The following is a 57,671-nucleotide window of genomic DNA, read 5'->3' as shown; positions in this document are numbered from 1 at the left end:
ATTTACCAAACGTGCCAAGTACAGAACATGAATATTTCGTAAAACATGAGATTGCTAGTTGGTTCGAAAGTTTATCCTCTCTTCCGCTCGAAAGACGAAATGTCCTGCTACTACGAGATTACTACGGATTCTCGTATAAGGAAATAGCAGAAATGACCGGTCTCTCATTAGCGAAAGTGAAAATTGAATTACACCGCGGACGAAAAGAAACGAGAAACATAAAGGAGTGATACAGATGGGGTGTACAGAATTTAAAAAACTATGGGAGAAGTACGAAAAAGGAACGCTCACGCATGATGAACAGGAAGAGTTAGAAAGTCATATAGAAACTTGTGAGGAATGTGAAGTGTATTTGGATGAATTGCTTACGAAGAGTGAGCCGATCAAGAAAAGACTACCACCACAAAATCTTAAAGTCCCGTTTTGGAAAATAAAATGGAAACAGCGTTGGCAAACCGTTAGTTTTGTCCTTGCTGTTTGTATAGCAATCTATTTTATCGGTCATTTCTCATCTTCCCTTTACTTCTATTCGAACAATATGAAAAACTTAACTGAAGTAAATGAGATTCCAGCACTCGCACTAGAAGCGACAATGCCAAATAGTCGTTCCACTATGGGAAGTACGAAGGTTAAACCCTTTTTCCGTACAGAAAATGAAATGAATTTATTTAAAACGGTCGGCAAAAAAGAATTTCCAATTGGGACAGTAACAACGCGTAGTTTCTTATCATCTGTAACTGTCACAAATCAATCTTGGGCAAACAGATCCTATTCAAAAAAACTTTCCTTTGTTCATCCAAAAATCAGGGAAGAAGCTTCTTTGAAAGAATCATCTAAAAAAGTTTGGGATACACTTGGAAAGATACATGAGGGGACCGTTGCAGAAGTAGCGCTATCTTTCGATAAAGCTTACACTTTACAAGAAGTCGAATCAATTCTATATAGCGTATTTGAAGCACAAGAAATGCCACCAACTCCTATATGGTACGCTTTAGACACAGGGCAAGAAAGAATAAACGAAAATGATTTTATCTTGCATAGCGGAGAGGTTATTGGATTTCCAGAACATATAAATCTTCCTGAAAATGAAACAAAAAAGCTACACACAAAAGAAGATGAAGTAAGCGAAATGATGCGTATTCTTTCTATAAATAAAGAAATTGTAAGTAAAACTACTTGGACTCGTGAAAAAGATCTGAACTTAGATAAGCGCTATCAGTATGTAAAAGATAACGGTGTAAAAGTATACGGCATTGTCATTACTGGGCCGTCAAAAGAATTATTAAAACTACAAAACTCCCCGCACGTACGTTATGCGACTCTTGGAGATATTGAGGTTTGGAATTGGTTTGATTATTAATCAAAAAAGGTTGTGTAGCAAATAGCTACACAACCTTTTTAATAATCTAAACCCTATATCTCACTAACAGAATCCGTGAATAAAGCATGAAATACGTTAACTTCCCCCATACGTAAACATTCCGTTTCTATATCAGGAATTGCCGTTCTAGCAACCTCTCGTTCTATTCTTATAAACCCTTTTGTATTCATTAGTTTTTCAAATTTACAAATGTTATCCATTTCTACATCAATCGTCTCAAAAATCCATTCCCTTAGCTCTTCATCATATGTTGTTTTTAATACGTAGTAATAATAATATTTATCAAGCAAGCTCACAAAAATCCCTAAATCAAGACGCTCACCTCTTGATTTCCGTATCCAATCAATATCATCATTTAACATCAGTTCTTTTCCATTTAACAACACGTTATATTCTAAACAATTATATAAGTTTAAATCTGTACAATCTGAAACATGATAATCGCAAAATGTTGAATCGATTACAGACAAAATTTCCTTTTGTGAGCTTTCGTTTTTTATAAAGCGCTCTTTTAAGTCTACAAACTTTTTATACTCTTTAGATTCCTCGTACAACTCTTCTTCTTTCATAACATTTTTCGGAAAGAATCTGTAAACTGTTTCTCTTAATTCATGTAGCATTTCATGTTTCGCTGTTTTAACCATTCTGTAAATCCCCCTATGTAAAAAGAATTCTCGCCGCAATAAAGAATCATACCCTAAATATGTTATTAATTAACAAATAAATTATATTAAAATAAGCAATATGATTCAATTCTGGTTTTTTAAAAATTTTCTGTTATAATAGCTAATTCCGAACATTATATTTATCTTAATATAAAAATTACAACAAAAAACGACAAAAATCTTTAAATTATCTTATAAAATAGTAAAATCTATATATAAAGAACGAAAGATTACAAATGAATTATTGAAAAAATTATTATTTTTGTCACATTAAAAATTAGTACTTTTTTCACAAATTATTTTTAATGGAAAACTTTACAATTTTATTTTTTTACCATAAAAGGGGGTTTTCTGGTAAAATAAAGGTGTATCGTAAAAATGTAACACATTTCCATACGAACAACCCTTTAAAGCGAAAAGGTGTCATCATAATTGATGACACCTTTTCCTATTCTAAATAAACTAATTAGAAATCACTTTCACATACATCCCTCTCACTGCTTTTTCATAAGCGATCTCGCTCACCTGTTTTATTTTTTCCGATACAATAGACGATCGAACAACTTCACCCGCGCGAAGTAATGGAGGATCAATAAGGCGGACTTTATTTTTCTGATATAAATCATAGTCGTTTTTATCTTCTTTTACTTTTACATTCGGATGAACTTTGCTTAATAAAGCATGCACTTCCGGATCATTACATTGCTGTAATTTCACTATAAGCTCGTAATCTTCAAGAAGAAAATCATCTGCATGAATAACCTTTTTATGAAGAGCTAACTTTAACGTTTTCGCTAACATATCATTCCCGTAAATATTCATTGGCTTCATAAAGAAATCGATTACTTCTTTGTAATACGTTTCTGTAAACCACTCGGCCATTTCGATACTTTGAAGAACCATTTTCCCATCTACAGCGATGACATCCTCTAAAAAACTGTGAACTTCTTCTAACGAAATATACTCATATGTATACATATCCCGTAACGTATAATCCACTCGGTCTGCGCATAACTCTGGCGCTGACCTTTCGAGTAACGTCCAATTCGAATCATCTAACAAAATGTCCTCATAGTTATAACCATATTTCGCAAGAATTGCTGGAATTTCTGAGTTTTTCACGACAGAACTAAATATCTCTTCATGATAACTTTCATTTTCGTTATCAAAAACGTAATCAATCACGTGAGAAAAAGCAGTATGTGATACGTCATGCAGTAAACCTGCAATTTGTTCCTCTACTGAACCACCAAGTTTCTTAATTAACAACATAGCCCCGACTGAATGATCGAAGCGCGTTACATTCCACTTCTCGTTCATTAAGTAGCTTGCGCCATTTTGATGAACACCTTTAAGTCTTTGCACAGACTTACTTAAGATTAATTCTTCTACTACTGGATCCACTTCAAATTCTCCGTATAGTACATCTGATATGATCACTTATAATCCCCCTTTATTTCAGCCGTGTCTTTTAATCGTACCTTTTTTATAAAATCGATACCAATATAAATTATAAATCTAAATATATTGATGTTAAATAATTAATATTGTATATTATACTTGTCTGTTATTTGTTTTAATTCATTTGTTTTTATTGAGCGCTCCTTATGTGGAGCCTTTTTTTATTGAAAAATATGAGGACTTTCATTCCAAATCGTAAACAGAACGCTAGAAATAGAAACGGACATATTCTGGCAAGAAAAAGGATAACATTGCCAGTTTTATTCCTTTTTGATTTAATACAGGTATAGCCATTAAAGGAAAGAGGGGGAACATGAAAAAGATTTTCTTCACCATTCTATTCATCATTATTGTATTGATTAGTTTAGGATATTGGAAATTCTTTACTTTATCTGGACTTTCAGGCGGTGAAAAGATTCAATCCATACACTCACCAGATAAAACGTATACTTTACATATATACAGGCATAATGGCGGCGCAACGACTAGCTTTGCTATAAGAGGAGAGCTTGTAACAAATACTAAAAAGTTTATGAACATGAAAAATATATACTGGAATTATCGTGAAGAAGATGCAACTGTACAATGGTTAGACAATCATACAGTGATGATTAATAAACATAAATTACATGTAGAGACGGACACATATGATTTTAGAAAAAAATAAAGAGAAACGGACTGACTTTTATCAATCAGCCCTTTTCTCTTTATCCCATTATTCAAACGTAACCTCCACCTGCACAATCTCAGATCTACTTCCAAGTCTAAGTGGTGGTCCCCAAAATCCGAAACCAGAAGAAACAATCGCGTGGAATGCACCTTTTTGTGCATATCCCCAGTCTAGTTCGTACATTCTTCTCGTTACAATATGATTCGGTGCCATTTGTCCGCGGTGCGTGTGACCAGATAATAATAAGTCTACACCTGCCGCTGCTGCTTGTTTTAATTCAAATGGTTGATGATCCATTGCGATAACTGGCATGGATTTATCTACCGTACTCATTAGATTTTCAAAACTTTGGCGATCTCGTTCTGTTTTATCTCTTCTTCCAACGAGATAGAAGTCATCTTCAATTGTGATCACTTCATCTAACAGCATACGAATATCAATCTTATCCATCTCTTGTAAAAATTCTGGAACCGCTCGTCCGTAATATTCATGGTTTCCTAACACGCCATATACGCCTAGTGGAGCTTTCATTTGTTTCATAATTGGTCCCATATTTTTTTGAATGAACACACCTGGATGATCATCAATAATATCACCTGGCAGTAAAATAATATCAGGTTCCATCTCATTTACATGACGGACAAGTCTTTTTAAATGCGAAACGCCAGATAATTTACCGAAATGCATATCCGAAGCCATTGCAATGCGTAAACTTTTACGTCCCTCTACTTTTTTCGGTATGTGCACCTCGTACTTTCTTACTACTGGACTATATGCGTTGAATACTCCGTACGCAAAGATAAAAATAAATGCAGCTAACACAGCCGCCCCTGTCCAAATAATTGCCGCTTCTTTCTCCACTGAAAACTGTAAAAGAAAGACTGTGATATCAGCAATTGGCAACAACATAAGCGCATATTGTATGACCGCAAACCAGATCGAACCAATCGTCCGCAGGAATGGAAGGAACTTAAACACTTGCACGAGAATGTACGCATACGAAATAAATCCGACTAAGAAAGCGTAATATCCCCAAGACTCCCAACCAAATACCGTACTAAGCCAAACCCATCCGTTCCAGCCGATGTAAAACATAAGTAGTGTGTATATAATTAATATGGTAAATATATTGAGATAACGAAGATTCTTCACAACTAGCCTCCTTATTGATTTCTTCTATTATAACTTGTTATGCACTTTTAACGTAAATATTAAGCACTTCGCTCTTCACAATAAAAACCATTTCTATATTTTAAGTTCATCTACTACTCCCCGGCCATTACATTTACTTATAGTCTATACGCACCGCTTCTTCTAATAACAAGTTCAACCATTCTTCCATCGTTCCTAGGTCTCTTAAAAATTTCTTATTTCTTAAATGTAATTCTAATACTCTATTCTCTTCATTAATAGCATATATTGTGCCTAAATCCATTGAATCTGCAAAGACAAAATATGATTCAGGAATTTTTTTAGAATCATATAATTGTTGAAAACTCTTTAATTCAAACGGCTGAAAATATTCTTCCTCATCAGAAAGACCACCCACTTTCGGCTGCCCTGCTATACGAACTAAATTCGCTAAAAAGCTTCCGTTCATAAGAGATAGTAGATATTTATATGGTTCTGGAAATACAGTTTCTATCTCATCTTCAAATACTTGAATTTCTTCTTTACTAAGAGGCGGATTTATCACATTCATCCAATTAACTTTATCTATATTTCCAAACACCCTAGTTCCAGTTCTTACAGTTTTTGTATCTTTTCCATATACAGGTTCCAGTTTTTTCACAATAATATTGTGCATAATTTCAACTCTTTTCATACAAACTTAACACTCTAATACATTCAGCTTTCTTTCTATTATTTCCTCACATATTAAGTACATCAACATAATACAGCGTATCGTCCGTCTGAAAATACATAACAGATCCGCGGCTATAATAATTAACAAATTGAATTGGTTCTCCTAGTTCATTACGAAGATTCATATCATGCATATGATTATTATTTAAATCATAAACAACCAACTTTTTATCTTGCGTAATAAATACTAATTTATCTTGAGCAACCGCAAAACTTTTCGACCATATTTCCCTAATTACATTTATTTCATTCCACGACATATGAAATTTTTTATCTTTCATTTGAACTAAAGGAAATTCTGAATAATAATAGAGCCAGACGTCTCCATCTAACACATTCATTGCATAACAATCATCTATATAAGGTATATTATATTTTTCTACATATTGATCATAGCTATCAAAAATCAATTGACCGGTAGAATCAAAAGCAACTATACCATTTGCTCCAATTGGGCACTCTCCAAAAATCCCTTCATCACAATAACTAACCCAAATATCTTCATTCACATCAACCTGACAATCTTGAATCCCTTCTCCTGTATAAAACTTAACATATTCACTTCCGTCCGGATTATAAATAACTGCATTCTCATCTTCATAATTAAATATAAATAGCCATCTCTCTCCGATTCGCTGCATACACATCACAGATTCCACATCAATATCTACGTTTAAATTAATATGACTTAGATTCCCATTATTTTTATCTAAATAAATAATACAAGGGCGATTCTTATCGTCTTGTACTAATAAAATTACATTTTGTTTATAGTCCACATTCATTTTTCTAAATTGATAGGCTTCAACAATAGACTTAAAACTGATTAACTCTTTACATACGATATCTTTCATATAGATAAAAACCCTCTCATTAATTCTAAACATAAAAAATAAGCGTTAAACTTCCTTAATTTTAATAAGTTTGACGCTTACCTTCAATTGATAAAAGTTCTATTATTCTTCATTCTTTTTCTGCATTTATAAATGATGTGCTTTCTCTTCTCATTCAAATAAAACTTTCAATACTACTGAACAAAATTAAGTGCTCTGCATGGAAGTTTGTATGATTAGACATTCTTTACATAGATAAAAATATAAAAAACTCTCTCCTATTTGAAAAGTTATTCCTCCTGTAAGTCCCCCTTCATTCCCATAATCTTCTCCGGTCAACATAGCCACATAGTTCATACTTTTCGAGCAACAAGGACACGTTGCCTCTATAGAATCTTCTATGTATAGGGGTGCTCCAAGTATTCTACAAATATAATCTCTTCCCATAGCATCAAAAGCTTGGTCATTTTCATCTTCATCACAAGGGACATCATAATTCTCCATCGTTACTAATTTCATATCATACTTCGGCAAAGGAACTGGTATCTTATCAATTAATTCATACTTCCAATTAAACATCTCACTTTGAGTAATGGTATGTATAGAACGTTCCATTATATTTATTTTAAAATTTTGCATATCTTCATATAAGGAACAATTTAAACAAGTAATTAATGGCAACTCCTTTAATTCTTCTGTCTTAAGTTCCTCTAATCTCGAATCATTCAAATCAAAGGTAAATATTTGATGTGCTTGTTCATTACATTGCGGACATATAGGAACTTTCCAAGTGTCTCCACCAAAATAATGACCATATCCCTCTTCTCCGCAAATAACTCTAAACCCTAATTTATTCATACATTTGCCTCCACTTTATAATACGGATAACAGTTGTTATCCTTCAGTTATACTCGATTACAAAATTTCTATTAGCGGATATCTCTTCTACAAACTTTTGTTTCTTTTCTAACTTGTATTCCATGCAGAAATCTATTAAATGAGAAGTAGACCAAGTCACATTTCGAACTGGATTTCTCCTAGTGTTTTCATTTATTTCTCCCATTATTTCCATATCAAAAATAACCTTAAGAGTATAATCGTCAAATACCATTCCATTAAGCATCAATGCTGTCAAAATGTTAGCATTATCGATTTCCTCTTTAGTAGGTACTGTTTTCAAATGTAAATCGAATATAACACATAGAGGAAACACGTCTTCCATCAATTCAACAATTTGTCCGAAAAAATATGTTTCATTTGGTAAAGAGATAGAAAATACATCCCCAACTTTCCATTTTTGTTTTTTAGGTCGTTTCCAAGATTCAATGAATTGTTCATACTCTCTTTTATTCTCAAATGTAAATTCTTCGTCTATAAGCTTATTCACCAAAATCGCAACTTGTAACATTGTCTTTCCATTTGTTGAATATATCTCTACACAATCGCTCTCTGAATCAAAACGGACTTTACCTTTTATTCCCGCTTCTTTAACTTGATTTCGTATAAAAACCATTGCATCATAATTTGTCTCTAAATCTAAAAGCCCGGCTAAATCCTCAAAAATGATATATTCTTTTGAACTAAAATCTGGTATAAACATACGTATTTTCCCGATTTGTAACGTATAATTTAATTCATTGAATAGTACTGATTCCATTTATTCTCTCCTATAACACGCTCTTCAGCATAGTAAACAAATCATCATTTTTTCCGAACATAAAGATACTATATAATACTCATCTTTAAAATGCCCTACTATATACTCGCGTCGATATCAAAAACTTGTAAAATATCTTGCTCTAACTTTATTGCATTAAAATCAGACTTAGCCCTTTCCCCTAATATTCTAATAGATTGAATAATATTTCTAATTATCAATATTTTTCTCGTAGCATAATCTGCAGATAAAAATGTTTCATAGTCAATCCTTAATCTAAAATCTGCTTCTTTACTCTTCCTTTTAAAAAGCTTTCTTTCTTTAAAAAAGCCCGCATCTTCATATTCCGGAGTTATTTTAGCTACTATAGGGATTATAGCTATTTCTTCTACTTCGCTACCATAATCATTACTATTTAATCCCTCAAGTTCACTACCGATTTCTGAAATTATATTTATAAATTCCTCAGCAATATCCCCTTCTAATTCACCACTTAAAAAAAATCTCATAATCATTCATCCTTTTCAATAATCGCTTTTATTTAGCGGGGGACGCTTTTCATTATGTTTCTTTTTATATGCTAAAGTCTTTTTATGTTGCCATTCATGCATTTCTTTTTTTGTCCCCTTGGCTTCGAATAGCATATAAGCGTTATGCTGCTTATAAAATTTTTGTGTATACCTTGCAGTTCCTTGTGTTGTCTCACCATATTTTAATACCGCATGAGTTTTTTTATCTCTTAAAGAATACCCTATAGCGGGTGCTTTTGTACTATGCGAATTTTTGTGGACTTCATCTTTTGGTTTTGGTGTTGGTTTAGTTTTTTGTATTCAAATTTCCCTTTAGAATATCCAATAGAGAAACCGACTGATAAAGATAAGGCCTTTCCAATACTGCTATAACTGTCATAAACAGCCCTTGCTCCTGCTTTTGCTCCTGCTTTCGTTGCGTACCAAATCTTTTTTCCTTTACTCTTCCACGCTTTGTGTCCATCCGGATCAATATTCATCACCGGATTATTATCACCATACGTATACCCATTCATCGTAATCGGATCATCTGCATCACCCGGATCAGGATCCACCGATAAGAACACACCATTCTCTGGATTATAATAACGCGCAATCAGATAATACATGCCAATCTCTTTATCATACATGTATCCCGCATATCCAAATGGATTGTCTGCTGCGATATCTTTCGTATCACTCTTTACTACGTTACCCCATGAATCATATTCATACGTTGCTACAACTTCTTTATTTTGATCTGTCATCGCAACTACATCACCACGAGGGTTGTAGTGATAGTATAACGTTTGTCCTTTTGATTTCATCGCTAGGCGCGTGCCACTTGTTGAGTATACATATTGACGAAGAACATTTCCACTACCATCTGTCTCGTACAACGGATTAATACTATCTCCATCATAGAAATAACGTGTTACTTGATCATTTACACTCTTTTCAATACGACGATTATCCTCGTCATACTTATAAGTTGCGAATGCATTGCTCTCACCTTGTTTTGTAATCGCAATAATTTGGTCATTTTCATTCCATGTATACTTGTACTTTCCATCTGATGTACGATTTCCATTTGCATCATACGTTAACGATTCATTTCCGAATAATACTCTTTTTATGAATGATTACTTGATAGAGAGTTGAACACGTCAACTCTTCTTTTTAAACAAAGTTTGATGAAAAATTTTAATAAAAAGTGAAGAGCCCATTTAGACTCTTCACTTTTCTTTACACTTAGACCTCGATAAATTAAATTAATCTATTTAAATTTATTCATAGTAGGCTGCCGCTAATAACACCTGCGCAATGAAACCCCATGATATATTTTCAGGCATTTTTTCACCTCTGTTTTGATAGACTCCCTCACAATCATTTAGCCATGCTTCCATGCCCTCTAAATAATCCTCTATTTTTATATTTTCCCATTCATCTTTATTCTCTTTAAAATCTTTTTGCAAATAAAATAGAAACTCTATCAGTTTTTCTTTTGAATCCACATTATCAATTAAATTATAGATATCCACATTATTCCTCCTTTTATATTTTTTCTACTACCTCTAACTGCTATAGATTCCCCTTAATTTTTAATAATTAAATTACCATTCCTTAGTTCCTTTTGTCTTACTCTTTAATACGTTGCCCACGCGTCACCTTCACATGCAATAATAGATACCGAGATTACTCACGCTATATAAACAAAGGCGAAGTCTTCAAAGAGACTCCGCCTTTTCAACGTCCAATAAACTTCAATACTTACTAGCGACTGTATAAACATCGTTTCTCATTTACCAAGCTGTTTATGTTTTTTTCAAAATTCACAACAGAACTAGTAATATTTCTACATCCTCTTTTATTTAATTCTCATTATAATTTCCCGAAATATTTTTAATAAACTCTTGATCTTGTACTTCATCTTCAAAATTCAAGGATATAAATTTATCTAACGAACTCCAATTATAAAACGGTGTTAATTTATGTTTTAAACCACTCTCATTTTTAATTGCAAGTATATTAATCCCATAACTTCTATCTCCAATAATAATCCATTCTTTTGATGGAGGGAACCAGACTACTACAAATGAATTATGCATAATAGAATCCGCCATACTGTCTTGAGGATATTCTTCTAATACATCCATGTATTGGTCTCCTGTTAAATCACAAGGAAGTTTCAACCAATTATAATATCCAAATTCCTTATAATAATATTCTTCAGGGTGAGGATCTAATACGCCCATAATAACAAAAGAATCATGTGTAGTTTGAGCTAATTTTCTTATTTCATTCCAGCCATCATCATACATTAAAGAATCAAATTCACCAAACATATAATTTCCATAATCGTTTTGAAACACTTGATTTGGTAAGCTTAAATCAAAATGAATCATCCCGTCTAATTCATGCTTCCACTTATCAAAGACTTCCTTATTTTTAATACTTAATGATTTTAAATTCAACCTCTCTCCTCCTAATCTATCCTTTCAATCTAATTTTCAATGTAGCCCTTTGTTTACCTTTTGGAGTATAATCTGCTGTTGGTTTTTTTGTTGACTTTGCGTTATTTCTTACAATATATTTTGCGCCATTTTTTATCATTATGGACACATTCCCATCTTTAGATTTACTAGCTTTCCACCCATTTTGTGCTAAATTATTTTCAAACTCTCTTCTCGTTAAATTGGTCTGCCTATTCCTAACGATAGTACCCGGTTTTGTAACATCTTTATAACTAGAGGTTTTATTCCCTATGTTCCCCTTGTATTTTTTAGCATTTTTTGTAATTTTAGATATTTTTTGTACCTTTTTATAAGCTTTATACCCTTTATAGATACGATATCCATATATTCCAGCAATAATAACTGGATGATGTCCATCAGCATCTATTTTCATCACTGGATTATTATGAGCATATGTGTAAGCATTTTGAGTGATTGGATCATCTTCATCACCCGGATCAGGATCCACCGATAAGAACACACCATGGTCTGGATTATAGTATCTCGCAATCAGATAATACATACCAATCTCTTTATCATACATGTATCCAGCATACCCAAATGGATTGTCTGCGGCGATTCCTTTTGCGTCGCTCTTTACTACGTTACCCCACGAATCATATTCATACGTTGCTACAACTTCTTTATTTTGATCTGTCATCGCAACGACATGACCACGAGGGTTGTAGTGATAGTATAGCGTTTGTCCTTTTGACTTCATTGCCAAACGTGAACCATCTAGTGAATATACATATTGACGAAGAACATTGCCATTTCCGTCTGTCTCATATAACGGACTAATACTATCTCCATTATAAAAGTAGCGTGTTACTTGACCATTTATACTCTTTTCAATTCGACGATTATCGTCATCATATTTATAAGTTGCAAATGCATTGCTCTCACCTTGTTTTGTGATAGCAACAATTTGGTCATGTTCATTCCATGTATACTTGTACTTTCCATCAGACGTACGATTGCCATTCGCATCATACGTTAACGATTCATTTCCGAATTTTACAAGTTGATTTCCTTCATTGAATGTTGCCGCTATAGATTTTGTTTCTTTTCCATTCTCTACAACTTTCACACTTGTACGGTTTCCAAATCCATCATATGTGTATGATTTACTTGTTCCGTTTGGTAGTGCTTCATTTAATAATTGGTTAATCGGGTCATATACAAAGTTTGTTTCTGTTACTTTTCCGCCCGCACCTTCATGCTTGATCTTCGTACGGTTACCCGCTTGGTCATATTCATATCGTTCAGAAAGTAGAATACTGTTTGATGTACCTACTACTAAATCTTTTATTTTGTTCGCATGATCATAGTTGAAGGTAGAACCTGAACCATTTCCAGCTGTATACGTACGAACATTTCCTTGATCGTCATAATCAATTCGATATGTTTGCGAGCCATCCGTCACACGAATGTTTTGATCTAACATGTTGTAGTCATACGATACTTTATTTGTGTATCCGCCTTGCGTTACAGTTTGTTCTGTTTGTTCTTTTAGTTTTTCTGTCTTACTGTTTGCTTTGTCGTGATATGCCCAGTCAACTTTTCCCCCTCGGCTATCTGTTGCACTTGTGACGCGGTCAGCCTTGTCGTATGTATTTGTACGTTCTACGCCATTTGTGGTTATTATTAATTCAGTACATATTTTCACAATAAAAAAAGACTATCTAAAATTTAATTTAGAATAGCCCTTCTTTATTGTTACTCTACAACCTGCGTTTCCCATCCGTCATAACTATCACAAGTTCCACTATATAAAACCGCTAACTCAGCCATTTGCTTTGTTTCTTCCCAAACATTTTCTTTTGTTGGTATACAATTTTTCCCCACTATAAATACATAGAAACTTAATCCTTCTTCTGATACTTGTTCAGATGGTTCATAAATATCATAGCCTTTTTCATGTAGTACATCTGCAATTTTCTCAGCCATCTCTATTGTATCTACTAAAAAGTAATGTTCTAGATAGTGCACTTTCGTTAAATTAGATCCTGCATCCTTCAAAGCTGCTAATGTTTCTATATCCTGATTTTCTCGTTCTTCTCTTTTGTGATTTTTTTCTAACATCTGTAACATCCCCTTGGATCACTTTGTAGTATGGACGAAAGTTGCTGTCCTCAACATTAGTTTTTTGGTATTCAAACTCTATAATTGTTTATAAAGTTGTATACTGTTCTTTTAACCAATCTTCTATAACATATTGTCCTATTATCCCGGATGGATTTTTGATTTTCTTTGCTTCTTTTTCTGTAATTCTTTCACAATCACTTAAAGGAATATCTGCATTTCCTCGACTCAAAAAATAGCTCCCATCATATTCGGAAACAAAATCTGGCAATTTATACACATCTGGATTAAATACTGTCTCAGGAACGCTTCCAACTATACTCCATTCACCTTCCATCCAACCAGACCACGCAGTATATGCTGTAAATAATACTTCTTTTTGATTAGTATAATATCTTTTCAATTCACTTATACGTAGTTTTTTATCTGTAAACAGAGAAAAATATTCTACATATGTTTCCTCATCATAAGGGCGTGTAACATTTTGTCCTTTTACTAACATTCCATACGCATATTTATCTATTTCTTGAAGTTTTATAGCAAAAACCATACCCGGTTTATATGCTTTTTTTCGACGTTTTTTTAGTTTAAACTTACAGTCTACTACTTCCTGTTCTTCTAAAAGAAAACTTTCACTCTGCATTGCTAATGCACTTTGTAACATAACTTCTAACTCACTTATACTTGGTAATCTAGAAGGTCCTTCATTATATAGCTTTTCAATCTCTTGAAAAGCATCCATTAAAATATCAATTCCATCATCACTTATAAGCAGTCTTTTCTCTTGTTTTTCTTTCTCATAAAACGACAACTAAACTCTCTCCTTATACTAAATTATTTCTTTTTAAGTTTATTATATGCATTTCTTGACTCTTTCATATAATCTTTTATTTTTTTATTTTTCATACCTATGGGTCTTATTTCATTTCTTAACTTCTTTTTTCCACCATTTTTTAAATATAATCTATGTTCCAAACCTCTTGCTTGACCATAAGATAAATCTTTCGCAACAACAGTCATCTGTAAATCTCCATGTTTTCCTCTTTTATGGGCTGACTTACGAGCTGTTACATCCGATGTTCTTCCTATATATCTAATAGCTCCTTTTGAATTCTTCAGAGCATAAACTGCATGTTTAGCGGCTTTAATTCTTGATCCGCCAACAAACCCAATAGCACCTGCTGCTACTACACCTTTCCAATTCTTACCTGATTTATACGCCCCATATCCATCATAAAGCGCAAAACCAGCATTAATTAATAATGTTGGTGAATGACCATCTGGATCTACATTCATCACCGGATTATTATCACCATACGTATATCCATTCATCGTAACCGGATCATCTGCATCACCCGGATCTGGATCCACCGATAAGAACACACCATGGTCTGGATTATAGTATCTTGCAATTAAGTAATACATACCAATCTCTTTATCATACATGTATCCCGCATACCCAAATGGATTGTCTGCTGCGATACCTTTTGCGTCACTCTTTAATACGTTACCCCATGCATCGTATTCATACGTTGCTACAACTTCTCTATTTTGATCTGTCATCGCAACTACGTCACCACGAGGGTTATAGTGATAGTATAACGTTTGTCCTTTTGATTTCATCGCTAGGCGCGTGCCACTTGTTGAGTATACATATTGACGCAGTACAGTTCCACTACCATCTGTTTCATATAACGGGTTAATACTATCTCCATCATAGAAATAACGTGTTACTTGACCACTTACATTCTTTTCAATACGACGATTGTTTTCATCGTATTTATAAGTTGCAAATGCATTGCTTTCACCTTGTTTTGTGATAGCTACAATTTGGTCGTTTTCATTCCATGTATACTTATACTTTCCATCAGATGTACGATTCCCATTCGCATCATATGTTAACGATTCGTTTCCGAATTTGACAAGTTGATTTCCTTCATTGAATGTTGCCGCTATAGACTTTGTTTCTTTTCCATTTTCTACAACTTTCACACTTGTACGGTTTCCAAATCCATCGTATGTGTAAGATTTACTTGTTCCGTTTAGTAATGCTTCATTTAATAGTTGGTTAATCGGGGCATATACAAAGTTTATCTGCTATAATTCCTTTTGCATCACTTTTTAATAAGTTTATCTCACCTGCCATATACGTTTCTACCACTAAGCTACCTTAATATATACAAAGAAAGAAGAGCTTATATAAGCCCTTCTTTCTAAAAATAGTCCTCAAAATAACCTAAATCTTTTTCTATCCCTTCAGCACATCTGGATAATCACTTGATTTACCATTAAAAAAGTTCAATCCGATTTTCTCTTTCATTTGTTTTTCTAATAATAAAATTTCTTCTTCTGTCTTATTATCTAAAACTGTTAATAGTCCCTCGTTTAGAGGAAAAGAATTAGACCACGAAAGGGATTGAAGCTTATCTTCCCCTATACAATCAACAAATAATTTCCCGAAATGATTATATTCAAAGATTCCAGGGATTCTATTGTCTATCGCGCCTGTTATATGTTGTCTATTTATGATCCCCTCATCACTAATATATCCGTATATAGCATTGAATTCTGATACCAGCTTTTGAAATACCACTACTATTTTATCCTTATATTTCAAAAAGACCTTGTTTGAAAAACCAATTACTAAATAGTTGACGGTTTTTTCCTTAGGATTTTCCCACCAATTTACCATCAGGGAAATACCTTTTCCTTTTCCCAGCATTCCACCAGCAGTACCTACCATCTCATCTAACTCAAAATCATAGCACCCTGGTTCAGCAAGTGTCCACATTTCAATGGCTTTCTCCATAGAAAATTCTTTATTAATTGGTTCATATAGCGCAATCTTTTGAAACTCTATCCCAATCTCTTGAATCAGCTGAAAAAATATCTTTGCATATATTTCTGAACTAATATTTTCAGTTGTATAAATATTTATTTCTACCATAATAACCCTCTTTTGTATATTTATTATTTATTATACGTATAGTACTTATTTTTCCCATGTCTAACTTTTATTGTTCCCTTAGAATTTTCTATCAATTTTTTTAGTGGTTTAGATACTTTAGAGTGTCTAGAAACTATCAAATCAATAGGTTTTCCTGTATTCCCATAGTCTCTAAACTGCTGAGTCTTCGATACTTTTCGGACATCTTTAATTTCCGTAATTCTCCCTTTAGACAAACTATCAGGAATCCGGCCATTTACCGTTTTAGTATTTTTCTGTAATCCAAGTTCTTTTAATACTTTCTTTTCAAAGCTTCGACCTCTAGCGTATCTATATACATAGTGTCCACCTTTTTTACCTAATTTTTTAGCTGCATAACGAGCTACATGAGGAGCAGCTATTCTTGCTCCAACTACTACAACTGGAACAATAGGTATATTACCATCTGGATCGATTAACATTACTGGATTATTATCTACATACGTATATCCATTTTGTGTCACAGGATCATCTGCGTCACCCGGCTCTGGATCTATTGATAAGAACACACCATGCTCCGGATTATAGTATCTCGCAATTAAATAATACATGCCAATCTCTTTATCATACATGTATCCCGCATATCCAAATGGATTGTCTGCTGCGATACCTTTTGCGTCACTCTTTAATACGTTACCCCACGAATCGTACTCATACGTTGCTACAACTTCCTTATCTTGATTCGTCATCGCAACGACATCACCACGAGGGTTGTAGTGGTAGTATAACGTTTGTCCTTTTGATTTCATCGCTAGACGCGCGCCACTTGTTGAGTATACATATTGACGTAGAACATTTCCACTACCATCCGTCTCATACAACGGATTAATGCTATCTCCATCATAGAAGTAGCGTGTTACTTGACCATTTATACTCTTTTCAATACGACGATTATCGTCATCGTATTTATAAGTTGCAAATGCATTGCTTTCACCTTGTTTTGTGATAGCTACAATCTGGTCATTTTCATTCCATGTATACTTGTACTTTCCATCTGATGTACGATTTCCATTCGCATCATATGTTAACGATTCGTTTCCGAATTTGACAAGTTGATTTCCATCATTAAACGTTGCCGCTATAGATTTTGTTTCTTTTCCATTCTCTACAACTTTCACACTTGTACGGTTTCCAAATCCATCATATGTGTATGATTTACTTGTTCCGTTTGGTAGTGCTTCATTTAATAATTGGTTAATCGGGTCATATACAAAGTTTGTTTCTGTTACTTTTCCGCCCGCACCTTCATGCTTGATCTTCGTACGGTTACCCGCTTGGTCATATTCATATCGTTCAGAAAGTAGAATACTGTTTGATGTACCTACTACTAAATCTTTAATTTTGTTCGCATGGTCATAGTTGAAGGTAGAACCTGAACCATTTCCAGCTGTATACGTACGAACATTTCCTTGATCATCATAATCAAATCGATACGTTTGAGAACCGTCTGTCACACGAATATTTTGATCTAGCGTGTTGTAGTCATATGATACTTTATTTGTGTATCCGCCTTGCGTTACTGTTTGTTCTTTTAATTTTTCTGTCTTACTGTTTGCTTTGTCGTGATATGCCCAGTCTACTTTTCCGCCTCGGCTATCCGTTGCGCTTGTGACGCGGTCTGCCTTGTCGTATGTTTTCGTGCGTTCTACGCCGTTGACATGGTCTTTTACTTTCGTAACTTGTCCATTTTGATCACGTTCGAATGTAAATGAATCTTTTCCATTACGTTTTTCACCAACGACGCGATCAGCTGTATCATATACAGATTCTAAAATAGAGCCGTTTGGCATTGCGGTTTTAATCTTGTTTGCATTTTCATCATACGTATGTTCAATACGGCGGTTTAATGCATCGATATACACTGTATTTTTATTATCTACATCATATTCATATTTGTGTGTTTGTGTTTTTCCACCAAACATGACAGATTTCTCTGTTGTATTTCCATTATGATCGTAACGATAATTTACAGAAGTACCATTTTTTAATGTAACTTTTGTTAATAGATTATCTTTGTTGTAATCATATAGTTTTGTATTTCCTTTTTCATCTGTTTCGCTCTTTTTATTTCCTGATGCGTCATATGCGAAGCTGTTTTTCTGACCTTCTTCATCATACGTCGCAACAACATTTCCGTCGTTGTCGTACTCATTTTTAATAAGAGCGTTACCTTCTAGTAAACGAATGTCATCAAACCATACTTTTCCTTTATTCTCTCTTCTAAATAGAAGGTAGACTTCCATACGTTTAATTGGTTTAGTAGCAGGAATGACAACTGCACTACGATTCCAATCATTTGTACCACTTGGGAATTTTGCTTGATAGTTCGTACCACTACCATCTTGGTAATACACATCTGCCCAGATAGAGTAATCTCGTGAGAGCTTATCTGGTGCGGTATTTTCTACATTCTGAGATTTAGACATCCCTGTTAATGTAATTGTTTCTGCCTTTTGTTGGTTTAACTGTATGTGCGCACCGTAGCCTACATCTGAACCGCCATATTGACTGCGTTCTATTACAATAGATGAATCTCCTGCAAAACTTTCCTTACTAGATAGATCTTTCGCATCACAACTCGATCCATTGCCTCGAATCCATCCAGGAATACAACCCTTTTCCGTCATATTTTCAAAACTACTATTTTCAATCGGGTTAAAGCTAGAAGAAACTTCTCCTTTTTCCAATTGTACCTTATCAAACCAGGCCGAACCACCTGCATCCGCTCGGTTATAGTCAACTTGCAAATAAACTCTGACTTTTCTCGTTTGATCTGTCGTCTTAAAAGTTCCTTGGCGATTCGTCCAATCTTTTTCGCCCTCTACCCTATTATGACGCGTATCAAACCAGTTATTTCCATCACTAATTGGTTTGCCATCTTCTTTTAATAACTGGACATTAAAAAATGCACCTGCATGATTTAATGATGTTTTCATCATCCCGCTTAATGTATACGTTGTATTTGGCTCTACCACAACATCCTGAATCGCACTATGGTATCCCCAGCCAGTATTTTGTGCCTGTACGATCATTCTTAAAGATGAAGATCCGCCCAATCCACCCGGCGCAAAGATTGTATCTTTTCTCAACGCTCCTTGGCTATTGCTCTTTTCTTCAGTCCATCTCTGCGTATCACTCATCTCAAAACTTGGATTTTGAATTAGGTTTTCACCTGTCCCTAACTCCCTAGTTGTTTCAATTGGATTTCCAAATTGATCATATTGTATGAAAGATGATGTATTCGCTGCCTGGTTCGTTTCAGACACTTCTGTATTTGCAGCCTTATAAGCAACTGTTGTTTCACGATTCTCATTATCTGTTGCTTTAACAATCCCATTATCTTTATTGTACTCAAACTTCTCCGTTCCCATTTCATCAGTAACAGAAGTTACATTACCATTACCATCATAGGTCGCTGTTTCTGTTTGATTTTTAGGAGTTGTTGTTTTTACTAGATTATTCGCATTATATTCATACGTCGTTGTTAAATTCAGACGTCCCACATCTTCAACCGTTTTCACTGGATTTCCAGCATCGTTATACGTATAAACAGTTTTACGTCCTTTAGGATTCGTTAACGTAACTTCTTTCGCACCTGTATTATATGCTAATGTTGTAGCTTTCCCTAATGGGTCTGTCACTTTTACTAATCTATCATTCTCATATGCATACGATGTTTTATATGGTTTTGCATCTGTATGTTGCGGGTCATAGATAGACGTTAGTACCCCATTATCATATCCATATTTATATACTTTTCCTTCTGGAGTTGTAGAAGAAACGAGTAAATCACCATCGTACTTAAATGTAATCGTCTTGTTATCTGGACCGATTACTCTTGATACTTTCTTATAATGTTCATCATATTTCAGTACTAATTCTTTTCCTGAAGCATTTTTTATTTTTGATAAACGGAACTCATCATCATATTCATACGTTGTTGTATTTCCGTATTTATCTTTTACATATCCGATTCCTCGTAGATCTGTAAAATGATAGAAAGTAACTGTTTGATCACTATCCTTTACTTCATAACCACCTGGTACTTGCTTAATTTCTAAATATACACCAGTTGGTGCTTGGTACGTCTTTTCACCAGTTCTCGTAAAGGTAATCGCTGCACCATTTGCAGTATACAAAAGTAAATTATCTTCTGCATCTCGCCAAATAGATTCTTCTACACTACTAGACCAGCCATTACCAAAAATACCATTTCGGCCACCTTGGCTACTATAAGATCTCGTTAAGGAAGCATCTGGACCACGACCAGATAAAGTCATATCCTTTTCTTCCATTAAGAAGTTCCCGTTAAAAGCATTCACTTGCCCATTTAAAACTGGGATAGATGCCCAATAATCAAACATTCCACCGAATCCGAAATCTTCAGAGAACATAGGTACAAACGGCTGTGAAACGCTACTTTCAGCGTGTCCAACCTTACTATAGGCTGTTACACGGAACCAATATTTTTTAAAGCCACCATATTGACCACCCGAATTTCGATAGACTGGTGATGGATCCAACGATAGTTCTACACCTTTTTTATCATGATGCAGTAAAAATTGACCTTTCGCAATTTCATCTTTTGTTGGCCAAATATTTTGGTTTTGCGTTGTCCAATTTGTTGTATTCCCTACATCAAACGCTTCATAATCTTTCCCATTAAATATCCAAACTTTATAGCCTGTTGCTGCTGGAACAGGCTCCCATTTCAATGTTGCATAACCAGTTTGTCGATCAGTGGCATTAACATACATCGAACCTGTAGGTGGATTCATTGTTTCTAACGGAAGAAATGGAACGACTCCATCCGAAAGAGGACCATCCTCAAATGGATACACTGCCATAACACGAATCCAGTAACTACTTCTTTTACTATAATCCCCGTATGGACTTCCTGCTTGAAAAGCATTTTGATATATTGGTCCTGGATTAGTAGGTGCTTCTGCCCCTTTTCCATCATCATGTAACCAGTAACGACCTTGTGCGATCTCTTCTGGTGTCGGGAATAGTTTTTTATCTTTCGTTGTCCAGCTTGTCACATTACCAACTGGAATATATTCATAGTCATATCCGTTAAAAATAGCTAATTTATACTCTTTTGCCCCAGGAATTGGATCCCATTGCACATTAAAGTGACCTGTACCGCTCCCAGTTCCATTTGAATAAGCTTGTGCTTTTGGTGGATTCGGTTTCGCATACGAGTACTTCACTTCCAAGTACGGTGCATCTGCTCCACTTTCAGCTGCAATGAACTTCTTCCAATGACTTTGACCGTTTCCGTTTGCATGTAGCTTAAAACCGTTGTTTGGTCTCGCGCCCTCTACCCATGCTTTCACTGTATTTGTTACATTGAACTGAGCCCATTTTCCGCGTCCCACATCAGTCTGTGCAATGTTGTTAGAACCCGGCTTGTTATTCCAGTTCACGCTTCCAACATTCCATCCACCTGTTACTTCATCTAACCAAACACCATTCGGTTGATTTCCATAATAATGCCAAACGGCATAGGCGTGGAAAGTTGCACTTTCAATCTTTGCACCTTTTAAATTTGAAACATTCGGTTTAACGAATGCAAAGTTTGTTCCAGTTGATCCATCATAATACCCAACTTTTAATGTATAAGCATTTTGACCTGAATCCCAAAGTTTTCCTCCTGAATAATTAGCACTAGCAGATGAACTTGCAGCGTATGCATTTTCAAAGTTACCTAGTTCAACAGAAGGATCTACATATACCGGATATTTTCGTTCTGGTGCTTGTAACCACTGCGGATCAGCTGTAACAGTTAATGTATATGTTTTTTCATCTGTCTTCTCAATATTGTAACGAACCGCATCTGACGTTACAGCCTCACCTGATTGTTGATCCACATTTGAATCATTCATATACGGTTTCGGTAATGTGAAGACTTTTTCTTTTTTCTCATTTTGGAAGTCGATTGAACCATCTTCCTGTATATTCGGTGTTAAATCTGTTTCTAATGCAAACGTAAAAATATGATGTCCTGTATACTCGCGTAATACAAAATCTTCTTTTACATTTTCGTTAAACATCGTACTCTTTAAATCAATATTTGGAAAAATCCCTTTATACCATACTGTATTATTTTCATGTGTCGCAGTGACCGGTGACGGCTTCACTTCACCTTTTTCACCATTTGCACTTATTAATTTGTATTGAATATTATGATCTTTTATTTTAAATTGAACGTATTTTCCATCTTGTGTTGTTTTCTCAAATTCTGGTTCTAATTTTGTATTTTCCGTTACAATTTTTTCATTTGGTGCTTCTACTAATTTTGGTGAAACCTCTTCTAACTTTCCATCTTTCTCAATATGAATCGGTTCCGTATATACCTTTTTCGTATACGTACCATCATTATTATCGAAAACTTTCTCTGTTTCCGTTCTTTCTTCTACAATCTCAATCGGACTGGTCTGCACCCTAGCTTTGTCCTTCTTCAATTGATCTGGATGTGGATCTGGTAATTCCTGCTCTTCTTTCTTTTCCACTTCCGGACTTTGTTCTGAATTTGGAGATGGTGTAAACGGTGGTGCCGTTTCTGCCAACCCATTCAGTGGTATAGAAGTAACAATTAATGCAACTACGATAAGTTGAATTACATACCTATACCATTTCTTCTTAACTTGCTTCTTTTCCATACATTCACCCCTGATTCGCATCGGTTAATTTTATACAATAACGAATCTAATGAATTTTAGAATAAAACTCAATTGAAAAAATGTAAGATTTTCAAAAAAGATAACAATTCCGAAACTTTATCGACAATTTCCCTCTTTGTATTACATAATTCGACAAAATAAATTATAATATCAAAGTATATAAAATTATCGTTAACCTAGTGTAATATCTACTTCATTTATTATGATTAAATAATAGATTAACAAGAAAATTATTCCAAAAATCAGTATTCAAAACTTAATTTAACACAAAAAGAATTATCCCATGAAAGAGATTGAACCTATGTCAGGCCTTCAACCATATTTCATATAAGACTACACTATCACAGCAAACAAAAAAGGTGCTCAAAAGATATATTTTGAGACACCCTTCTGTTATTAATAAGTTGTTACTATAGTCGTTTTGCATTGTTAACTCTCTTAAATAACAAAATCCTCTGGAATAAACACCTTCACTTCTTTTGGCTGTACATATACAAAGTCACCCGCTTGAATGCTGAGCTGTCTAAACTGTTCTTTACTAATTTCTGCTTCTAAATACTCCTCTGTTCCGTCTCGCTTTAATTCTACATATACGACAGGTCCAACTGCGTGAGAGTATGATACTTTTGCGGGGATTGCATCTATACTTTGTTTCGTACGAGAGATGGATAAGTGATGCGGCCTTACGTAAGCTACTCCGTCTACGTTTGAAACGTGCTTATGCTCTGGTGCTTCTAGTTCCACTGATCCTACATTTAGCTTACCTTTATGGACGCGGCCGTGAAATAAATTTACATTTCCTAAAAAGTCGTACACGAACGGGCTTGCTGGGTTTTCATATACTTCTTCCGGCGTTCCCATTTGTTCAATGCGACCTTCATTCATTACAACGATGCGGTCCGCAACGTCTAACGCTTCTTCTTGGTCATGTGTTACGAATACGCTCGTAATTTGAAATTCGTCATGTAGTTTCCGGAGCCATCTTCGTAATTCTTTTCTCACTTTTGCATCAAGTGCACCGAACGGTTCATCAAGTAATAAAATTTTCGGTTCGACTGCAAGTGCCCGGGCTAGTGCGATACGCTGTCGTTGTCCGCCAGATAATTGCGCTGGGTAACGTTTGGCGAAACCATCCATTTTTACTAGTTTCAATAGTTCTGTTACTTTTTCTTCTATCACTTCTGCTGACGGTCTTAAGCTTTTTTTTCTCACCTTTAAGCCGAAAGCGACATTTTCAAATACATTCATATGTTTAAAGAGCGCATAATGCTGGAAGACGAAGCCAACTTGCCGATTTTTCACATGAATGCTCGTTAAGTCTTCCCCATCAAATGATATAGATCCGTCATCTGCTTCTTCTAATCCGGCAATAATTCGTAATAACGTCGTTTTCCCAGAACCTGACGGGCCTAATAAGGCGACAAGTTCGCCTTTTGGAATATCCAAATGAATGTCTGTTAGCGCCTGAAATGTACCATATTGTTTTGATACACCTTGAATTTGAATGCTCACCATAATCCCCCCTTATTGTCGTTTTTCCATTCTCCATTCAATCCAGTTTTTTATAACGAGCGTAAGAACAGCAATGAGTGACATTAAAGTCGCCACAGCGAACGCTGCTGAAAATTGATATTCATTGTACAAAATTTCAATGTGAAGCGGCATCGTATTCGTAACGCCGCGCACGTGACCTGATACGACAGAAACTGCTCCGAACTCACCGATAGCACGGGCATTACATAGAATCATGCCGTATAAAAGACCCCATTTTATGTTTGGGAGCGTAACGCGCCAAAACATTTTCCAGCCGCTTGCGCCAAGTGATAAAGCTGCTTCTTCTTCACTTTTCCCTTGCGCTTGCATGATCGGAATTAATTCACGTGCAACGAACGGGAAAGTTACAAAGATTGTTGCGATAATAATGCCTGGAACAGAGAAAATGAGTTTCACTCCATGTTCGAGTAACCATTCGCCAAGAGCCCCCCGCGGTGTGAAAAGTAAAACGAACACTAATCCCGCGATCACTGGTGACACAGCAAACGGCAGTTCAATAAGAGAAAGTAATACTTGTTTTCCTTTAAACTGAAACTTTGTAATAAGCCACGCAGCCGCTACTCCGAATATCGTATTAAGCGGCACAACGATTAACGCAACGAGAAGTGTTAACCTGATTGCCGAAAATGCTTCTTGATCTGTGATAGCGGCAAGGTATACATCAAATCCTTTTTCAAAAGCTTTCAAAAAAATTGTTACGAGCGGGAGTAATAGAAAGAGAGATAAAAATAAAACTGTAATTGTAATTAATATACTCTGTACAAGTTTAGATTCTTTTGTAGCTGACACACTTTTTACTATCTTCTTTTCTAATAATGTTGGTTCCACTTTCTCTCCTCCTATTCATTTTTTAATTCATGCCTTCTACTCCAGCTTTGAATCATATTAATAAGAAGAAGGAAAAGGAGAGAAATAATAAGCATTACAGTCGCTACAGCTGTTGCGCCCGCATAATCATATTGTTCTAGTTTCGTCATAATCATAAGCGGTGCGATTTCTGTTTTCATCGGCATATTCCCTGCGATGAAAACGACAGATCCGTATTCTCCTAATGCCCGTGCAAATGCGAGTGAAAAGCCAGCAAGTAAGGCTGGGAATATTTCTGGCAAAATGATTTTCACAAATATTTGGAAGCGTGACGCCCCTAAGCTAGAAGCCGCCTCTTCTACTTCTTTATCAATATTTTGAAGTACCGGTTGCACCATCCGAACGACAAATGGTAAACCGATAAAAGTAAGCGCAACGATTATTCCAAGTTGTGTGAATGCTACTTTTATATGAAACAGACTAAATATTTTCCCAATCCATCCATTTTCCGCATAAAGCGTTGTAAGTGTAATACCAGCTACAGCTGTCGGAAGGGCAAACGGTAAATCAATGAGTCCATCTAATAGTCGTTTCCCTGGAAATGTGTAGCGGACGAGTACCCAAGCGATTAATAAGCCGAAAATGGCATTTACAACGGCCGCTGCAAATGAAGTTGTCAAGCTCACTTGATAGGAATGTAACACACGCTCGTTCGTTATAACCTCAGCAAACTTCTTCCAACCTAACTGTGAAGTTTGAATAAATACGATAGAAAGTGGTATAAGTACGAATAAACTCATGTACAGCATTGTAAATCCAAGCGATAATCCAAACCCTGGTAAAACACGTTTCTTCCTCATCCTCTTTCACCTCATCCCCCTTTAGCAGCGCGTATTATTTTTGATACATTTTATCGAATACGCCGCCGTCATTAAAATGTTTCTCTTGTGCTTTTTTCCATCCACCAAATAGTTCATCCACTGTAAATAATTGAACTTTCGGAAATTGAGATGCATATTTTTCTGCTACTTTTTCGTTACGCGGGCGATAAAAATTTTTCGCCGCAATTTCTTGCCCTTTTTCTGAATACAAATATTCAAGATACCCTTCTGCTACTTTTCTCGTTCCTTTTTTATCAACGACTTTATCCACAACAGCTACTGGTGGTTCTGCAAGTATACTAATTGGAGGTGTTACAATTTCAAATTTATCTTTTCCGAGCTCTTTTTGTGATAGTAATGCTTCATTTTCCCACGCGATTAATACGTCACCAATTCCTTTTTCAACGAAAGTTGTCGTTGCTCCGCGTGCCCCTGAATCTAGTACTTCTACGTTTTTATAAATTTGGCCGACAAACTCTTTCGCTTTATCTTCACTATTGTTATACTTCTTCAGTGCGTATCCCCACGCAGCTAAATAGTTCCAACGTGCTCCGCCTGATGTTTTCGGATTGGGCGTAATGACAGATACACCTTTTTTCGTTAAATCATCCCAGTCTTTAATTCCTTTCGGGTTTCCTTTTCGCACAAGAAATACAATTGTTGATGTGTACGGAGTCGAATTATCCGCAAATCGTTTCTGCCAGTCTTCTGCTAACTGTTTCTTCTTGCTAATCGCATCAATATCATAAGCGAGCGCTAACGTAACAACATCGGCTTCTAAACCATCAATAACAGAACGCGCCTGACTTCCAGATCCTCCGTGCGATTGTTTTACATTTACTGTTTGCCCATTCTTCTCTTTCCAGTACTTCGCAAATTCTTTATTGAAGTCTTGATATAATTCCCTAGTTGGATCATATGAAACATTTAAAAGCTCAACTGTTTTTGTATCTCCACTTCCTTCAGAATTATTAGTGGACGTTGCCGAACCACACCCTGATAAAAGCACAACCGCTGATAATAAAACACCTGTACTTTTCATAAACGCTGTCTTACCCCACTTTTTCATCGTTAAGCCCCCTTAGTTATACAATAGAAAAAGGCACACAATATATTCACAAACGTGAACATTGTGCGCCTTCAGTTTATCTGATTAGCTTCTAATGTATTCTATTCTATTCGATTTCTTTTCATTTTAATTCTGTAATTCACATGTGTCAACTTGGAATTTGTTTTTCTTCCTAAATAAAAATCAGTGAGGATAGTCCTTCACTGATTTCAATTTATTTCTTCAGATTATCCGCAATACATGCTGCCGCTTTATCTAGAGCCCAACTATTATCTGTTCCAATTGAAATGTTTTCTTGGATTAAAATATTGCAATACTTCGCACCCCAATGATTGTTTAAATCAGCACATTCTTTTAGTAGTTTCATATTTTCATTTGTTTGCTCTTTATAAGTTTTAAAAATAACATCATATGTATCAGCTGCTTTTATATGAATATACCCAACATAACCATCAAATCGATAATGATTATCAATATTAAATAAAAAATATCATTTCCTACACAAATACGCCTTTCGTTCATTTTTAAATAGTAAATAATGTGCCGTATGAACTTTCCGTTCTAAATAATCAATAGAATACGAGCTTGATGGATCAACTAAATCACCTATCGCACCTGAAAGATGATCAATGACTTGCTGCAAAATCTCTAAGTTTTTCTTCTCATTTTCAGCATTCATTTCATCCATAATGTCACAAATAAGATATTGTACTCGCCGCAAACGTAATTCCTTCTGCTCCACGTATATCTCCTCCTTATTAGTCATATTACGGTTTAAATATATGGCACCATAGCTTAACCAATGCAAAAAAATACAAAGGCAACCATCTTCACAAAGATGGTTGCCCCTATTTTTAAACTTGCATCGCTTTTTCTCTCAAAGCTCTTCTCAGCAACTTACCCGTCGTATTCTTCGGCAATTCTATTAAAAACTCAATGCTTTTCGGCACTTTATATTTCGCTAAATGTAACGTGCAGTAATGCATTAGTTCTTCTTCTGTTACGTTCATTTGCTTCAAAACGACGTAAGCTCGTACGGCTTCTCCTAAGTTTTCGTCAGGAACACCGATTACGACAACTTCAGCCACAGATTCGTGCGTATATAATACTTCTTCTACTTCACGAGGATATACGTTATAACCGCCAACTAAGACGATATCTTTTTTACGATCAACGATATAGAAGTAACCTTCTTCATCCATTTTTGCTAAGTCACCTGTATATAGCCAGCCATTTTTCAACGTCGCAGCTGTATCTTCTGGTGCATTATAGTATCCTTTCATAACGTTAGGTCCGCGAACGATTAATTCGCCGACTGCGCCGACAGGTACTTCTTCCCCAAGTTCATTTACAATTTTATTTTCTACATGCCAAATATTTGTGCCAATCGACCCTGGTTTACGAGGACGATCTAGCGGATTGAAACAAGTAACTGGTGATGCTTCTGATAAACCGTATCCTTCTGAAACAATAACGTTAAAACGTTTTTCAAAGTTTTGCAGAAGAGCAACAGGCATCGATGCACCACCGGAAATACAAAGGCGAAGCGTCTTCACATCTTCTGCGCTTGCTTCTTCAAATAAATATAAATAATTGTACATCGTCGGTACGCCAGCAAAGATCGTTGGTTCGTACGTACGACAAATACGGAATACTTCTTTCGGACTAAATTTCGGTAACATTAAAATCGTTGCCCCGTTCACAATCGGTGCATTTACCGCAACTGTTAAACAGAATACATGGAACATTGGCAGTGCCGCAACGACGCGATCGTCAGCAGTAAATTGTAAATAAGACGCAACATCATTCGCATTACTATATAAATTTTTATGTGTGAGCATAGCGCCTTTCGGTTTTCCAGTTGTACCTGAAGTGTATAGGATAACCGCTACATCCTCTTCATCTAGTTCAGGGCCTTCGTATTGTAAATCTCCAGCCCCCACAAAACTAGTAAACGTTTTCATTTTTTCGGTTTCTGTATGGTTAAAATCTGATGAGGTTTCGCATATGATGATGTTTTCTAATGAAGGAAGTCTTGTTGTAAGAGATTGTATAACAGGTAGAAGGACGTCGAGTACGATGATTGTTTTTACATCTCCATTTTGTAAAATGTAATGCATTTCGTCTGCTGTATAAATTGGATTAACTGGAATAACAGTTGCTCCAGCTTTCATTGTTCCGTATAAACCGACCAAAAAATGTGGTGAGTTTCCAACAACTAATGCGACATTGTCCCCTTTTCCAATGCCCATTGCTGCTAAATTGCTAGAAAACCTTGTGACCATTTTGTTTAATTGGTCATACGAGACCGACTGATCCATAAATATATAAGCCGGTTTATCCCCCTTCTTTTTCGCCGTTTCAGCCAAAGATTGAACGAGATTCACACAAACCCCACCTTTATAAAATTTAGAATATTTAAAAATTCTAAATTAATTATATTAAAAGAAAATTAAAGTAGCAAGTGATATTCTATTAATTGCATATACACAGATCACCTCCTCTTAGTTTACTTTGGAAGGATAAGGGGATTTTGTTTGCAAGTAATTTATGAAACTAGACCAAAAATCATTTTAGGATAATATGCACTCATCTTTTCTCTAATTTTAGTAAGTTCCTCTTTATTTAACGTCGTATGCTCTCCAAACAAGTTAATCGCGTCCGCTCCATCTTCATGAAAATACACCGTCACATATAATGTCGGTAACCCTGTATTGTCTTCATCTATCGAAAAGACGACATCTGGTGTTTTATTAACAGTGCTGAATGTTTCATTTCTTTTCCACTTCTTATTTTGAAACATGTCTTGTATATCATGTATCTTTCGTTTGTTATCTGTATGCGTAAAATATATAACATTATCCTCCGCTGGTTTTCCGATAGACAAAAGTGTACGACTTGAGGGCGTTTCATCGTTACAGGCTGTCATTCCGATGACGAAGCTGAGTAATAATACAACGTACATTACCCTTTTCATTTCGAACCGCCTCCTTTTGAATATATATATATTCCTTTATAAGAGGCAGATGTCCAGTGATTTTATGGTAAGTGAAATTATATCGACTTACCGACAAAACGTGACAATCTACGCAAAAAGAAAGAGGCTGCCTGTTACGGCAGCCTCCCTCATTTTTAGAAGAATAAATGTAAGAAATCTTCTGTTGTAATATTACCGAAGTAACGTGCGATATCTACGCCTTCTAAAGCTACAGTGAATGCATCTTTATCGAATTGTACGCCTGTTAGACGCTCTTCAATGTCATGCACATCTAGTGATCCGAAGAAGTCACCGTAAATTTTACATTCTGTTACTGTTCCTTTTTTCACTTCAAGACGAACGTCAACTTGTCCAACTGGGAAGCGGTGTGAATGTTGTAAGTTGAACTTCGGAGATTTTCCGTAGTTCCAATCCCAATTTTGGTAGCGTTCTTCAGAAAGTTTATGGATCTCTTTCCAATCATGTTCTGTTAATTCGTACGTTGGAATTTCTGTTTCCCCTTCGAAAATTGTTTCTAGAAGAAGTTGTCTAAATTCTTCTGTCGTCATTTTTTCGTTTAAGAACTCTGTAATGTTCGCAACGCGGCTACGGATTGATTTGATTCCTTTTGATTGGATCTTATCCATTTTTACTTTTAGCGCTGATACGACGTGATCGATTTCAGAGTCAAATAGTAACGTACCGTGACTGAACATACGACCTTTCGTTGAGAACTGCGCGTTACCTGAAATTTTTCTACCTTCAGCTAAAATGTCGTTACGACCACTTAGTTCTGCATTTACGCCTAATTTACCAAGCGCTTTCGTTACAGGCTCTGTGAATTTTTTGAAGTTGCTGAAACTGTCTCCGTCATCTTTCGTAATAAAGCTGAAGTTTAAGTTTCCTAAATCGTGATATACTGCGCCTCCGCCAGATAGACGACGAACGACATGAATCCCTTTTGCTTTTACGTAATCTGCATTAATTTCTTCTACTGTGTTTTGGTTTTTACCAATGATAATGGAAGGTTCGTTAATGTAGAACAGTAAATATGTTTCGTTAATATCTAAATTCTTCACACAATATTCTTCAATTGCTAAGTTTATTCTAGGGTCTGTAATTCCTTTATTATCAATAAATAACATCGTATCACCTCATGAGTTCCATACGTAGCCACTATGCGCTAACGTAATATGGCCACTGAAAATTTGTTTTGCTTCTGTTACTAAATCAGATGGGTTACCTGTATGCGGTAAATGCGTTAATAAAAGTTCTTTTACATTCGCATCTTTCGCAATACTTGCTACTTCTGTACTATTCATATGCCCTGCTTTTGCAGCTTCTTGATGTGCATACATATTACACTCACAAATGAAAAGATCAGCATCTTTCGTGAATGGAATAAATTCAGGAATATAACTGGAATCAGCGCTATATACTACAGCGTCACTACCAGCTGTAATGCGCATTGCAAAACATGTAACAGGATGAACAGTTTTTAAGAATGAAATTGAAAACGGTCCAATTTGAAGTGTTTCTTCTGGATTGTATGCGATTCCTTTCGTATGCGGTTCATGCGTTAAAGAGCTGAATCCATTCTCGTCAAACGTATGACCGTATATTGGTAGTTCCGGTAGTTGCCTTGTTGTCGCACTCGTAATTAATCTCGCATATTGCAATACCCCAATGTCTGCAACATGATCGTGATGATAATGCGAAAGTACAACTGCATCTATATCAGACGGTGTTATATATTTTTGAAGCTGTGCTAGTACACCACTACCACAGTCTACAAGTAAACGAAAACCATCGTGTTCAAACAAATACCCCGACGTTGCTTCTCCCGCTTCTGGAAAGCCGCCCCAAAAGCCGACAACAGTCATTTTCATATGTATCCATCCTTTCTAAAACCGAGTAGCAATGCATGTTTCACTTACATTCTACATTGTTAACTATAATCCATTTCCTAAACTTTTTCATTATTTTTCAACTTTGTTATAAAACAGTTGTTGACTTTTATTTTTTGTACTAATACAATGATAGTAAGAAATGGAAATGGAGGGATTGACATGATCGATCAACCAATGGAGTTTTTCAGAAATTTACCGACGAAAACTTGTGCACACTGCGGGAAAGAAATTGATGAGCAGCACGAAGCATACCATAACAAATGTGATGACTGCGTTCACGAAGAATAGTAGTTTATGAACAGAAAAAAACCTAGCAGACATAGTCTACTAGGCTAATAACATCGTATCCTTCTTCATCGTTGAACCTTTCACCAAGAGCTCCAGTTCAAACTCATACAATTCTTTTTGTCGATAATTTTTCGTATGGATTTTATCCATCATCAGGTCGACAACTTTTCGGGCCATCTCATCGATTGGCTGTTCAATTGTCGTAATACCTGGCTCTGTAATCTGTGATAATATTTGATTATCAAAACCGATAACAGCGAGATCATCTGGAATGCTCCAGTCATGGCGTTTTGCCTCTGAAATGATTCCAGCTGCTACCTCATCGCCTCCTGCCAAAATCGCGGTAGGATTTTTTTTGTCCTTTAATACTTCATGGAATATTCTCTTTCCATCGTCCCAAGAGAAAGCGTTTTCAAGAAAATCGATCGCTTCTACTTGGCGGCTCTTCTCCGTTATGGCACGTAAAAAGCCCATTTTTCGCTGTTGGCTAACCACTTTGGTTTCGTTACCACGACAAAAAATAAGATTACGATATCCTTGTTCTAACACATGCTTAGCAGCTATGTATGCTCCTTGCGCATGGTCGAACTTCACTGTTGGAACATTTGCTTCCTCAATATATTCATTACATAACACGATTGGACCGTGCTGTAAGTATGGCTCTACTTCTTCCCACGGATTTTCTAGTGAACATAGAATAATCCCATCTACTTGCTTCGTAGATAATAATTGTAAATACTCCATCTCTTTTTCCGGTAAATATCTTGTTTGACAAATAATCAGTTTATATTTATGTTCAGAAGCAGCAATCTCGATTGCTTCAATAAATCTACTGAAGAAAGGATTTGTAATCCTTGGAACTAGCACCGCAATTGTTTCTGTTTTTTGTTTACGAAGCCTTCTCGCCGCAGAATTAGGAACGAAGCCTAAATGCTTCATTGCTAATTGAACCCTTTTCTTCTTCTCATCTGAAACATATGGATGATTATTGATCACCCTAGAAACCGTTGTCCTTGATAACCCCGCTAATTTCGCCACGTCCTCTATAGTCGACACGAAATTTTCCCCCTTTGCATGAAAACGTTTTCTTAAATTGATTATATAGTATATTATTGGAAACTGCAATATGGGTTGTTATGATTTTACTATATTAATATTATACATAGGGAAAAGTCTGTTAATGGGAGGGGAAAACATACTGCTTTTAGAAGTTTATAGTAGGCATATTTATAAAAATTTGAAGGTGATATTTCATGAATCGGACAGATCGTTTATTAGCTATATTAATTGAATTACAAAGAAGACAAACTGTAACAGCAAAAAGCTTAGCGGAAAAATTTGAGACAAGTATAAGGACTATTTATCGAGATATGGATGCACTTAACGAATCGGGTGTTCCTATTTATTCAATGCCTGGTCACGGTTATTCATTAATGGATGGTTATTTCTTGCCCCCCATTCAACTTACGCCTGAAGAGGCTGTGACTCTTTTACTAGGCGGTGATTATATCGAGAAAACTTTCACTTCCTCTTTTTCTTTACATGCGCAATCAGCAAAAGAGAAACTTGAGGTTGTCCTCCCTGCTGATCAACAAAAGAAAGCCCGGGAATTACGAGGAACTTTTCGTTTCCTTTCTCCCATATTTTCGCATCAGCGATCTGAACAAGAAAAACTAGAAAATCAACTTCTCCTATTGCAAGAATCTATTCAAAAAGAACAAGCTATCTCTTTTTCTTATCGTAAACCGAGAGAAACTACAAAAATAAAGCGAATCGTTCAGCCTTACGGTTTAGTCAATATTTCAGGAATTTGGTACATCGTTGCCCATTGTTTACTTCGAAAACAAATACGTAATTTTCGTTTAGATCGTATGGAGAAATTACAACAAGAGCAAGAATTCTTTACGAAACCGAAAGACTTTTCTTTACAAAACTACAAGCCTGAAAGCAATCGTACTGTTACAATCCATTTATTGTTTCCATCTCATATTGCACATAAAATTATTGAATCACGATATTTTTTTATAGATTCATATGAACATAGAGATAACGGTTTTCACGTCTTTTTGAAATCAAGAAACATAGACGAAGTATTTCAATGGGTATTGAGCTGGGGAAGCCAAGTGCAAGTACTTGAGCCACAAATTCTTTCTGAGAAAATCTGTGATGAAGCAAAAAAAATGTTAAAACTTTAATTTCACTACTGACATAATGTTGTCAGTATCCCTCCTTTATAGTAGGTATTAACAAATACATTTTCATAAAAAGGAGTTAACAATATGAAGAAATTTGAGGAGTTAGCAACGTATTACATGGAGGAATTAGAAAAGTACTCAATAGAGCAATTTAAGATGAAGCCTTCTAGTGAGGAATGGTCTCTCGGTCAAATGTATAATCATTTAATTGCCTCGACATATATGCAGTTAGATGCAATCGCGAAATGTAGAACTGTAGTGCCTTCTGCAACTAACAAAAAAACGGATATGGGGGAAAAAGTATATAAGCTTGGTGCTTTCCCGGATATACAAATCAAAGTACCAAATCATCCTGGATATACACCTAAAAATCCCTCTAATAAAGAAGAAATACAAAAGCGTATTGTGGAATTAATTACAGTTGTTAAAGACATTGAGCCCACACTTTCTTCTATTCCAGGTGATTGTAAAGTAGAACATCCTGGGCTTGGTTACTTACATGCAGCAGAATGGTTTCAACTTATTTCTATGCATTTTGCACATCATCTTCGTCAGAAAGAAAGATTGGAGACAAAAGTTTTAGTGTGAAAAATTATAAAAGGGGATTGGTCTATATCCAATCCCCCTTTTATAGTTCTGCTTCTCATATATTTTTACGGCTTTGATATTTCCTGCATAAATCCAGCCATACTCGCTAATAAACTAGTGAAAACGAAAAGTACAATAATAAGAGGAATAAGTTTATCTTTATTTAAATTCGTAATCGTTTTTAAACCTATACCTAATAAAATGTAATACCAAATATTAAATATATCTATTCTTTGAGCGATTGTATGTAAAACCATATTATCCGTTGCTATTGCCCCTAAACTTGTATAAGATATCTCATATCCATTTAGAGACAATGCAATGAATCCATTTAACATCATCCCTATTCGTAATACAAACGAAGCATAAATAATGATAGGAAAGGTTTCTTTATAGGTAATATCCACCCCGAAAAAAATCATAATATTTTTATAGAATATAGGCGCAAAAAATAAGGCTACGATTCCACTGACTGTAGAAACCCCAAATGTGGTAAAGAAAGTTATGTATTTTGGTACAGTAAATCCCGTTTTATCATGAAACATACTAAACGCAGGATTGTTTAAAGTATTCCAAGACATTAACGCACTTGAAATTATAATGAATACTATTAAAAGAGCGAGTGGTAAAAGTATATTCCGTTGATTCTTCATCCTTTTGAATTGTAGTGTTGGCGAAATGAATATCCCAAAAATTGATGGTTTACCCGAAATCTCTTCATGTATAAGACTACTAGCTTGCAAGAAAATTCCCCTTCCTCATTACATTTATAACTCCTCCCACTTCACCCAAACTTCTCTCCCATTTATATGGTACATATTATCCTCGCGATCCATAAACCCATGCACAATAAACTCCCGTCTAATTGTACAAAAGTCATCGTGATATTGTTTTATGAATGTATTCATTGCTTTTTCCGTATATTGATTTTCAGCGTTTAATTTGCTAATTAAATGCTCTAACAATACTAGCTTTTTCTTCTTTTGACCTGGAATCGATTTTAGGCGGTCTTCTTTATCGAAAAAGTTACGAATCGTCGTATCCCTGAATTTCATTTCACTTTCAGTCATTTTATTGCCCCCATCAGTTTTTATATTATACATTTTTATTGTTTGCCCTTACTATTCTTCTTCATTCTTTCACTTATAACGTCCATAACGTAATATCCACTAATTAACACATAGTAGAATAAAAGTATCCCTAGTGTATCTTTTATACTTGCATATTCCTCTTTATGAAACAAGATAGGTGAAAGGGTGAAAATAAGAAAGAAGATTAGCGGATACAAGATAAAATAGTAAGTAAGATTTCCTTTCATCATATCAGCTCCCATGTAATATACTTCTATTCAAATTGTTGCAATCCCTGTTCTTTTATTTAGGCTACACATGGAATATGGTAAAATCAAGAAAAAGAAGGACTACAAATGACATTCCACTCGAAAATGGATACAGTCTTCTTATCTATCATCAGTTTCGCTATTTTCACCACTGGTGCTGTAACAATACTTCCTCTCATATTTGATGATGAAGCTACTATGACAGATGCATACATTCTACTATCTATTTTCTTTATATCTTCTGGCTTCCTATTATGGTGCTCCTTTTCTATTACATATACATTCTATGAAGATTACTTGTTCGTGAAAGGTGGCCCATTTCGAAGTAAGATTCCGTACGGCCATATAACGAATATCTCGAAAACAGATAACATTTTAATTGGATACCGTATTATCTCTTCAAAAGATTGTTATGAAATCTTTTATACGTCAGGAACTTTAGGAAGTGTAAAAATCTCACCGAAAGATCCTGAAAGATTCATATCCGAACTACAGAACAGATGCCCTGCATTACAATAAAAAAAGCACCAAAAAGGTGCTTTTTTCTATGCTTCAATCGATTGATTTTCCGCAATATTTCTAAATTGTCGTTTGTGCATCCAAGTTAAGGATGCAATTGTTCCAAGCGATAACACAACGATGAAAATCATGAGTACCCCTACGTTTTGCCACATAAAGTTAAAGTCTCCACTTGATACAACTGCTTTCAATCCTGATACAGAGTATGTCATCGGTAACCAAGCATTGAATGGTTGTAAAAACTTCGGAATCAATTCTAGTGGGAATGTTCCAGCACTTGTTGTAAGCTGAATAATTAATGTGATGATGGCGATGAAACGCCCTGCATCACCAAACGCTGTTACTAAACATTGAATTAATGCGATAAACGCTAAACTTGTAACGATGCTAAAAAGTATGAAATACGGAATACTTTGTACTTCTACACCTAATCCGAATAGTAATATAACATCTGCTACTATCGCTTGAATAATACCGACTGATAATAACACGCCGAACTTACTAATAAACCAACTAAATCCTGATTTTGGAACACCAACTGTATCACGTAATGGATATACGATTGATAATAGTAATGCCCCAACGAATAAACCAAGTGATAAGAAATACGGTGTAAATCCAGTTCCATAGTTTGGAACTTCCGCCATTTTCTCTGTCTTCACTTTTACAGGACTTGCAAACATATCATACGTTTTATCCGTTCCTTTTACTTCACCAGTTTTCTCTGCCCCTTCGCCAAGTTTCTCAGCAAGTTCCCCTGAACCATCGTTTACTTTTACAAGACCATCTGTTACTTTTCCAGATCCGTCTGCTAGTTTATTTACTCCGTCGATTAGCTGTGTTGAGCCAGTTGACATTTGATTTAGGCCACCATTTAGAGTACCTATACCAGTTGTTACTTGACTTGAACCGTCCGCTAATTGCGTTATACCACCTGTCATTTGGTTTGCTCCTACAGATAATGTACCTAAACCGCCTGTTACTTGGCTTGAGCCATCTGCTAATTGATTTACACCACCTGCCATTTGGTATGCTCCTGCAGATAGTGTTCCTAATCCACCTGTTACTTTACCCGAACCATCTGCTAGTTGATTTACACCACCTACCATTTGATTTGCTCCTGCAGATAATTGACCTAATCCACCTGTTACTTTACCCGATCCATCTGCTAATTGATTTATCGCATCAATTAATTGACCTGATTCGTTTTTAAATGTATTTGCGCCTTCTTTAGCATTATTTAATTTCGTACCAAACCCTTGGAATTTTTCAACAAATCCTGTTTGTGCACTGGATAATCGCTCAATACCAACAGTTAAAGATCGTAATTCTGCTGCATTCGGCAGTTTGCTGTGTCCATCACCTGTTTTTTGATTTATTTCGCCTTTTAATTGTTTTACTTCTTCATTTAATTTATTTGTTCCACCTGCTACTCCGGCAGCTTTTTGCTGAACTGTCGCTGTACTCTTTACAGCACTTGTTACGAATGGTTGTAACTGCTCTTGATATTCTTTTGGTAAACTTTCAATTTTCTTTTGTAAATTCGCTACATCTTGCGCTGCATTTTTTGCATCTCCTGCTGTTGATTGTGTAAGTTCATTTAACTGATTTACATTCGCCCCAGCTCCATCTATTTTCTCATTTACTGTATTTAATATAGAAGGGCCTTTCGACTGCATTTCCTCTAAACCTGCAGCAGAACTTTTCACTGTACGATTTAAATCTTCCAAACCCTTTTCAATTTTTTGAGAAGCTTCCTCTAATTGTCTTTGTCCCCCAACCAGTTGTTCCATACCATTTGATAGATCAGTTGTTCCTGTTTTTAATTCACCGGATTTACTTACTAATTTGTTCAAACCACCGGTCACTTTCTCAGATCCATCATGTAATTCACCAATTCCTTTTTGCATTTCACCCGTTTTGCTATTTAACGTATTTAAACCGTCTGTTACTTTTCCGGAGCCATCTATTAATTTCCCGATACCTGTCTGCATCTCACTTGTTTTACTATTTAACGTATTTAAACCGTTCGTTACTTTTCCGGAGCCGTCTACTAATTTCCCTATACCTATCTGCATTTCACCTGTTTTGCTATTTAGCGTATTTAAACCGTTTGTTACTTTGCCTGATCCATCTACTAATTTATTAGATCCATCTGCTAATTTCTGAACTCCATCCTTCATCTCTCCAGACTTCCCTTGAAGTGTATGAAGGCCATCCGTCACTTTACTCGAACCATCATGTAACTCACTTGATCCGTCGTGTAGTTTACTTGCTCCTTCCGCTCCATCTGCTAATCCTTTTGAGACGTCTTGAATGGAATCAAACATTTTCTCTGCATATGTTTTCGTTAACGTACTTGATACTTCACCTTTAATTTTTTCAATGGCTGTTCCGCCAATTTGTGAAGATAAGAAGTTTAAGCTTTCGTTTGGAATGTATTCTAAGTTTAATGGTTTTGGATCATCTTTTAATAACGTTGTAGCGTTACTTGAGAAGTCATCTGGAATGCGTACTAACATGTAATACTTTCTACCTTCCATTCCTTTTTTCGCTTCTTTTTCACTTACAAATTCCCATTTAAAACTTGTATTATCTTTTAAGTTGTCAACGAGCCCTTTTCCGACCTCAATTGGTTTTCCATCAAATACTGCACCTTTATCTAAATTGACTACCGCCACTGGCAAATCATCTAACTGTTTATACGGATCCCAAAAGGCCCATAAAAACATACCTGCATATAAAATTGGTACGAATAAAACCGCGATAATTGGAATTAATATTTTTTTACTTTTTATAATTTCAGTAAACTCTTTACGAAGTAACTGATTCCATTTCATCATTTCTCCCCTTTTCTGAATGACCAAATTGTTCATTTGGTCATTTTCTCCCAAATAAAAAGGCTATACCTATTCATACATATGCCTTATCCCCGAATTTATACTATGCAACTGTTTCTTCATATGAAGTGAATATGTCTATTACCCCTCCCTAAAATAAATGTATGACCGATTTGTTCAAGTGGTCACTTTTTTATAATAATAAAAGGATTATCTTAGTTTGACAATCCTTTTAATAAATAAAGTTCAAATAATTCTGCGATTTTTTCTTTTTCTAGCGGTTCATGATTTTTTTCCCAATCAAAAATAAGCGATACGTATAAGCGAAGCATAATAAATGCTGTAATTTCTGGATCACATTTGCTAATTTCACCTTTATCAATCGCAATCTTCAAATACGATTGAATAACAGAAACGATTTCCACATCTACTTGTTGCATCACTTCTTGTACTTCTTTCGTTCCCATATCGCGCTCTTCTTGAATTAATTTAATCATGAGCTGATGTTCTTTTCTGAATTCTAATATGCTATATAATGCTCTATGTACATTTTCAAAAAATGAAACATCTGAACGAATTGCATTTTCTGCAACTTGCTTCATTTCTGTAATTAAATTAGAAATAATTTCACCAAATAGCTCTTCTTTATTCTTGAAAAAAGTATAAATCGTTCCTTTTCCTACATTCGCTAACTTCGCTACTTGATCCATCGTTGTTGCTTTATAACCGAACGCTGAAAAAGACTTTGTTGCAGCTTCAATAATAGAACGTTTTCGATCTATCGCCACATCGTCACCTCCAAAAATGACCAATTGGATAATATAGTCAATCAGTACATCTTTGATATTACCACACGCTTACATTCTATACAAGTTCTCTTTTTTATTATTTCCAGTATAAAAAATTCCAGTCAAGTTATATCATACTGTCCATAGTTTATCAGAAGAAAAGAGAAAAGGAAAAGGCGTTCTGAAGATATACGATTAAACCTTACTTCACAACAACAAATTTCCCTTTTTTCAAATAATCAAATAAAAAAACAAGAAAATCTTTACATTTAATAGTAATATAGAAAATAGACAAGTTTATCAAAATAGTGGAGGCTTTTTCAGTCATGATGCGTGCGCTTCGTTTAAATATAAAGCAAGCTTTTTGTAATCGTGTTTCTTTAATTATTATGTTTAGTGGATTCGTTCTTATTTGTATTTATCATTATTATTATGTCATTCGTTATTTAGGAGACGCTGCGAGCGGACCTATATCAACAGATATAAAATGGATCGGATTTCGCGACAATGAAATGGATGTTTATTTATTATTAATGCCAGTTATTGCGAGTTTCCCCTTTAGTACAAGTTACAATTCGGATAAGTCAGATGGTTTTAAACCGTTCGTGAGTAAGGGGATTTCTATATTTCCTTATTCAGTAACGAAATATATCGTTACATTTTTTTGCGGAGGATTTCTTTATACGCTTCCATTCATCTTATCGTTATTATTTTGCAAATTAACCATTCCAGACGGAACACCTACGATTGGTTCAAGCATCATAAATGCTGATGGAATGTTCGCAAACCTATATTTCGATGCGCCTCTCACTTACATTACTGTATATATCGGAATTAATTTTTTATTTGCAGGTTTAATGGCCCTTTTAGGACTTGCTGCATCTGTATGGTCACAAAAGGACTATATGGCAATTCTCTTTCCATTTGCAGTTGCCTCCATTCCTTACGTCCTGCTAAATACAATATTTCCTTCAATAGGCGGAGCACCTATTCATTTATATGATCCGAAACAACCATTGCAAGGCATGTCACCGTACATTTTAACGATGCAATGTGCTTTCTTTCTTCTCGTTAGCTTATTTATGTATATACAAGGAGTAAAGCGGGATAGAAAAAAATATAGAAGAAGACTGCAAAAAAGAGATCGGTGCAGAAAAGCGTTTCAAGCAATTTCAGACTAAATCATTGAACGAATAAGAGCGTAATTCCCTAAGTTAGCTTAGGGAATTACGCTCTTATTCTCATTGCTCATATAATCCCCCTCCTCTTTACGGCGTACCTGCCAACCCCCATAAAATAACGAACACCGCAAAATAAATCGCTTTAATACCTACAACTGAACATAATAAAATAATTGCATATTTACTTAATTCTCTTCTTGCACCTATTAAAGTAAAAATGACTGCCAAACTAAACGTTATATAAGAAGCTGCTGTATTGATTAAGTTATACGTAATGTCCAAGTTTTGAGTAAGTCCTGTTACATCAGCTAAAAATTGTAGCATGACGATCGTACTGAAAAAAATCGCAAGCTGATTCATTAATTTTCCATTTAACCACGCTTGCATCTTTAACCTCCTTGTTATAAAAACTGAATTTTTAATTAATTTTAGCATGATTTTTACAGAAAAAGAACGCTCAGTATATCTCTAAGCGTTCTTTCATAACTATTTAAGAAGCTTTCTTCAAATCAATTTGAGCAAGTACTGGGTCATGGTCACTTACACGTCCATGTTCTTTCATAATGTTTGAGTTTAAATGTACTGGATCTACAATTGTGTGCGGTGCGATGTTGTTTGTTACTAAAATATGATCTAGCACTTGTGCATTTCCTTCATGAATGTACGTGTAGCGGTTCTCTTTTGGCACTGTGTTTAACATATTCTTTAAGTTTGTTCCTTCTAGTGCTTTTAGTGGTTTAGCAAACTCAAAATCGTTCATATCTCCTAACACAACAACTGGTGCATTCGTGTTCTTTTTCTGAATTCCTTGTACGAATTGATTTACTTCTTGCGCTAATTGAATTCGTTTTTCTTCACTCTTTAATACGAGCGGCTGCACTTTTCCAAATGGCGTTGCATCCCCTATTTTTGAGTTTAAGTGATTTGCAACGACAACAACGTTTTGTCCTTGGAACGTAAATTCTGCCGCAAGCGGTTTACGTGTACTTTCAAATAGTGAGTTTTCGTCTCCAATGCGAACGACATTTTTATCAAGCAACTTCGGTACTGCTGCTAATTTCACACGTGATGGGTTGTAGAAGAAACCGACGCGAATATTCGCTCCTGGTGCTCCTCCGTCTAGATTATTGTTCGGAGCAATTTCTACATACTCATACTTAGGCCCGCGAATTTCTAGTACTGCATCAATGATACGTTTTGCGCTTAATGAAGCATCTGTTGTACCGTCATTAATCGATCCGTTATTATCTTGCATTTCCTCTACACCGATAATATCTGGCATTTTTAAATTGTATTTAATAGAATACGCTAACGCTTTTACTTTTTCATCTGTTGTTTCTTTTTTATTCGCCGAGAAATTTTCAATGTTATAGGTAGCAACTGTTAACTTATCAAGACGAGGCTGAATATTCGCCCCTACTTGCTTAAATCCACCGTCTACTACAGCTGGTAATTCCGTTATTGGCGCAATACGGAACGCACCGTAATCATATCCGACTACCCCTGTTATATTTCCCGTGAAAGTATCTCCTACTTTTGCTACATAATCACGAGGTACTTTTACAGAAAGACGCTCTGGGTTTAATTGATTTTCATCTAATACAGGTGTGCCATATTTCGTTACGACTTTATCACCGCCATTTTCTACTGTTACATATAAATTCCCGTTTTTCTGAGGCGCAATAATTTTTGGTGTTGGCATCGTAACGCGCATGCCTTCTATACTTTCATAGAAGTCGATTGCATCTTCATTTGGATCAAATAAACCGAATGCATCATTATCGATAATTTGATCAGGAATTTTCACACCGTTTTCTCCAAGTACAATCGGTGCTGGTAAAACTTGATCTTTTGCGATTACAGCAACGCGGCTCGCTTTAATTTCAGTCGTCGTTAAATCTGTGTCAAACCTTTCTGCATATCCAGGACCAACATATTCTTCTACTTCTCCATCAACTTGAATAAGATCTCCTACTGCTACATTCGCATCTTTTTTGTATACATAAATACCTTCTGAAGTAGCTGGATCATTATCTGGCTGATTATCTTCTATATAGAAACCATTTTTATCAAGCGCTGTTACAACACCTTCCACATTGTATACTTTCTTTCCTTTATAGGGAGAAATATGTGATTTTCCTTGAATATCATGAATACGAACTGGTTCATTGTTTACGATAATAAATGAAAATGTTGAAATCGCTGAAGAAGTAAGCCCTTCTTTCTCTGCAATTGCTTTAATTACACTATTTTCATTCACTATAATTTGTCCGTTATAACGAACACTCTTATTTGTAGGGTTAGAGCCATCTAACGTATAGTAGATTGTTGCTCCTTCTGTATTCGTTGTTAATGTTACCGCTGTTCCCTTCGCAACTTCTCCGCCACCTGGCGAAGCTACTACATCGCTAACACGGTTTTGTCCTTCCCCTTGAAACTTATGAGCTGTTACCGATTTTAAACCTGGGCTACTAAAATATAATTCAAGCGTCCCTGTTAAACTAACTTTCTTCCCGACATTTTCAGGATGATCTTTCACATTTACTGCTGCTCTCACATCGCCTTTTGGCAACTGAACAGGCATAATTTTGTCTGGATTCGTTTCATTTGGCGAATCCGCAATTGCTACGTTTGTATCATCAAACTTAGCCGGATCTTTCGTGTATTTAGAAGGACTTTGCGTATATCCAACGATATATCCTTCCACTGTCCCCTTCGTTTTCCCTTGCTGCTTAAATACTTGAATTGCTTTTTCTACTGACATAGAAGTCGTTTCTTCTGCTTGTACTAAAGTTCCAGTAAATGAAAGCAATAGTATGAATGATAAAAAGACACTTAACAATTTCTTCACAGCCATTTTCCTCTCTCTATTTCATATTTTCTCAGCATGTCTATCATAACAAATGATTCGTTATATAGAATGCTATTTCGACAAGTTTTACAAAAAATTAATCTAATTTACTCGTTTTCAAACTATAATACAAAATAATAATTTTACACCTTCTACGAATGCGCTCTATAATGTTAGAGAGAAAACAGAAAATATCGAAATTTCATTGGCATGTAAAATGGATTCATTTGAATAGGAGTGATTGGATGGAAGTGCAAACAGAAACATACCGCGCAGCTATGAATGGAACATTAGAACGTCATTTTTCAGATATGATTGCTGTTATACCAACTAGAATTACAATTGAGCAGTTAAAACAGCGGCTAGAAAATATCGCTACTAAAGTTGATGAGTTAAAAATTGTTTATAATGATGAGACAAGCCTTATTGTTGAGTTACATCTGGACGAAACAATCATACCGTATGAACTGCATATTGATGAGGCGAATGACCCAGAAGAATATAAAATGTACAATAGGCAAGATTCTACAATCTTAGATCGTACTTTTGAAGATGCTGCTTATGGCACCGAAATTTTCACTCGTACGCTATTTGCAGGCGATGTGCTGGACTGCTTTTTCCAGCAGTTACAGTTTTTATGGAACCTCGCTCCAGATTTATTATTTGTAATCGATTCAAGTGCAGCAATGAAAGTGATCTCTAGAAGCTATATTGAATATCACGTTGAAAATGAATTGTTACCTGACATTCCTGATTTATACGTTATTCATTCTGTTTATGAAGACGGTAAAGACGGTGAGCCTACGCAATATTGGTTTCATACACATGGGCTTTTAAGAGCAGGTGTGACAGAGATAGAATTAATTATTCCAAATCGCATTTCTTCCTATTACGGCATTGGCGATCTTTTTCAAACATTTGCTAATAATGCCGTTGAGAACGGACAAGTCCCTATGAATGAGCCTATCGTTATCGCGCATAGTCAGCAAGGCTCTATACATACAGTAGCTGTTCCTTGGGAGAAAGGATTATCTTATATTGGGCATAAAAAGAGGATGGATCAATTATCTTCAATCGAGGATGAAGAAGTGAAACTACAACCAATAGATGCCCAAAACATATTCTTAGGCGGAATGGATGACCGAGATGAATACCATCAATCTCCATCCGTTCTCTTATTCAAATTAAATACTTCAGAAGAATATATTGAAAGTTTTTTCAAAGAATACGAGGAAGCTACAGGTCTCATGTTCTATAAAACAAATAGTGAAACCGATCGTATGGCTTACAATGCGAAGAATACTTTCGGGTATTTCAGCAACATTTTTCACATTGAACAATCAAATGAAGATTTTCGTTTCCTCGCTAAGTTTGGTGTCTCTTATGAAGAAGGAAAAAGTGAACATATGTGGTTTGAAATGCAAAACATTACGGAAGATTTCATTCAAGGAATACTCATTAACGAACCATATTTTATAAAAGATATGAGTGAAGGAAATAGTTATCATTTAGATTTTGATAACTTAACAGAGTGGATTATTTATGCAGGGGATGCCGTTATAAAGCCAAATAACTTATATATGTTTGTTGGCGAATAAGTAACAAAACGCCTTCAATATGATTGAAGGCGTTTCACTTTATTGTGCGATTAATTCAGTATCCATTACTTTCTCCAAATAAGATAATACACGCTTTGCGGCTGTCTCACCTTGATCAATACAGTCCGGAAGACCAGAACCAGCGTAAGAACTACCTGCCAAGTATATACCTGGCAACTCTTTTTCCATAAATGTTGTGAGTTTCTTCATTCGCTCGTTATGGCCTACTGTATATTGGGGCATTGCTTCTTTCCAGCGGCTTACGACTGTAAATTCTGGATCCTCTGTAATATCCATCGTCTTTCGTAAGTCTTCTAGTACGAGCTGAACGAGTTCCTCTTCTGTTTGTTCTACAACTGCTTCATCACCAGGTCGTCCAACGTAACAACGAAGAAGCGTTTTTCCTTCTGGCGTTGTATGTGGCCACTTTTTATGTGTCCACGTACATGCTGTAATTGTATAATCGTTATTTCGAGATACGACAAATCCTGTACCATCAATATCGCGCTGAATGGCTGATTCTTGGAAAGCCATTGCCACATTCGCTACTGATGTGGACGGAATATTGCGGAAGAAACGAAACTGCTTGTACTGCGCAAACATAGATGGCAATACTTTATGTGATGTTGCCACTACGACCGCGTCCGCTTCTATTTCTTTTCCGTTACTAAGAGTAATCGTATAACCATCACCAAGTTTTGCAATTTTTTCAATGCGAGTACCCTTTATTATCGTACCTTCATGCATCTTCATTTCGAGAGATTCTACGATAGATTCTAAACCGTTTTTCACTGTTTGGAAGATTCCTTTTTTCGGTTCAGTTTTCTCTTCTTTCGGTGCAAGTGTACGCATACCGAGTGAAATACTGCGATGTTTCTGCTCGATTTGATACATCTGCGGGAATGTTGACATTAAGCTCATTTCATCAATATCCCCTGCATAAATACCCGATAGTAATGGTTCGATTAAATTTTCAACCACTTCGTTGCCGAGGCGATGTCTGAAAAACTGCCCGAGTGATTGGTCAGATACTGGCTTTGATCTCGGCATTAACAGATCAAAGCCAGCTCTTAGTTTACCAATTGGGGAGAGCAACCCGGAAAATAGAAACGGCGTAATTTGCGTTGGAATTCCCATCATTGATCCGCTCGGCATTTTATGTAACCGATTGTTTACGAGGATAAATGATTGACCGCCCTTATTATTTACAAGTTCATCGCCAAGACCTAATTCTCTCGCTAATCTTGCTACACTTTCTTTTCGTGCTAAGAAAGAGTCCGGTCCGCGTTCAATTGTAAATCCATCTTTTCGAACGGTTTGAATTTTCCCGCCAAGTTTACCCGATGCTTCTATCAGTAATGTATCAATCGGCAAGTTGTTGTCACGAATATCTTTTTGTAAGTTATACATTGTTGTTAATCCTGTGATGCCACCGCCGATGATTACAACTTTTTTCCTCAAGCATGCTCCCCCTTTCTTCTTACAATACAGATTCTTTTTTCTTTACTACAACGTCTGTTAAGCAATCAATAAATGCGTCTGATGCATTTGGCATTTCTGGACGATAATATTTTGCGCCAATTTCATCTGTTACAACTTTACACTCAAAGTCATTGTCATATAAAACTTCTAAATGTTCCGCAACAAATCCAACTGGTGCGTATACGAATGAACTGTATCCGTACTTTTCATTTAATTCTCTCGTTAAATCTTGTACATCTGGACCAATCCAAGGATCTGGCGTGTTTCCGGCACTTTGCCAACCTACTGCATAGTTTGCTACTTCAGCACCTCTTGCAATATAGTCAGCTGTTTCATTTAATTGATCTGGATATGGATCGCCAAGTGCGATAATTTTTTCTGGTAAGCTATGTGCAGATACGATTAATACTGCTTTTTCACGCTCTGCTTCTGACATACCGTTATATATACCTTTCACTGCATCGACCCAGTACTGGATGAATTTCGGTTCTTTATACCAGCTATCAATGCCGTGAATTGTTAAGTTTCCAAGTTTCTCAGCTTCTTCTTGTGCTCGTCCTACATACGATTTCACGCTAAATGTAGAATAGTGCGGCGCAAGAACAAGTGCGATTGCATCTTGTATACCGTCGTTATGCATATCTTTCACTGCATCTTCAATGAACGGTTCGATATGTTTTAAACCAAGATACATATGGTACTCTACTTCATCTTGTACTTCATTTAAACGCTTCTCTAACTTTTTAGCTTGCTCTAATGTAATAGTAGCTAAAGGAGAAATACCACCAATTGCACGGTAACGCTCTGTTAAATCTTCTAGCATTTCAGGACTTGGCTTTCTTCCTCTGCGAATATGTGTATAGTAACGTTCAATATCTTCTTCTTTATATGGCGTTCCGTATGCCATTACAAGCAAACCAATTTTCTTTTTCATACAGCAATGCTCCTTTACTTCGCTAACTGCCCTTTAGAGTATTCATGAATAAATGTAGTTAAACGTTTTAATGTATCTGGATTTACTTCTGGGAATACACCGTGTCCTAAGTTAAAGATATAACCTGGCTGTTTCATCCCTTGATCTAAAATACCTTTTACATGTTCTTCAATAACAGACCATGGCGCAAGTAAGAATGACGGGTCCATATTACCTTGTACCGCCTTATGAACGCCGCGTGCACGTGCCTCTTCAATCGGTAAGCGCCAATCTAAGCCGACTACATCAAGCGGTAAGTCGTGCCATTCATTTACTAAGTGTGCAGCTCCTACGCCGTGCATAATCATTGGAACACCCATCTTACGAACTTCTGCAAAAATACGCTCCATTGCTGGTTTAATAAATACACGGTAATCTGCTACATTTACCGTTCCAACCCAAGAGTCGAAAATTTGAACTGCTTTTGCTCCTGCGTTAATTTGTGCTTTTAAATATGTAATAACCATATCTGCTAACTTATCCATTAAAGCGAACCAAGCTTTCGGCTCTGCATACATGAACGCTTTCGTATTATGGTAGTTACGAGATGGACCGCCTTCAATCATATAGCTCGCTAATGTAAATGGAGCTCCTGAAAAACCAATTAACGGTACGTCTAACATTTCTGTCGTTAATAAACGAATCGTATCTAATATGTACGGCACGTCATCTTCTGGATTGATTTCCCCTAGTTTTTCTACGTCTTGTAAAGAACGGATTGGATTATCAATAACTGGACCAATACCCGATTTAATTTCTACGTCCACACCAATTGCAGGTAGTGGTGACATAATATCTTTATAAAGAATTGCTGCGTCTACGTTATATTGATCAACTGGCAGTTTTGTAACGTAAGCACATAACTCTGGATTATGTGTAATTTCAAATAAAGAATATTTTTCTTTTATCTTTCTATATTCCGGCTGCGAACGACCTGCTTGACGCATATACCATGCTGGTACATAATCAGTACGTTCCCCCCTACATGCTTTTAAAAATGTCTCATTTATAGTTCTTACCAAGACCCTTGCTCCCTTCCTTGCCAATGCTTTTGCTCTAAATACGTCCTATTCCGATATTTATCTTTTTTTACTATACAGCTTGTAAAAACAAAATGCATAATATTATGTGCGTTGTTCATTAAATTGACACAAACATCCTTAAAAACGCTTACTATTTTCACAACATTCTTATTATAACACAGAGAAAAACTATGGTTTAGCTACTTTTGACTTTTCTCCCTCACGGTTCGTTTGTGTGTTATATGGCACAACGTAAAAACTCGGTTTTGAAAAGATGTTAACGAACTTTTCTTCATATTCCCCAGCACCATTTACAGTTCCTACCTGCGTATGAATTCCGTTTTCCACTCGATAAATTCGATACATAATTCTTTCATCTGGAAGTGGTGTCCAGCTTAATTTCGCTTTAAATAAACCGAAAGGGCTAAACGCTAATTTCATTTTCACATCTTCGATTTTGCGCAGACGAATCGGAGCACCGATTGTTTCCACACCTTCTGGTTTCATAAACTGTTCTTTCTGTTCTACATTTGCCTTCGTTAAAATTTTCTTAAATAATTTCGTTGCTGACGCACTTTCTCCTTGCAACTGATGCTCTTTATCCGTACGGTCATAACCAATCCAAACAGCGCCTACTAAATTTGGCGTATAGCCAACGAACCACATATCTCTAGCTCCAATATCGTCATTTGGTAAGGAAGTTGTACCTGTTTTTCCAGCTAACGCCCCGTTATATACACCGGCTTTCGCTGTCCCTTCCTTCACAACTCCTTCAAGCATTTTCGTCATATACCATGCCGTTTGTTTCGAGAAAATTTTCGTTTCTACTTTTGGAGATTCTCCAATGACTGCGCCGTGTCTATTTAACACTTTATCAATAACGTGCGGCTCAATAATATCACCATTTGCTAAAAACGCACGATACATTTTCACAAGTTCAAATGTTGAAACACCATTTTTCAGCCCGCCAAGTGCTGTACTTAAACCAGCATCGGTAATATGAACATTTCCTTTCTCTAAATATTGCTTTCCTTCTTCTACCCCTAACTCATTTAATAAAGAAACTGCCGGTACATTTGCTGACTCTAAAATCGCATCGTACATCGTCATTTCTTTCGAATACGCATGGTTATAATTTCGGGGTTCATACCCTTCAAAAGAATGTCTTTCATTCGTCAATAAAGAATACGGATTATACTTTTTCGTTTCGAGTGCTGGCGCATAGACGATAAGTGGCTTTAGCACAGAGCCCGGCTGTCTTTTTGCAAAAACACGATTGAAACCTCTCGGGACGTACTTTCTTCCGCCAATCGCCGCTTTAATTCCGCCTGTACGATTATCCATTAATAAAAAAGCACCTTGCGCCCCCTCTTCTTTCCCAGGGAAATTCCGTGCATCTTGAAACTGGTTATACGCTACCTTTTGAATCTTTTCATCCATCGGAACGACAAACGTATATCCTCCGCGAAGTACTTCTTGATGAGACAATCCATATAAACGAGCTGCTTCATCTATAACCATATCAATATACGGCATATATGCGAGTTCATTCTCGTCTAAGTTTTTGTAAAGAGCAATTGTCTTTCCTTGATAACGTACACTTTCTTCGGCAGTCAAATAGCCTTGTTTATGCATAAGTGACAATACGAGATCGCGGCGCTCCTTACTCTTCTCTGGAGAGAAATAAGGTGAATATCCGTTTGGCGACTTCGGAAGGCCTGCAAGCATTGCTCCTTCCTCTACTGTTAAATCCTCTACATTTTTATTAAAATACAACTTTGCTGCTGCTTGAATACCGTAAGCCCCATGCCCAAAATAAATATGATTCATATACATTTCAAGAATTTGTTGCTTCGTATATTTTTGCTCTAATTGAAGCGAAATTGCGACTTCCTTCAATTTCCGCGTAACTGTTTTTTCACGAGTTAAAAAGACGTTTTTCGCTAGTTGCTGCGTAATGGTACTACCGCCCTCTACTTTTTCTCCAGCTAACGTATCTTTATAAAGAGCACGGAATATGGACGGGTAATCAATTCCTTGATGCTCATAAAAACGAGAATCTTCCACCGCAATAAACGACTGCTGCACGTATTTTGGAATTTGCTCGATTGGTACGAGATCTCTATTTTCTACGTATAATTTCGTAATTTCTTTCCCTTTCTGGTCAACGATACGTGATGAAGAGTGAAAAACGAGTTGCTTTTCATCTGTCATATAGCCACCAGCTAACACAATAAGTTTATAAAATACAATCGCTAATACAAGCGTTGCTAACCCACCTAATAAAGTCCACTTTACTTTCTTCATACACCGGCCTTCTTTCCAAATGATGGTACATTTATTATTTGAAAAAGAAGTATCTTTATGTATATAATCTTCGAAGTTTTTTACGAGAGTTGATATAATAGAAACAAACGATTAAGGGGGCATTAAAATGAAGGCTATTATTTCATACGAAACACCTCTAGAACAAGCACATTTCACTGCAAAAAATAATGAAAAAGATATGTTTTATAAAGAAAATACAGAAGAATCTGTAGAAGGATCACTTCAGTATGACGTACTAGACGCTGTTGGCGAATTTAAAGGACAACCTGGCTACATCGTTTGTAATAACATTTCTGTAACAGATGAAGGTCGCCCAGTATTTGAAAACCGCTTTAAAAACCGCGCTGGCCTTATCGAAAACGAACCAGGATTCCAAGCAATTCGCGTTCTACGCCCATTAAGTAACGATACATATGTTATCTTAACGATGTGGGAAACGGAGCAAAACTTTAAAGACTGGACAGAATCACGTTCATTCGAAAACGCTCACAAAAAACGCCCTGCACAAGCAGAAGATCAAGGACAAGCTCAGGCTCAGGCGCATCCACATGCGGAACAACAGAAAAGTATTTTCTCTCGTCCGTCTTTCGTGACTACTTTTGATGTGTTAGTTTAAGTTTTGGCGTTTGGAGACGGCGATATGTGAAATTATATCGACTTATTGACAAATGACGACACAAAAAGGAAACACCGTTACACGCCGGTGTTTCCTTTTTCTTTATACCAATTATATATACAAAGTGCATCTTCTTTTTGCATATGCTTCACTTTGTAAGGATGCCCCGCTACCGATACGACAGCTGTACATAACTCGTCTTTCTTTTGAAAATACGATTGATTGTATCCGACTGCTTGAACATGCCTTCTTCGCATGATTCCTGTATATTTTGCTAGGCCACGGTATACCATGACTAACTGATTGTCTCGTATCATATATCCACCACTTTTATACCTAGCGTATGAGAGTAACGTAAATATGATAAATAGTGGTATTAAAGTGAATAACGCCATATTTTGCTTAAAATATATACTCGCACCGGCAATTGGCACAGCGAGTACAGCACTTGTAATCCATCCCATGATGACATAACGACGTAATGCAGCCTTCGGTAAAGGAACGATTTTCTCTTCCATTTCATACGGCAACTGTAAATACGTAAGTAACTGCTGAACATCTTTTTTCTTCATAAAAGGATGTAACATCACTTCCTGCCCTGCTGCTTCTATACTTTGAATAACTTCCACTTCGACAGAGCAATAACCGAAAGGCTGACGGAGAATTCCTTCTTTCACAGTGATCGCTTGAATGCGGTGTAGTTTTAAAACAAACTCTTTCTTATCAAATAACCCTTGCACGATGCGAATTTCATTTCTATTTCGCTCAATTTTAAAGTTCGCATATTTTAACGCATAGCCAGCTGTTGAAATGACCCACGAAACCGCCATTAAAATCGCGACCATAACAATTAATTCATATACACCGTTATCCATCACATACGCTTCCACTTTATTGATGAGCCATTCTGGAAGAAATTGATTAAACTCTGTGTAAATAAGAAGTAACCCAGAAAACACTAATCCGAATCTACCAGATGTAATAGATGCTGCTAAAATTTCTTTCGTTGCTAACTGATATACCGTCTGACTTTCTTCTGCCGCAAGCGTCTCTTCAGTCACAACGCTTCTTTCTTTATGTAATAAAGCAATGAGTTCCTTCGCTTCATCTTCTTTAATACCAGCTAACATTACTTCTGGCTCAGTACCGCCGCCCGCTACTTCGATATTTAACTTTGTCAGTCCAAGCACCTGATAGATGATGTTAGAAGATGTACTAATATTTTGCACACGCTCTTTATTTAAGTAACTTTCTTTCTTAACGAACACACCGTGCTTTATATGTACAATATTATTTTCAACCCAGTACACTTTGAAATACCATTTTATAGCTGAGAAAATTGCCATAATAAATAATATAGCCAAAAGAACGAGATGAAAGAAATACCAAGGTTTTACTTGGCCATCTGATTTAAATAGAACAAGAAAAATAAAAGGCAATAAACCCGCAATTCGAATACCTAATAAAATTGTGATCGGATGTTGCCTCTTATACATCCTGATCACTCACTTTCGCAAGTTCTCCAATTTGTCTTTTCAACTGTTCTGCTTCTTCCTTCGTTAAGCCTGGAATACTATGAGAAGTTGCCGCTGTTGAAATATGTAATTCTGCTAAATTATACTTTCTCATAATCGGTCCTTGTTCAATCGTTACATGCTGCACACGCATCATCGGAATAAGTACGCGTTTTACAACGAACATTCCCTTTTGAATCTCAATCTCTTCTTCATTTAATCTGTAACTATAATAACGTTGACGTAAATTTGGAAACACAAAATAATCAAGCGGGATAAATAGAATAGCTCCTGTTACTAGCAAACCAAACAACCATCCCCACCAATTAAAAGTAATCATAAAAAAGAAATACGCAATTACGACTGCTAGTATAACTGCCGCCCCAATTAAAGCGTGAATTCTCCACACTTTCAGCATATTAGAATGAATCTCCCTTTCTAACGGCTGCATCTCATCACTCCAATTATATGAATTTATTACTTATATATTAGTTGGTATATACATTTTTGTAAAATTATAGTTTTCTACATCGTATCCATTACTTCTTTAAAATTCCCTTCATTAATGGCATACACTTGAAACTGAATATAATCTATTTCATTCGTATTAGGGCGGGCATATGGCAAAATGGTAAATTGAGAAGCTGATCTTCCTAACATATCTACAATCATTAGAGAAACGTCAATATATTCAAAGTCTACACGGAACACTACTGCTTCTCCCGTAAATTCATACTCTTTAATCGCATCATAAGACTTATTCGCACTAATTAACATCACTTTTAATAGTTGGTTCAAATTTTCTGCTTTAAAATTAATCATATACGCAGCTCCTTTTTTCAATAAAACACTACAAAAATAGTGTAATCTTATACTTTCATAGCTTCACACATCAATTATATTAAAAATAAAGCTAGTTTTTTATAAATTTTTTGATATAATTACTTACGGGAAAAGGGAAGAATTTTGTCTTCCCTTGTGTTTTTATTTGCATCTAGTACTTTTGCTAGATGCTTTTTTTTATATTAAAAAAGGTACCCTCAATTACTTTGAGGATACCTTTTTCATCAATTTAGTGCATTTCAATAATTGTACCATCTTCGAATACTTTAAATACACCAGTAAATCCTGGTCCACCTGCACCTTCTATTTTATATGTCGTATGCACTCTAATTTGATAATATTTCTTTCCATTCTCTACTTGCGTATTCTCTAGCGTGTAATCATAGTCTTCTTTATATTCATTTTTAATATATTCTTTCGCTTTCTCAAAAGTAAATGCATTTTGATTCTTTCCTGTTTCTACCTTTTTATTATTTTCTGTCGCTACTTTTTGAGTCTTGTCTGCTTCTACTTTTTTATTATTTTCTGTCGCTACTTTTTGAGTCTTGTCTGCTTCTACCTTTTTATTACTCTCTGTCGCTACCTTTTGATTTTTTTCTGCCTCAGGTTTTTGAGTCTTTTCTGTTGCTACCTTTTGATTCGTTACTACATTTGTTTTTTGTGCCTTCGCTGCTTCACTCTTTGCAGTTTTTTCTTCTTCATTCATTTTAGTAACTAACCCTACCGCTTTTTTATTATATTCTTCAAGTTTTTTGTTATCTTTTGTTTCTGCAACTAGCTTATTTAATATTTCTTTCGCTTCTGCATAATTTTTCTTACTTATTAACTCTTCACTTTTCGTCAATTGCTCACTATACTTCTTGTTTTGCTCTAAGATGGCTAGTAATGCTGTTCGTTCTTCCTTTGCTTGTTTTACAAGCGTAGTATTTCCATTCTGCATATTCTCTACTTTTTCAAATGACTTAATTGATTCTTCTACCTTTGTTTCTTCTTTTAACTTCACTGCTTCAATCATTACTTTCGTTTGTTCTACAAGCACCTTTGCATCTGAATCATCTTTTTTCTCATCTAGCGCTTTTTCAAATGATGATAAGGCATTTTTATATTCTTTATTCGTTAACGCAGTCTTTCCTTCATCCATTGCTTTGTCAAAATTCCCATTGTTACATCCAGCTAACATTAAAAACGTAAGTCCAATTACCATTAATAACTTTTTCATTTTTTCTCCTCCTATATATCCCTAAAACAATAAATAACAGCATATGTATAAAAGTCTGTGTAGTAATTAGACTGAAAATAAAGATGTACTTTGTGTGTGGGAAAGGAAGTACATTTCATTTACTATCATTACTTAAAACTCCTAAATAGTTGGTAGTTGGTTTTCTTCTTCTTTTAAAGACAGAAAGGAATTTTAATCATGTGCGTAAAGATCTCACCAGACTCTTTACTACACACACTCTTATACACATAGAAAAACTCTTTTTTAATTTTATATATTCTCAGTTGATTGGATACGAAATCTAATTCGTAACATACCGAAAGACAAAAGAAAACAAATCGTAATATAAGTTACGATTTGTAACTCTTCTGTAACACAAATGTAACATAAGGTTTTTGAATATACAATAGTTTTTTTACATTATTTTCCCCAATCTACATTTTAAGGCGCTAATACAGTGCCAAAACGAGTTTCATCTCCACCTGCTATTGGACTATCATCCTTTGAATACTTTAGGAAATAGACCTCTTTTCTAAAGTATTCAAATTAATTACATAGATAACTCTTTTTTCACCCAAATATTACGAAGACCTTTACCCTTGTACTTTCACATTAAATATATAGCTAACTTTTTTGATATAACCGCATTAAGAAAATAGGACGCACTTTGTCTTCCTTTTTGTTTTTATTGGTATCGAGTTCTTTTGCTAGATGCTTTTTTATGCCAAATAAAATAAAATAAAAAAGGTATCCTCCAATACTTGAAGGATACCTTTTCACTTTTATTATCTCTGCTGTTTTCTACCTAATACGAGTAATCCAAAACTCATCATTACAAGAAACGCTCCCATATATGGTTCCACAGGCATTTTCTTTCCTGTCTTCGGTAATTCTTTTTCAGGTTTTTCTGGATTTGGTGTTCCAGGCTTCTCTGGATCCGTTGTTTCCGGTTTTTCTGGATTTGGTGTTTCAGGCTT

50 protein-coding genes and 5 pseudogenes (1 of these 55 only partly in view) are annotated in these 57,671 nt (G+C 35.7%); 11 read left to right on the top strand and 44 right to left on the bottom strand.

Going from position 1 to position 57,671, the window contains the following annotated elements:
* Window positions 1-230, top strand: partial view of an RNA polymerase sigma factor gene (locus tag KVT31_RS10865; protein WP_088095477.1) — the final stretch only. The gene continues 256 nt to the left of window position 1, outside the view; the window shows 230 of its 486 coding nt (coding positions 257-486); the start codon falls outside the window, past its left edge; the stop codon is at window positions 228-230.
* 5 nt (window positions 231-235) lie between these two features.
* Complete coding sequence (locus tag KVT31_RS10860) at window positions 236-1,360, top strand: anti-sigma factor (RefSeq protein ID WP_088095476.1); 1,125 nt, start codon at window positions 236-238, stop codon at window positions 1,358-1,360.
* A gap of 53 nt (window positions 1,361-1,413) precedes the next feature.
* Here the strand turns inward: KVT31_RS10860 and KVT31_RS10855 are convergent, their stop codons facing one another.
* Window positions 1,414-2,025, bottom strand: coding sequence for a hypothetical protein (locus tag KVT31_RS10855; RefSeq protein WP_088095475.1), 612 nt, complete (start codon window positions 2,023-2,025; stop codon window positions 1,414-1,416).
* Window positions 2,026-2,508: 483 nt separating this feature from the next.
* Window positions 2,509-3,486, bottom strand: coding sequence for an HD domain-containing protein (locus tag KVT31_RS10850; protein ID WP_088095474.1), 978 nt, complete (start codon window positions 3,484-3,486; stop codon window positions 2,509-2,511).
* 334 nt (window positions 3,487-3,820) lie between these two features.
* Between KVT31_RS10850 and KVT31_RS10845 the strand changes: the two genes are divergently transcribed.
* A complete protein-coding gene (locus tag KVT31_RS10845) occupies window positions 3,821-4,174 on the top strand; it encodes a DUF5412 family protein (RefSeq protein WP_088095473.1) in 354 nt (117 codons plus the stop codon).
* A 48-nt stretch (window positions 4,175-4,222) separates the two neighbouring features.
* Here KVT31_RS10845 and KVT31_RS10840 read toward each other — a convergent pair whose 3' ends face one another.
* The 8 genes and pseudogenes from KVT31_RS10840 to KVT31_RS10800 all read right to left on the bottom strand — a co-directional run bounded on the left by KVT31_RS10840 (window position 4,223) and on the right by KVT31_RS10800 (window position 10,583).
* On the bottom strand, window positions 4,223-5,329 hold the full coding sequence (locus KVT31_RS10840) for a metallophosphoesterase (protein ID WP_088095472.1): 1,107 nt from the start codon (window positions 5,327-5,329) through the stop codon (window positions 4,223-4,225).
* A 133-nt stretch (window positions 5,330-5,462) separates the two neighbouring features.
* Window positions 5,463-5,984 (bottom strand): SMI1/KNR4 family protein, encoded by a 522-nt coding sequence (locus KVT31_RS10835; RefSeq protein WP_088095471.1) that lies wholly within the window; start codon window positions 5,982-5,984, stop codon window positions 5,463-5,465.
* A 64-nt stretch (window positions 5,985-6,048) separates the two neighbouring features.
* Entirely contained in the window at window positions 6,049-6,897 is an 849-nt protein-coding gene (locus KVT31_RS10830; protein ID WP_140392377.1) for a hypothetical protein, read from the bottom strand.
* 186 nt (window positions 6,898-7,083) lie between these two features.
* Window positions 7,084-7,734 (bottom strand): hypothetical protein, encoded by a 651-nt coding sequence (locus KVT31_RS10825; RefSeq protein WP_088095470.1) that lies wholly within the window; start codon window positions 7,732-7,734, stop codon window positions 7,084-7,086.
* A 43-nt stretch (window positions 7,735-7,777) separates the two neighbouring features.
* Complete coding sequence (locus KVT31_RS10820) at window positions 7,778-8,533, bottom strand: Imm26 family immunity protein (RefSeq protein WP_088095469.1); 756 nt, start codon at window positions 8,531-8,533, stop codon at window positions 7,778-7,780.
* A 98-nt stretch (window positions 8,534-8,631) separates the two neighbouring features.
* The gene (locus KVT31_RS10815; RefSeq protein ID WP_088095468.1) at window positions 8,632-9,042 is read right to left on the bottom strand and encodes an Imm44 family immunity protein; all 411 of its coding nucleotides are present in this window, start codon (window positions 9,040-9,042) and stop codon (window positions 8,632-8,634) included.
* A gap of 302 nt (window positions 9,043-9,344) precedes the next feature.
* Window positions 9,345-10,178, bottom strand: a pseudogene (locus tag KVT31_RS10805) (RHS repeat domain-containing protein); the annotation flags it as partial.
* A 150-nt stretch (window positions 10,179-10,328) separates the two neighbouring features.
* On the bottom strand, window positions 10,329-10,583 hold the full coding sequence (locus KVT31_RS10800) for a DUF7660 family protein (RefSeq protein WP_088095466.1): 255 nt from the start codon (window positions 10,581-10,583) through the stop codon (window positions 10,329-10,331).
* 160 nt (window positions 10,584-10,743) lie between these two features.
* On the opposite strand from KVT31_RS10800, the pseudogene KVT31_RS30995 reads away from it, so the two are divergent.
* A pseudogene (locus KVT31_RS30995) lies at window positions 10,744-10,830 on the top strand (IS6 family transposase); the annotation flags it as partial.
* Between the two features lie 83 nt (window positions 10,831-10,913).
* Here KVT31_RS30995 and KVT31_RS10795 read toward each other — a convergent pair.
* The 17 genes and pseudogenes from KVT31_RS10795 to KVT31_RS10715 form a co-directional block, all read right to left on the bottom strand.
* Window positions 10,914-11,516: a hypothetical protein gene (locus KVT31_RS10795; protein ID WP_088095465.1), complete on the bottom strand. Its 603-nt coding sequence runs from the start codon at window positions 11,514-11,516 to the stop codon at window positions 10,914-10,916.
* Window positions 11,517-11,532: 16 nt separating this feature from the next.
* Window positions 11,533-13,191, bottom strand: a pseudogene (locus tag KVT31_RS30245) (RHS repeat domain-containing protein); the annotation flags it as partial.
* An 83-nt stretch (window positions 13,192-13,274) separates the two neighbouring features.
* On the bottom strand, window positions 13,275-13,640 hold the full coding sequence (locus KVT31_RS10785; RefSeq protein ID WP_088095464.1) for a ribonuclease E inhibitor RraB: 366 nt from the start codon (window positions 13,638-13,640) through the stop codon (window positions 13,275-13,277).
* Between the two features lie 88 nt (window positions 13,641-13,728).
* Window positions 13,729-14,451 carry an Imm26 family immunity protein gene (locus KVT31_RS10780; protein WP_088095463.1) on the bottom strand — a complete coding sequence of 241 codons (723 nt, stop codon included), beginning with the start codon at window positions 14,449-14,451 and terminating at the stop codon, window positions 13,729-13,731.
* A 23-nt stretch (window positions 14,452-14,474) separates the two neighbouring features.
* Window positions 14,475-15,737 (bottom strand): annotated as a pseudogene (locus KVT31_RS10775) (RHS repeat domain-containing protein); the annotation flags it as partial.
* Between the two features lie 151 nt (window positions 15,738-15,888).
* Entirely contained in the window at window positions 15,889-16,587 is a 699-nt protein-coding gene (locus KVT31_RS10770) for a hypothetical protein (protein ID WP_088095462.1), read from the bottom strand.
* A gap of 23 nt (window positions 16,588-16,610) precedes the next feature.
* Entirely contained in the window at window positions 16,611-23,291 is a 6,681-nt protein-coding gene (locus tag KVT31_RS10765) for a DNRLRE domain-containing protein (RefSeq protein WP_088095461.1), read from the bottom strand.
* Between the two features lie 459 nt (window positions 23,292-23,750).
* Window positions 23,751-24,824 carry a sulfate/molybdate ABC transporter ATP-binding protein gene (locus tag KVT31_RS10760; protein WP_088095460.1) on the bottom strand — a complete coding sequence of 358 codons (1,074 nt, stop codon included), beginning with the start codon at window positions 24,822-24,824 and terminating at the stop codon, window positions 23,751-23,753.
* A 12-nt stretch (window positions 24,825-24,836) separates the two neighbouring features.
* Window positions 24,837-25,694 carry a sulfate ABC transporter permease subunit CysW gene (cysW, locus tag KVT31_RS10755; RefSeq protein ID WP_088095459.1) on the bottom strand — a complete coding sequence of 286 codons (858 nt, stop codon included), beginning with the start codon at window positions 25,692-25,694 and terminating at the stop codon, window positions 24,837-24,839.
* Between the two features lie 11 nt (window positions 25,695-25,705).
* Window positions 25,706-26,533 (bottom strand): sulfate ABC transporter permease subunit CysT, encoded by an 828-nt coding sequence (gene cysT, locus KVT31_RS10750; RefSeq protein ID WP_088095458.1) that lies wholly within the window; start codon window positions 26,531-26,533, stop codon window positions 25,706-25,708.
* Between the two features lie 34 nt (window positions 26,534-26,567).
* On the bottom strand, window positions 26,568-27,623 hold the full coding sequence (locus tag KVT31_RS10745; protein ID WP_088095457.1) for a sulfate ABC transporter substrate-binding protein: 1,056 nt from the start codon (window positions 27,621-27,623) through the stop codon (window positions 26,568-26,570).
* Window positions 27,624-27,837: 214 nt separating this feature from the next.
* Window positions 27,838-28,014, bottom strand: a pseudogene (locus tag KVT31_RS10740) (S-layer protein); the annotation flags it as partial.
* 99 nt (window positions 28,015-28,113) lie between these two features.
* The gene (locus tag KVT31_RS10735) at window positions 28,114-28,365 is read right to left on the bottom strand and encodes a hypothetical protein (RefSeq protein ID WP_088095455.1); all 252 of its coding nucleotides are present in this window, start codon (window positions 28,363-28,365) and stop codon (window positions 28,114-28,116) included.
* Window positions 28,366-28,477: 112 nt separating this feature from the next.
* The gene (locus KVT31_RS10730; RefSeq protein ID WP_088095454.1) at window positions 28,478-30,010 is read right to left on the bottom strand and encodes a fatty acid--CoA ligase family protein; all 1,533 of its coding nucleotides are present in this window, start codon (window positions 30,008-30,010) and stop codon (window positions 28,478-28,480) included.
* 161 nt (window positions 30,011-30,171) lie between these two features.
* Window positions 30,172-30,600 carry a hypothetical protein gene (locus tag KVT31_RS10725; RefSeq protein WP_088095453.1) on the bottom strand — a complete coding sequence of 143 codons (429 nt, stop codon included), beginning with the start codon at window positions 30,598-30,600 and terminating at the stop codon, window positions 30,172-30,174.
* A gap of 155 nt (window positions 30,601-30,755) precedes the next feature.
* On the bottom strand, window positions 30,756-31,745 hold the full coding sequence (gene lplA / locus KVT31_RS10720; protein ID WP_088095452.1) for a lipoate--protein ligase: 990 nt from the start codon (window positions 31,743-31,745) through the stop codon (window positions 30,756-30,758).
* A 9-nt stretch (window positions 31,746-31,754) separates the two neighbouring features.
* The gene (locus tag KVT31_RS10715; RefSeq protein WP_088095451.1) at window positions 31,755-32,489 is read right to left on the bottom strand and encodes an MBL fold metallo-hydrolase; all 735 of its coding nucleotides are present in this window, start codon (window positions 32,487-32,489) and stop codon (window positions 31,755-31,757) included.
* Window positions 32,490-32,669: 180 nt separating this feature from the next.
* Between KVT31_RS10715 and yhfH the strand changes: the two genes are divergently transcribed.
* Complete coding sequence (yhfH, locus tag KVT31_RS10710; protein ID WP_000567010.1) at window positions 32,670-32,798, top strand: protein YhfH; 129 nt, start codon at window positions 32,670-32,672, stop codon at window positions 32,796-32,798.
* A 39-nt stretch (window positions 32,799-32,837) separates the two neighbouring features.
* Here yhfH and KVT31_RS10705 read toward each other — a convergent pair whose 3' ends face one another.
* Window positions 32,838-33,854: a LacI family DNA-binding transcriptional regulator gene (locus KVT31_RS10705; protein ID WP_088095450.1), complete on the bottom strand. Its 1,017-nt coding sequence runs from the start codon at window positions 33,852-33,854 to the stop codon at window positions 32,838-32,840.
* Window positions 33,855-34,051: 197 nt separating this feature from the next.
* Between KVT31_RS10705 and KVT31_RS10700 the strand changes: the two genes are divergently transcribed.
* Both KVT31_RS10700 and KVT31_RS10695 read left to right on the top strand, forming a co-directional pair.
* Entirely contained in the window at window positions 34,052-34,993 is a 942-nt protein-coding gene (locus tag KVT31_RS10700) for a helix-turn-helix transcriptional regulator (protein ID WP_088095449.1), read from the top strand.
* An 84-nt stretch (window positions 34,994-35,077) separates the two neighbouring features.
* On the top strand, window positions 35,078-35,581 hold the full coding sequence (locus KVT31_RS10695; RefSeq protein ID WP_088095448.1) for a DinB family protein: 504 nt from the start codon (window positions 35,078-35,080) through the stop codon (window positions 35,579-35,581).
* 65 nt (window positions 35,582-35,646) lie between these two features.
* On the opposite strand, the gene yknW is transcribed toward KVT31_RS10695, so the two are convergent.
* The 3 genes from yknW to KVT31_RS10680 are packed head-to-tail and all read right to left on the bottom strand — an operon-like array spanning window position 35,647 to window position 36,902.
* The gene (gene yknW, locus KVT31_RS10690) at window positions 35,647-36,324 is read right to left on the bottom strand and encodes a YknW family membrane protein (protein WP_088095447.1); all 678 of its coding nucleotides are present in this window, start codon (window positions 36,322-36,324) and stop codon (window positions 35,647-35,649) included.
* A 24-nt stretch (window positions 36,325-36,348) separates the two neighbouring features.
* A complete protein-coding gene (locus KVT31_RS10685; protein ID WP_140392376.1) occupies window positions 36,349-36,651 on the bottom strand; it encodes a DUF2087 domain-containing protein in 303 nt (100 codons plus the stop codon).
* A gap of 35 nt (window positions 36,652-36,686) precedes the next feature.
* The gene (locus KVT31_RS10680) at window positions 36,687-36,902 is read right to left on the bottom strand and encodes a hypothetical protein (protein ID WP_088095537.1); all 216 of its coding nucleotides are present in this window, start codon (window positions 36,900-36,902) and stop codon (window positions 36,687-36,689) included.
* 105 nt (window positions 36,903-37,007) lie between these two features.
* Here KVT31_RS10680 and KVT31_RS10675 point away from each other — a divergent pair, with 105 nt between their 5' ends.
* A complete protein-coding gene (locus tag KVT31_RS10675) occupies window positions 37,008-37,439 on the top strand; it encodes a PH domain-containing protein (protein WP_088095445.1) in 432 nt (143 codons plus the stop codon).
* 26 nt (window positions 37,440-37,465) lie between these two features.
* Here the strand turns inward: KVT31_RS10675 and KVT31_RS10670 are convergent, their stop codons facing one another.
* A complete protein-coding gene (locus tag KVT31_RS10670; RefSeq protein WP_088095444.1) occupies window positions 37,466-40,279 on the bottom strand; it encodes a YhgE/Pip domain-containing protein in 2,814 nt (937 codons plus the stop codon).
* Between the two features lie 215 nt (window positions 40,280-40,494).
* Window positions 40,495-41,067, bottom strand: a complete 573-nt coding sequence (locus KVT31_RS10665; protein ID WP_000963375.1) for a TetR/AcrR family transcriptional regulator — start codon at window positions 41,065-41,067, stop codon at window positions 40,495-40,497.
* Window positions 41,068-41,393: 326 nt separating this feature from the next.
* Here KVT31_RS10665 and KVT31_RS10660 point away from each other — a divergent pair, with 326 nt between their 5' ends.
* Entirely contained in the window at window positions 41,394-42,248 is an 855-nt protein-coding gene (locus KVT31_RS10660; protein WP_088095443.1) for a hypothetical protein, read from the top strand.
* Between the two features lie 87 nt (window positions 42,249-42,335).
* Here the strand turns inward: KVT31_RS10660 and KVT31_RS10655 are convergent, their stop codons facing one another.
* Both KVT31_RS10655 and KVT31_RS10650 read right to left on the bottom strand, forming a co-directional pair.
* On the bottom strand, window positions 42,336-42,635 hold the full coding sequence (locus KVT31_RS10655; protein WP_140392375.1) for a hypothetical protein: 300 nt from the start codon (window positions 42,633-42,635) through the stop codon (window positions 42,336-42,338).
* Window positions 42,636-42,738: 103 nt separating this feature from the next.
* Complete coding sequence (locus tag KVT31_RS10650) at window positions 42,739-45,105, bottom strand: DUF6359 domain-containing protein (protein WP_088095442.1); 2,367 nt, start codon at window positions 45,103-45,105, stop codon at window positions 42,739-42,741.
* 239 nt (window positions 45,106-45,344) lie between these two features.
* On the opposite strand from KVT31_RS10650, the gene KVT31_RS10645 reads away from it, so the two are divergent.
* The gene (locus KVT31_RS10645; RefSeq protein ID WP_088095441.1) at window positions 45,345-46,697 is read left to right on the top strand and encodes a DUF4026 domain-containing protein; all 1,353 of its coding nucleotides are present in this window, start codon (window positions 45,345-45,347) and stop codon (window positions 46,695-46,697) included.
* A gap of 39 nt (window positions 46,698-46,736) precedes the next feature.
* On the opposite strand, the gene hemY is transcribed toward KVT31_RS10645, so the two are convergent.
* From hemY to KVT31_RS10625, 4 genes are all read right to left on the bottom strand, one after another.
* Window positions 46,737-48,158, bottom strand: coding sequence for a protoporphyrinogen oxidase (hemY, locus tag KVT31_RS10640; RefSeq protein WP_088095440.1), 1,422 nt, complete (start codon window positions 48,156-48,158; stop codon window positions 46,737-46,739).
* Between the two features lie 19 nt (window positions 48,159-48,177).
* On the bottom strand, window positions 48,178-49,113 hold the full coding sequence (hemH, locus tag KVT31_RS10635) for a ferrochelatase (protein ID WP_088095439.1): 936 nt from the start codon (window positions 49,111-49,113) through the stop codon (window positions 48,178-48,180).
* Window positions 49,114-49,127: 14 nt separating this feature from the next.
* Entirely contained in the window at window positions 49,128-50,174 is a 1,047-nt protein-coding gene (hemE, locus tag KVT31_RS10630; protein ID WP_000252605.1) for a uroporphyrinogen decarboxylase, read from the bottom strand.
* A gap of 189 nt (window positions 50,175-50,363) precedes the next feature.
* Window positions 50,364-52,481 (bottom strand): transglycosylase domain-containing protein, encoded by a 2,118-nt coding sequence (locus tag KVT31_RS10625; protein ID WP_088095438.1) that lies wholly within the window; start codon window positions 52,479-52,481, stop codon window positions 50,364-50,366.
* A gap of 127 nt (window positions 52,482-52,608) precedes the next feature.
* Between KVT31_RS10625 and hmoB the strand changes: the two genes are divergently transcribed.
* Complete coding sequence (hmoB, locus tag KVT31_RS10620) at window positions 52,609-53,118, top strand: heme-degrading monooxygenase HmoB (protein ID WP_088095437.1); 510 nt, start codon at window positions 52,609-52,611, stop codon at window positions 53,116-53,118.
* A gap of 77 nt (window positions 53,119-53,195) precedes the next feature.
* Here hmoB and KVT31_RS10615 read toward each other — a convergent pair whose 3' ends face one another.
* The 5 genes from KVT31_RS10615 to KVT31_RS30240 all read right to left on the bottom strand — a co-directional run.
* Complete coding sequence (locus KVT31_RS10615) at window positions 53,196-54,614, bottom strand: PH domain-containing protein (protein ID WP_088095436.1); 1,419 nt, start codon at window positions 54,612-54,614, stop codon at window positions 53,196-53,198.
* Window positions 54,607-55,083: a PH domain-containing protein gene (locus KVT31_RS10610; RefSeq protein ID WP_088095435.1), complete on the bottom strand. Its 477-nt coding sequence runs from the start codon at window positions 55,081-55,083 to the stop codon at window positions 54,607-54,609. The genes KVT31_RS10615 and KVT31_RS10610 overlap by 8 nt, the downstream gene beginning before the upstream one ends.
* Before the next feature lie 74 nt (window positions 55,084-55,157).
* The gene (locus tag KVT31_RS10605) at window positions 55,158-55,454 is read right to left on the bottom strand and encodes a protoporphyrinogen oxidase (protein WP_088095434.1); all 297 of its coding nucleotides are present in this window, start codon (window positions 55,452-55,454) and stop codon (window positions 55,158-55,160) included.
* 250 nt (window positions 55,455-55,704) lie between these two features.
* A complete protein-coding gene (locus tag KVT31_RS10600; protein WP_088095433.1) occupies window positions 55,705-56,694 on the bottom strand; it encodes a hypothetical protein in 990 nt (329 codons plus the stop codon).
* Window positions 56,695-57,479: 785 nt separating this feature from the next.
* Window positions 57,480-57,671: LPXTG cell wall anchor domain-containing protein (locus KVT31_RS30240; protein ID WP_253631338.1), on the bottom strand; the 192-nt coding region annotated here is incomplete at its 5' end.

This window comes from Bacillus sp. GbtcB14 (assembly GCF_019091205.1).
Classification (GTDB): Bacteria; Bacillota; Bacilli; order Bacillales; family Bacillaceae_G; genus Bacillus_A; species Bacillus_A cereus_AG.
The sequence above is the reverse complement of the archived record's forward strand: the minus strand, read 5'-3'. Positions and strand labels throughout refer to the sequence as shown.

Coding starts and splice junctions, on each gene's coding strand:
- KVT31_RS10860 (WP_088095476.1), top strand. CDS start 236: ATGGGGTGTACAGAATTTAAAAAACTATGGGAGAAGTACGAAAAAGGA.
- KVT31_RS10855 (WP_088095475.1), bottom strand. CDS start 2,025: ATGGTTAAAACAGCGAAACATGAAATGCTACATGAATTAAGAGAAACA.
- KVT31_RS10845 (WP_088095473.1), top strand. CDS start 3,821: ATGAAAAAGATTTTCTTCACCATTCTATTCATCATTATTGTATTGATT.
- KVT31_RS10835 (WP_088095471.1), bottom strand. CDS start 5,984: ATGCACAATATTATTGTGAAAAAACTGGAACCTGTATATGGAAAAGAT.
- KVT31_RS10830 (WP_140392377.1), bottom strand. CDS start 6,897: ATGAAAGATATCGTATGTAAAGAGTTAATCAGTTTTAAGTCTATTGTT.
- KVT31_RS10825 (WP_088095470.1), bottom strand. CDS start 7,734: ATGAATAAATTAGGGTTTAGAGTTATTTGCGGAGAAGAGGGATATGGT.
- KVT31_RS10820 (WP_088095469.1), bottom strand. CDS start 8,533: ATGGAATCAGTACTATTCAATGAATTAAATTATACGTTACAAATCGGG.
- KVT31_RS10815 (WP_088095468.1), bottom strand. CDS start 9,042: ATGAGATTTTTTTTAAGTGGTGAATTAGAAGGGGATATTGCTGAGGAA.
- KVT31_RS10785 (WP_088095464.1), bottom strand. CDS start 13,640: ATGTTAGAAAAAAATCACAAAAGAGAAGAACGAGAAAATCAGGATATA.
- KVT31_RS10770 (WP_088095462.1), bottom strand. CDS start 16,587: ATGGTAGAAATAAATATTTATACAACTGAAAATATTAGTTCAGAAATA.
- KVT31_RS10765 (WP_088095461.1), bottom strand. CDS start 23,291: ATGGAAAAGAAGCAAGTTAAGAAGAAATGGTATAGGTATGTAATTCAA.
- cysT (WP_088095458.1), bottom strand. CDS start 26,533: ATGAGGAAGAAACGTGTTTTACCAGGGTTTGGATTATCGCTTGGATTT.
- KVT31_RS10745 (WP_088095457.1), bottom strand. CDS start 27,623: ATGAAAAAGTGGGGTAAGACAGCGTTTATGAAAAGTACAGGTGTTTTA.
- KVT31_RS10725 (WP_088095453.1), bottom strand. CDS start 30,600: ATGAAAAGGGTAATGTACGTTGTATTATTACTCAGCTTCGTCATCGGA.
- lplA (WP_088095452.1), bottom strand. CDS start 31,745: ATGTTATTTATTGATAATAAAGGAATTACAGACCCTAGAATAAACTTA.
- KVT31_RS10715 (WP_088095451.1), bottom strand. CDS start 32,489: ATGAAAATGACTGTTGTCGGCTTTTGGGGCGGCTTTCCAGAAGCGGGA.
- yhfH (WP_000567010.1), top strand. CDS start 32,670: ATGATCGATCAACCAATGGAGTTTTTCAGAAATTTACCGACGAAAACT.
- KVT31_RS10700 (WP_088095449.1), top strand. CDS start 34,052: ATGAATCGGACAGATCGTTTATTAGCTATATTAATTGAATTACAAAGA.
- KVT31_RS10695 (WP_088095448.1), top strand. CDS start 35,078: ATGAAGAAATTTGAGGAGTTAGCAACGTATTACATGGAGGAATTAGAA.
- KVT31_RS10685 (WP_140392376.1), bottom strand. CDS start 36,651: ATGACTGAAAGTGAAATGAAATTCAGGGATACGACGATTCGTAACTTT.
- KVT31_RS10680 (WP_088095537.1), bottom strand. CDS start 36,902: ATGATGAAAGGAAATCTTACTTACTATTTTATCTTGTATCCGCTAATC.
- KVT31_RS10675 (WP_088095445.1), top strand. CDS start 37,008: ATGACATTCCACTCGAAAATGGATACAGTCTTCTTATCTATCATCAGT.
- KVT31_RS10670 (WP_088095444.1), bottom strand. CDS start 40,279: ATGAAATGGAATCAGTTACTTCGTAAAGAGTTTACTGAAATTATAAAA.
- KVT31_RS10660 (WP_088095443.1), top strand. CDS start 41,394: ATGATGCGTGCGCTTCGTTTAAATATAAAGCAAGCTTTTTGTAATCGT.
- KVT31_RS10655 (WP_140392375.1), bottom strand. CDS start 42,635: ATGCAAGCGTGGTTAAATGGAAAATTAATGAATCAGCTTGCGATTTTT.
- KVT31_RS10650 (WP_088095442.1), bottom strand. CDS start 45,105: ATGGCTGTGAAGAAATTGTTAAGTGTCTTTTTATCATTCATACTATTG.
- KVT31_RS10645 (WP_088095441.1), top strand. CDS start 45,345: ATGGAAGTGCAAACAGAAACATACCGCGCAGCTATGAATGGAACATTA.
- hemH (WP_088095439.1), bottom strand. CDS start 49,113: ATGAAAAAGAAAATTGGTTTGCTTGTAATGGCATACGGAACGCCATAT.
- KVT31_RS10625 (WP_088095438.1), bottom strand. CDS start 52,481: ATGAAGAAAGTAAAGTGGACTTTATTAGGTGGGTTAGCAACGCTTGTA.
- hmoB (WP_088095437.1), top strand. CDS start 52,609: ATGAAGGCTATTATTTCATACGAAACACCTCTAGAACAAGCACATTTC.
- KVT31_RS10615 (WP_088095436.1), bottom strand. CDS start 54,614: ATGTATAAGAGGCAACATCCGATCACAATTTTATTAGGTATTCGAATT.
- KVT31_RS10610 (WP_088095435.1), bottom strand. CDS start 55,083: ATGCAGCCGTTAGAAAGGGAGATTCATTCTAATATGCTGAAAGTGTGG.
- KVT31_RS10605 (WP_088095434.1), bottom strand. CDS start 55,454: ATGATTAATTTTAAAGCAGAAAATTTGAACCAACTATTAAAAGTGATG.
- KVT31_RS10600 (WP_088095433.1), bottom strand. CDS start 56,694: ATGAAAAAGTTATTAATGGTAATTGGACTTACGTTTTTAATGTTAGCT.